49 protein-coding genes and 1 riboswitch (2 of these 50 cut by a window edge) are annotated in these 57,671 nt (G+C 48.7%); of the genes, 18 read left to right on the forward strand and 31 right to left on the reverse strand.

Features of this window, described 5'->3' with window-relative positions; genetic code table 11:
- Nucleotides 1-104: the 5' portion of a polysaccharide deacetylase family protein gene (locus AC58QO_RS18190; protein WP_497267953.1), read on the reverse strand. It extends 976 nt beyond the left edge of the window; only the first 104 of its 1,080 coding nucleotides appear in the window; the start codon lies at nt 102-104; the stop codon falls past the left edge of the window.
- 334 nt (nt 105-438) lie between these two features.
- Between AC58QO_RS18190 and AC58QO_RS18195 the strand changes: the two genes are divergently transcribed.
- Nucleotides 439-1,845, forward strand: coding sequence for a discoidin domain-containing protein (locus AC58QO_RS18195; protein WP_497267955.1), 1,407 nt, complete (start codon nt 439-441; stop codon nt 1,843-1,845).
- A 105-nt stretch (nt 1,846-1,950) separates the two neighbouring features.
- Here the strand turns inward: AC58QO_RS18195 and AC58QO_RS18200 are convergent, their stop codons facing one another.
- The 4 genes from AC58QO_RS18200 to AC58QO_RS18215 form a co-directional block, all read right to left on the reverse strand.
- On the reverse strand, nt 1,951-2,901 hold the full coding sequence (locus tag AC58QO_RS18200) for a polysaccharide deacetylase family protein (RefSeq protein ID WP_497267957.1): 951 nt from the start codon (nt 2,899-2,901) through the stop codon (nt 1,951-1,953).
- A gap of 80 nt (nt 2,902-2,981) precedes the next feature.
- Nucleotides 2,982-3,242 (reverse strand): YqkE family protein, encoded by a 261-nt coding sequence (locus AC58QO_RS18205; RefSeq protein ID WP_497253117.1) that lies wholly within the window; start codon nt 3,240-3,242, stop codon nt 2,982-2,984.
- A gap of 45 nt (nt 3,243-3,287) precedes the next feature.
- A complete protein-coding gene (locus AC58QO_RS18210) occupies nt 3,288-5,123 on the reverse strand; it encodes an APC family permease (RefSeq protein ID WP_497267959.1) in 1,836 nt (611 codons plus the stop codon).
- 101 nt (nt 5,124-5,224) lie between these two features.
- A riboswitch (cyclic di-AMP (ydaO/yuaA leader) is annotated at nt 5,225-5,377 on the reverse strand.
- 209 nt (nt 5,378-5,586) lie between these two features.
- Nucleotides 5,587-6,048 carry a GNAT family N-acetyltransferase gene (locus AC58QO_RS18215; RefSeq protein WP_497267961.1) on the reverse strand — a complete coding sequence of 154 codons (462 nt, stop codon included), beginning with the start codon at nt 6,046-6,048 and terminating at the stop codon, nt 5,587-5,589.
- Between the two features lie 157 nt (nt 6,049-6,205).
- On the opposite strand from AC58QO_RS18215, the gene AC58QO_RS18220 reads away from it, so the two are divergent.
- A complete protein-coding gene (locus tag AC58QO_RS18220; protein WP_497267963.1) occupies nt 6,206-7,648 on the forward strand; it encodes an MFS transporter in 1,443 nt (480 codons plus the stop codon).
- Nucleotides 7,649-7,722: 74 nt separating this feature from the next.
- Here the strand turns inward: AC58QO_RS18220 and AC58QO_RS18225 are convergent, their stop codons facing one another.
- From AC58QO_RS18225 to AC58QO_RS18245, 5 genes are all read right to left on the reverse strand, one after another.
- Nucleotides 7,723-8,952, reverse strand: a complete 1,230-nt coding sequence (locus AC58QO_RS18225; RefSeq protein ID WP_497267965.1) for an NAD(P)/FAD-dependent oxidoreductase — start codon at nt 8,950-8,952, stop codon at nt 7,723-7,725.
- A gap of 182 nt (nt 8,953-9,134) precedes the next feature.
- On the reverse strand, nt 9,135-9,917 hold the full coding sequence (locus AC58QO_RS18230; protein WP_497267966.1) for an EcsC family protein: 783 nt from the start codon (nt 9,915-9,917) through the stop codon (nt 9,135-9,137).
- Nucleotides 9,918-10,007: 90 nt separating this feature from the next.
- Nucleotides 10,008-11,021: a polysaccharide deacetylase family protein gene (locus AC58QO_RS18235; RefSeq protein ID WP_497267968.1), complete on the reverse strand. Its 1,014-nt coding sequence runs from the start codon at nt 11,019-11,021 to the stop codon at nt 10,008-10,010.
- 466 nt (nt 11,022-11,487) lie between these two features.
- Complete coding sequence (locus AC58QO_RS18240; RefSeq protein ID WP_497267969.1) at nt 11,488-13,140, reverse strand: ATP-binding cassette domain-containing protein; 1,653 nt, start codon at nt 13,138-13,140, stop codon at nt 11,488-11,490.
- The gene (locus AC58QO_RS18245; protein ID WP_497267971.1) at nt 13,131-13,940 is read right to left on the reverse strand and encodes an ATP-binding cassette domain-containing protein; all 810 of its coding nucleotides are present in this window, start codon (nt 13,938-13,940) and stop codon (nt 13,131-13,133) included. Before AC58QO_RS18245 ends, AC58QO_RS18240 begins: the two co-directional genes overlap by 10 nt.
- A gap of 140 nt (nt 13,941-14,080) precedes the next feature.
- Between AC58QO_RS18245 and AC58QO_RS18250 the strand changes: the two genes are divergently transcribed.
- The 3 genes from AC58QO_RS18250 (at nt 14,081) to AC58QO_RS18260 (ending at nt 17,704) form a co-directional block, all read left to right on the forward strand.
- Nucleotides 14,081-14,692: a biotin transporter BioY gene (locus AC58QO_RS18250; protein WP_497267973.1), complete on the forward strand. Its 612-nt coding sequence runs from the start codon at nt 14,081-14,083 to the stop codon at nt 14,690-14,692.
- A 198-nt stretch (nt 14,693-14,890) separates the two neighbouring features.
- Complete coding sequence (locus tag AC58QO_RS18255; protein WP_497267975.1) at nt 14,891-16,372, forward strand: S-layer homology domain-containing protein; 1,482 nt, start codon at nt 14,891-14,893, stop codon at nt 16,370-16,372.
- A gap of 141 nt (nt 16,373-16,513) precedes the next feature.
- On the forward strand, nt 16,514-17,704 hold the full coding sequence (locus tag AC58QO_RS18260; protein WP_497267976.1) for a YncE family protein: 1,191 nt from the start codon (nt 16,514-16,516) through the stop codon (nt 17,702-17,704).
- On the opposite strand, the gene AC58QO_RS18265 is transcribed toward AC58QO_RS18260, so the two are convergent.
- A complete protein-coding gene (locus tag AC58QO_RS18265; protein WP_497267978.1) occupies nt 17,701-18,396 on the reverse strand; it encodes a response regulator transcription factor in 696 nt (231 codons plus the stop codon). The two genes, AC58QO_RS18260 and AC58QO_RS18265, sit on opposite strands and share 4 nt — an antisense overlap.
- Nucleotide 18,397: 1 nt before the next feature.
- The gene (locus tag AC58QO_RS18270) at nt 18,398-20,602 is read right to left on the reverse strand and encodes an ATP-binding protein (RefSeq protein ID WP_497267980.1); all 2,205 of its coding nucleotides are present in this window, start codon (nt 20,600-20,602) and stop codon (nt 18,398-18,400) included.
- A gap of 247 nt (nt 20,603-20,849) precedes the next feature.
- Between AC58QO_RS18270 and AC58QO_RS18275 the strand changes: the two genes are divergently transcribed.
- The 5 genes from AC58QO_RS18275 (at nt 20,850) to AC58QO_RS18295 (ending at nt 25,644) form a co-directional block, all read left to right on the forward strand.
- A complete protein-coding gene (locus AC58QO_RS18275) occupies nt 20,850-21,263 on the forward strand; it encodes a MarR family winged helix-turn-helix transcriptional regulator (protein ID WP_497267982.1) in 414 nt (137 codons plus the stop codon).
- Nucleotides 21,264-21,374: 111 nt separating this feature from the next.
- Nucleotides 21,375-22,217 (forward strand): SDR family oxidoreductase, encoded by an 843-nt coding sequence (locus tag AC58QO_RS18280; RefSeq protein ID WP_497267984.1) that lies wholly within the window; start codon nt 21,375-21,377, stop codon nt 22,215-22,217.
- A 199-nt stretch (nt 22,218-22,416) separates the two neighbouring features.
- Entirely contained in the window at nt 22,417-23,271 is an 855-nt protein-coding gene (locus tag AC58QO_RS18285) for a hypothetical protein (RefSeq protein ID WP_497267986.1), read from the forward strand.
- Nucleotides 23,272-23,365: 94 nt separating this feature from the next.
- Nucleotides 23,366-24,064, forward strand: coding sequence for a response regulator transcription factor (locus AC58QO_RS18290; protein ID WP_497267987.1), 699 nt, complete (start codon nt 23,366-23,368; stop codon nt 24,062-24,064).
- A complete protein-coding gene (locus AC58QO_RS18295; RefSeq protein ID WP_497267989.1) occupies nt 24,061-25,644 on the forward strand; it encodes a sensor histidine kinase in 1,584 nt (527 codons plus the stop codon). The genes AC58QO_RS18290 and AC58QO_RS18295 overlap by 4 nt, the downstream gene beginning before the upstream one ends.
- Here AC58QO_RS18295 and AC58QO_RS18300 read toward each other — a convergent pair.
- Together AC58QO_RS18300 and AC58QO_RS18305 are read right to left on the reverse strand one after the other, a co-directional pair.
- Nucleotides 25,606-27,531, reverse strand: coding sequence for an ABC transporter permease (locus AC58QO_RS18300; RefSeq protein ID WP_497267991.1), 1,926 nt, complete (start codon nt 27,529-27,531; stop codon nt 25,606-25,608). The genes AC58QO_RS18295 and AC58QO_RS18300 overlap by 39 nt on opposite strands.
- Nucleotides 27,518-28,285, reverse strand: a complete 768-nt coding sequence (locus AC58QO_RS18305; RefSeq protein ID WP_497267993.1) for an ABC transporter ATP-binding protein — start codon at nt 28,283-28,285, stop codon at nt 27,518-27,520. The genes AC58QO_RS18300 and AC58QO_RS18305 overlap by 14 nt, the downstream gene beginning before the upstream one ends.
- A 180-nt stretch (nt 28,286-28,465) precedes the next feature.
- Between AC58QO_RS18305 and AC58QO_RS18310 the strand changes: the two genes are divergently transcribed.
- Nucleotides 28,466-29,137, forward strand: a complete 672-nt coding sequence (locus tag AC58QO_RS18310) for a response regulator transcription factor (protein WP_497267995.1) — start codon at nt 28,466-28,468, stop codon at nt 29,135-29,137.
- Nucleotides 29,134-30,168: a sensor histidine kinase gene (locus tag AC58QO_RS18315; protein ID WP_497267997.1), complete on the forward strand. Its 1,035-nt coding sequence runs from the start codon at nt 29,134-29,136 to the stop codon at nt 30,166-30,168. The genes AC58QO_RS18310 and AC58QO_RS18315 overlap by 4 nt, the downstream gene beginning before the upstream one ends.
- Nucleotides 30,169-30,545: 377 nt before the next feature.
- On the opposite strand, the gene AC58QO_RS18320 is transcribed toward AC58QO_RS18315, so the two are convergent.
- The 3 genes from AC58QO_RS18320 to AC58QO_RS18330 all read right to left on the reverse strand — a co-directional run bounded on the left by AC58QO_RS18320 (nt 30,546) and on the right by AC58QO_RS18330 (nt 33,333).
- Nucleotides 30,546-31,757 (reverse strand): YhgE/Pip domain-containing protein, encoded by a 1,212-nt coding sequence (locus AC58QO_RS18320; RefSeq protein ID WP_497267998.1) that lies wholly within the window; start codon nt 31,755-31,757, stop codon nt 30,546-30,548.
- Between the two features lie 84 nt (nt 31,758-31,841).
- Entirely contained in the window at nt 31,842-32,465 is a 624-nt protein-coding gene (locus AC58QO_RS18325) for a TetR/AcrR family transcriptional regulator (protein ID WP_497267999.1), read from the reverse strand.
- Between the two features lie 130 nt (nt 32,466-32,595).
- Nucleotides 32,596-33,333, reverse strand: coding sequence for a ThuA domain-containing protein (locus AC58QO_RS18330; RefSeq protein WP_497268001.1), 738 nt, complete (start codon nt 33,331-33,333; stop codon nt 32,596-32,598).
- Nucleotides 33,334-33,540: 207 nt separating this feature from the next.
- On the opposite strand from AC58QO_RS18330, the gene AC58QO_RS18335 reads away from it, so the two are divergent.
- Nucleotides 33,541-34,455 (forward strand): helix-turn-helix domain-containing protein, encoded by a 915-nt coding sequence (locus AC58QO_RS18335; RefSeq protein WP_497268154.1) that lies wholly within the window; start codon nt 33,541-33,543, stop codon nt 34,453-34,455.
- A 9-nt stretch (nt 34,456-34,464) separates the two neighbouring features.
- On the opposite strand, the gene AC58QO_RS18340 is transcribed toward AC58QO_RS18335, so the two are convergent.
- The 3 genes from AC58QO_RS18340 to AC58QO_RS18350 all read right to left on the reverse strand — a co-directional run bounded on the left by AC58QO_RS18340 (nt 34,465) and on the right by AC58QO_RS18350 (nt 36,538).
- On the reverse strand, nt 34,465-35,283 hold the full coding sequence (locus AC58QO_RS18340; RefSeq protein WP_497268003.1) for an SPL family radical SAM protein: 819 nt from the start codon (nt 35,281-35,283) through the stop codon (nt 34,465-34,467).
- Nucleotides 35,284-35,340: 57 nt separating this feature from the next.
- Nucleotides 35,341-35,892 (reverse strand): methylated-DNA--[protein]-cysteine S-methyltransferase, encoded by a 552-nt coding sequence (locus tag AC58QO_RS18345; RefSeq protein WP_497268005.1) that lies wholly within the window; start codon nt 35,890-35,892, stop codon nt 35,341-35,343.
- Nucleotides 35,893-35,995: 103 nt separating this feature from the next.
- Nucleotides 35,996-36,538: a bifunctional transcriptional activator/DNA repair enzyme AdaA gene (locus tag AC58QO_RS18350; protein ID WP_497268007.1), complete on the reverse strand. Its 543-nt coding sequence runs from the start codon at nt 36,536-36,538 to the stop codon at nt 35,996-35,998.
- 154 nt (nt 36,539-36,692) lie between these two features.
- Here AC58QO_RS18350 and AC58QO_RS18355 point away from each other — a divergent pair, with 154 nt between their 5' ends.
- Nucleotides 36,693-37,586 carry a DNA-3-methyladenine glycosylase family protein gene (locus tag AC58QO_RS18355; protein ID WP_497268009.1) on the forward strand — a complete coding sequence of 298 codons (894 nt, stop codon included), beginning with the start codon at nt 36,693-36,695 and terminating at the stop codon, nt 37,584-37,586.
- A 71-nt stretch (nt 37,587-37,657) separates the two neighbouring features.
- On the opposite strand, the gene AC58QO_RS18360 is transcribed toward AC58QO_RS18355, so the two are convergent.
- From AC58QO_RS18360 to AC58QO_RS18375, 4 genes are all read right to left on the reverse strand, one after another.
- Nucleotides 37,658-37,816, reverse strand: a complete 159-nt coding sequence (locus AC58QO_RS18360) for a hypothetical protein (protein ID WP_497268011.1) — start codon at nt 37,814-37,816, stop codon at nt 37,658-37,660.
- 191 nt (nt 37,817-38,007) lie between these two features.
- Nucleotides 38,008-38,859, reverse strand: a complete 852-nt coding sequence (locus AC58QO_RS18365) for a hypothetical protein (protein ID WP_497268013.1) — start codon at nt 38,857-38,859, stop codon at nt 38,008-38,010.
- Between the two features lie 99 nt (nt 38,860-38,958).
- Nucleotides 38,959-40,167: a multidrug effflux MFS transporter gene (locus tag AC58QO_RS18370; protein WP_497268015.1), complete on the reverse strand. Its 1,209-nt coding sequence runs from the start codon at nt 40,165-40,167 to the stop codon at nt 38,959-38,961.
- A gap of 470 nt (nt 40,168-40,637) precedes the next feature.
- Nucleotides 40,638-43,928, reverse strand: a complete 3,291-nt coding sequence (locus tag AC58QO_RS18375; RefSeq protein ID WP_497268017.1) for an OmpL47-type beta-barrel domain-containing protein — start codon at nt 43,926-43,928, stop codon at nt 40,638-40,640.
- Between the two features lie 410 nt (nt 43,929-44,338).
- Between AC58QO_RS18375 and AC58QO_RS18380 the strand changes: the two genes are divergently transcribed.
- The gene (locus tag AC58QO_RS18380) at nt 44,339-46,180 is read left to right on the forward strand and encodes an AbfB domain-containing protein (protein WP_497268156.1); all 1,842 of its coding nucleotides are present in this window, start codon (nt 44,339-44,341) and stop codon (nt 46,178-46,180) included.
- A 57-nt stretch (nt 46,181-46,237) separates the two neighbouring features.
- On the opposite strand, the gene AC58QO_RS18385 is transcribed toward AC58QO_RS18380, so the two are convergent.
- Entirely contained in the window at nt 46,238-47,365 is a 1,128-nt protein-coding gene (locus AC58QO_RS18385; RefSeq protein ID WP_497268019.1) for an NADH:flavin oxidoreductase, read from the reverse strand.
- 185 nt (nt 47,366-47,550) lie between these two features.
- On the opposite strand from AC58QO_RS18385, the gene AC58QO_RS18390 reads away from it, so the two are divergent.
- The 3 genes from AC58QO_RS18390 (at nt 47,551) to AC58QO_RS18400 (ending at nt 48,813) form a co-directional block, all read left to right on the forward strand.
- On the forward strand, nt 47,551-47,847 hold the full coding sequence (locus tag AC58QO_RS18390) for an ArsR/SmtB family transcription factor (protein WP_497268021.1): 297 nt from the start codon (nt 47,551-47,553) through the stop codon (nt 47,845-47,847).
- Between the two features lie 113 nt (nt 47,848-47,960).
- The gene (locus AC58QO_RS18395; RefSeq protein WP_497268023.1) at nt 47,961-48,104 is read left to right on the forward strand and encodes a hypothetical protein; all 144 of its coding nucleotides are present in this window, start codon (nt 47,961-47,963) and stop codon (nt 48,102-48,104) included.
- A gap of 109 nt (nt 48,105-48,213) precedes the next feature.
- The gene (locus AC58QO_RS18400; protein ID WP_497268025.1) at nt 48,214-48,813 is read left to right on the forward strand and encodes a hypothetical protein; all 600 of its coding nucleotides are present in this window, start codon (nt 48,214-48,216) and stop codon (nt 48,811-48,813) included.
- Between the two features lie 304 nt (nt 48,814-49,117).
- On the opposite strand, the gene AC58QO_RS18405 is transcribed toward AC58QO_RS18400, so the two are convergent.
- The 6 genes from AC58QO_RS18405 to AC58QO_RS18430 form a co-directional block, all read right to left on the reverse strand.
- A complete protein-coding gene (locus tag AC58QO_RS18405) occupies nt 49,118-50,740 on the reverse strand; it encodes a response regulator transcription factor (protein ID WP_497268027.1) in 1,623 nt (540 codons plus the stop codon).
- A 3-nt stretch (nt 50,741-50,743) separates the two neighbouring features.
- Entirely contained in the window at nt 50,744-52,534 is a 1,791-nt protein-coding gene (locus AC58QO_RS18410; RefSeq protein WP_497268029.1) for a cache domain-containing sensor histidine kinase, read from the reverse strand.
- Between the two features lie 108 nt (nt 52,535-52,642).
- Nucleotides 52,643-53,992 (reverse strand): ABC transporter substrate-binding protein, encoded by a 1,350-nt coding sequence (locus AC58QO_RS18415; protein ID WP_497268031.1) that lies wholly within the window; start codon nt 53,990-53,992, stop codon nt 52,643-52,645.
- A gap of 146 nt (nt 53,993-54,138) precedes the next feature.
- On the reverse strand, nt 54,139-54,969 hold the full coding sequence (locus tag AC58QO_RS18420) for a carbohydrate ABC transporter permease (RefSeq protein WP_497268033.1): 831 nt from the start codon (nt 54,967-54,969) through the stop codon (nt 54,139-54,141).
- Nucleotides 54,970-54,985: 16 nt separating this feature from the next.
- Entirely contained in the window at nt 54,986-55,930 is a 945-nt protein-coding gene (locus AC58QO_RS18425) for a carbohydrate ABC transporter permease (protein WP_497268035.1), read from the reverse strand.
- 429 nt (nt 55,931-56,359) lie between these two features.
- Nucleotides 56,360-57,671 carry the 3' portion of a DEAD/DEAH box helicase gene (locus AC58QO_RS18430; RefSeq protein ID WP_497268037.1) on the reverse strand. It continues 134 nt past the right edge of the window, so only the last 1,312 of its 1,446 coding nucleotides appear in the window; its start codon lies off the right edge, out of view; it ends in the stop codon at nt 56,360-56,362.

Consider the following 57,671-nt stretch of genomic DNA (forward strand, 5'->3'; position numbering starts at 1 on the left):
GGCAATACCGTAGGCAATAATACATAGAGACAAAATAAAACGCTAGAAAATAAAAGTACAGTAAACGCCAAATTCGTTGGATTTTCCAATTTCAGTCTATTCATGCTGACAACAACCCCATAGATGAGAATATAACAAATTAGGAAGATAGTATCATGGAAACGCTTTCTTGTAAACTATTTATTACACACGCATTACCCTTTAAAAGTTAATCTGTTCTGGTTTTTGTTGTTTTCCAAAAATTACACAAATCCATATAAAGCTAGCCACTACCTATTATTCGAAACACGATCTACGATTAGGATGTACTCAGGACATCCTAATTTGAGGAAGTAGGAGGTTGAAGAGAAAAGAACAACGTACTCGGGTTAAATCTATTAACCAGTAGTTATTTTACGTACAGAAATGAAAGCGTTATCACAGTTTAGGAGGTATTTTATGCCAAAGCCCATGTATCTTCCAACTAGATCTGCACATTTACTTTTAGTAGTTTTGACAATGGTTCTTACACTGATCGTTCCTGGGCGAAGCTACGCGGCTACTACGAATTGTAGTACAGCTTCCTGCTTAACAACTGCTCTATCCAACGCTGCGGCTGGAGATATCATTATTCTCGCATCTGGCACCTACACAGGCAATTTCGTTGCTGCTGCTAACGGAACCTCATCTAGCCCCATAGTCATTAAGAGTGCAAGCGCTTCATCCAAAGCTATCTTAAATGGTGGAGGTACCTCAAGCGGTTATGCTCTGTACATTACGGGCGATTACGTTCAAATCAAAGATCTGAAAATTACAAATGCGAAAAAAGGAATTATGCAAGATAATGCTAACAATGGCTTGATTGATGGCGTTGAAGTTTACAATATCGGAGAAGAGGGCGTCCATTACCGTGACGGAAGCTCGAATAATACCATCCAAAATTCCACTATCTATAATACGGGTACGCTTACTCCTGATTACGGTGAGGGTGTGTATGTCGGCTCTGATGTAGGTAAATGGGGAACTTATAATGCAGCAACTGACAATAACAAAATAAGCAATGTAACGATCGGGCCAAACGTTAGAGCAGAATCTGTGGATATTAAAGAAGGTTCTACGGGCACGATTGTTGAAAACAGCACATTTAACGGTACAGGGATCAGCGGCGCAAATTTCTCTGACAGCTTTATGGATGTTAAAGGTAATAACTCTATCATTCGTAATAACACCGTGAATCGGAATGGAAATTCGGTCATTGTGGATGCTTTTCAAGTTCATGAACGTTCAACAGGATGGGGCTTTAACAATGATTTCTACAATAATATTGTGAACATGGATAATAGCACACCTTATGTTGTCAATGTGGATGGCGGCTCTGCTAAAGCGTGTGGAAATACTCGCAGTCCTTCCGGGAATATGTATCTGGGCAGCGTTACCACCTACACAAGCTGTTCGGGAGGCGGTGGCACAAGCCCTGCCATTCTCACCGTATCTGCAGTAACGGATAGTGGTAATGACGGGAATGTCCCGCTGAATACAATTGACAATAGCTTGAGTACTCGTTGGTCCTCACAAGGTGATGGGCAATGGATTCGATACGATTTGGGCTCCAGTAAAACGATAGCTTACTTGTCTATTGCTTTTCATCAGGGGGATGTACGTACCACGACTTTCGATTTACAAGTATCCGCGGATGGCACGACGTGGTCTACGGTAGTAAGCAATAAAGTGAGTTCACAGACACTTTCGCAGGTACAATACGACTTCACAGACACGGTTGGTCGCTATGTAAGAATCGTTGGCCATGGCAACTCATCCGGAAATGGATGGAATAGTATCACAGAGGTAGATATCTACGGAATGTAGTCAAGCTTGTCTCATATTCCGCAAATCTGTCATTACTTCAACGAGGCTGCCATTCAAGCAGCCTCATTGTGATGGAACTCTATTGTTTTCTGTATCTTCCTCCTACTATCCGTTAAGTTCCATAGAGGCAAGCTGTACGAAGCTATAGCCTAATTTACGCAGCTCTGGTATCGCTTTGATGACGCCCTCAGCCGTATCCTTCTCTGGATGATTCATATGCGCAAGGACGATGGAACCGCTCAGAGCCTTTGTGAAGGCGTTGTACACTTGCTCCGTATTATAGGTCGCTCCCGCATCTCCAAGCACCGAATATCCCGCTAGTTCAAAGCCAAGATCATGGGCAACAGACGTCGCAACCTCATCGTAAAATGCCGTGCCTGAACGAAAAAATAAAGGTCTTTTTCCCGTCAGCTTCTCAATCTGATCCGCACTGTCATTCATTTCGTGTATGACCTCTTTGACGTTCTTCGTTCCCGCAATCCCATACGCCAGCTTGCCGTTCACGGATAAGGGGCGGTGCTCCGTGCCATGATTTTCGATCTCGAACAGAGGGTTCGTGGCCAGTTCAATAAAGGTGGTCGGATTCGCAGCAATCCATCTTGCATTGATGAAGAGCGTTGCTGGAATCTGCTCCTGAATCAGATACTGGATCAGCTTCTCATCGTAGCCGCTGCCGTCCTTCCCGCCGCAAGCATCAAAGGTGAGAGCAATCACTTTGTCCTTCGTAAGCAACCGAGTTTTCACACCGGGAACACGCTCTCCCCATTTCGTTGGTAAGACGGAGGCGTAACGTGCGATCAATGTTTGTTCCATCGACGCGAAAGCTGGAACAGCCTCAACCTCTGCATTTTTCGGATCATTTGATGGTTCTTTTGCTGGTACATTTGTTAGACTGCTTGATGATGGATGGGATGATGTCGTCGCTGCAGGTGACGCTGTCGGGCTGCTCACAGGTGTCGTCATCGCTACGCTCGTGGGTGAGGACCTTGATGGCTCAGCAGTAGTTAGCTGTGTCGGGGGTGTGGTTCCTGCAGTCGCAACTGATGTCTCCACCACCTTAGCCCCCTCCTCCCCTACACACCCTGCAAGCGCTGTCATCGCACATATAAAGAAAAGGAGGCACATCGTGCGCCCCCTCATTTGTGCTTCCGCCAATCTAATTTGCTTTTCTCCAGCTGATAAGCAAAATCATTTTCAAGACGCTTCTCTTCCGCCTTGCGAGCCGCTTCTACCCTGGCTCTCTCTGCGTCCTTCTTCGCTTGCTCTTCCGCTTTCATCGCGTCAGCCTGGGCTTTGAGTCCTTCCAAAATTTCCGGACGCAGCAGATCCTTCAGGGTTGCTGGTTTATCTTGCACGCTAGCCGCAGCTGGCGTCATTTTAGCTTTCTTTTTCACCATAATAAGGTCACCTCGTCTACATGTTCTCCCTATTATTGTACACGTCTATTGGTGTAAATGATACGGGACTGTCGCAACAACGATATCCTTATCGGCTTGAAGCTTCGAGCGAATACGCGCCGCAGACTGATTATGGAGCAGACGGTGCCACCATTTTTTTGGCATGAATTGCGGGAGAATAACCATGATAGACTGCTTCTCTGACACATGCGTGTCGATACGCTCAATGAATTCAGCCAGCGGCTTCAAGATCGTTCTATACCGCGACTTGAACACTACGAGGCGAACACCTGGATCCCAGATTTGCCATTTCTCCTGCATCGACTCCTCATCTTCATCCGAGAAGGAGACATAGAAAGCAATAACGTTAGGCGAGAGTGACTTCGCATAGTTCAGCGTTTGCTCTACAGCTTTATGAATCCCGGCCACAGGTACGATAATGACGGGTTCTTTGGTACAAACACGGTCTTGTGTGATATCGATGCGCAGCTGGTTGGCTACGTCATCGTAATGGTGGCTGATCTTCGTAATGATCCAGAGTAGAATCGGTGTCACGATAATGACGATCCAAGCGCCTTCGCTAAATTTCGTCACAGAGAATATGATGAGAACCGCGAAAGAAACGATGCCGCCTAAACCGTTGATGATCAATTTGCCGATCCAGCCGGATACGCGCTCCTTCAGCCATTTACGTACCAAACCTGCCTGAGCCAGTGTAAAGGATAAAAATACGCCGATCGCATAAAGCGGAATGAGTGCATCAGTCTTCCCTTTAAAGCCAATCAGAAGCAGACTTGCCAGCACGCCAAGCGTGATGATGCCATAATGATACGAAAGTCGATCTCCACGGAAGGAGAACATGCGCGGGAAGTTTTTGTCTTGGGCCATGATTGACGCCAAGATGGGGAATCCATTAAAGCTCGTATTAGCAGCTAGCACTAGAATAAGCATCGTCGCGATTTGAGTCGCATAGTACATCACGCCGCGTCCAAACGCTTGCTCGGTCACCATCGATAGAACCGAAGTGTGCCCGTTATGATCTGGGGCAATTCCATACCCTAAGGCGATCAACGTTACACCACCGAAGACGATTGCCAACAGGCCGCCCAAGGAGATGAGCGTGCGTTTAGCATTTTTGACAGATGGCGTTCGGAAATGCGGGACAGCATCGGAAATTGCTTCGATGCCTGTTACAGCTGAACAACCCGAGGAGAACGCCTTAAGAAGTACGAATAACGTTAATGAGTTCGTCGCAGCGTTAGGTGTGAAATCAATGGCATGCGTATTAAGTGAGCCGGTCATTAAATCGAAGATACCTTTACCTACTAACAACAGGATACAAAGGATGAAAAAGTACGTCGGAATCGCAAAAACGGTTCCTGATTCGGAAGTGCCTCGCAAATTAATCCAGACCATGATCCAAACCAGAAAGATGGTAAGCGGAACAATATACGGTACTGCAGAAGGAAAGGCCGAAGTAATCGCCTGCACACCTGCCGAGATCGAAACGGCCACGGTCAAGGTATAATCGATCAGCAGTGAGACACCTGTTAGTCGCCCCCACACCATGCCTAAATTTTCTTTGGTAACCATATAAGCGCCGCCACCCATCGGGTAGGCTTCAATCACTTGCCGATAGCTGAGCACAAGCAACAAAATCAATGCGATGATCGAAATCGCAATCGGCAAGGAGAATGCAAATGCAGCAATTCCCACGGTTGCGAGCTCTAACAGAATTTGCTCCGTCCCATACGATACAGAAGATAAGGCATCAGAAGACAGGATGGGGAGAGCTTTCCAGACAGGCATTTTCTCCGACTCAATCTCACTCGACTTTAGCGGCTTACCAAACACAATTTTCTTCAATGAATCACTTGTCATTTCGTGGTCGTTCCTCCAATAAAAGCTAATCTCAATGTACTAGTTGGGTAAAAATGACGCAAAAAAACACAAGGATTGACCTTGTGTTTTAAACACATGTTCTCCTTTCTCACGACCGCTTACGAGGTTAGCTGTCGGGTTCGGGCCGCGAGAAAATCTGCCCTAAAAGGTACTTGGTATCAGCACCATTATTCACCCCATGTTACTCGTGGTTCCCCCGCTTTTCTTAAAAGAAAATTAAGCGAAATATTCAACTGTTCATGTACGTGTTGAATACTACTCTCTTCTGTCAACATAGTAAAGGAGGGAAAAAACGTAAAAAGCTCTCTTCCACCTCTTCCATGCCCCAATAATTCGCTTACAATTACCTGATTCGTTGATTATCTTCCATTCTCGTAGGTACTCGAGGTATTTTGTGAAAAGTGACATGCTAGAACGATCATACCTGGATAAAACGAAGTAATTAGTTGGAAAAACGCCAGTTCATGGTGTAATTCACCCAATCTACGCGTGTTCCACCCCTTCTATCAAAAAATTGTTGTGCCCGATGATTGTCTGGTGCGGTGATCCAAGACATGTAGGCATAGCCGTTTTCCTTGGAATAGTTTTGACACTTCCGGAACAAGTCTTCTTCCGCAGCGGTTCCCCGAAATGGCTCTAGAAGGAACAGGTCGTTCATGATCGTAATAGGACTAGCCTTCATCGTGCTCCATGCAAAATACAGCGTCGCAAAGCCGATGAGCTCATCTTCCTTTTCGACCACAAACTGAATCCCCCCTTGCTCCTGAAGTAAGGTGCTGATCAGACGATGGATATCAGCCAACTCAGGCCGCGGCTTCTTATAAAAGCCGACAATATAGGCAACCATCAGCTCTGTTAATGCCTCCAAATCTTTCATTTCTGCTTTTCTTATCGCATGTCCCACTAGATTACCCCCTTGAATTTCAATGAATAATAATACATTTTAACGAATAAATATTCAGTTATCAACTATTTTTACCATGGCCAATTCGTTGACACATTGTACCCACCATGCTAATCTGTAACAAAATAGATTATAGTTAAGGATCGGATGGTGTACGATGTCAAACAATGCAATCACTTCTAATACTGGAACCACAAACGCTCAATCAGAGCTGCCTAGCCGCTTACGAGAAACGCCTGTCTCCTGGTTACTCTGCTTTACTATTGTACTGGTGATCATGAACACAATGATGTTCAATCTGGCTTTGCCCAAGATTTCCGTACAATTTGAACTCAGCCCCTCAACGGCATCGTGGATCGTCACGGGGTATTCGATCATTTTCGCTATTTCTTCTATTACCTATAGCCGCTTGTCCGACTTTGTACCCATTCGCAGACTTTACGTCATTGCTCTGCTTTCACTAGGCGGTGCATCCATCCTAGGGCTGTTCACGGACAGCTTTGGACTCTTGCTGCTTACAAGGTTGATTCAAGCATCTGGCGCAGGCGCGATTCCATCGCTCGGTATCGTTCTCGTAACCCGCTACATTCCGCTGTCGCGTAGAGGTAGAGCTATGTCGCTTATTTTGTCTGCCGCGTCACTCGGTCTAGGACTTGGCCCCGTCGCTGGCGGTTCCATCGTTCAATACTTGGGATGGCATTTCCTATTCGTCATTACTGGCATTACGCTTCTACTTATCCCTATCTTTCTTGTCTTACTCCCAAAAGAAAAAGCAGAAAGCGGCTCGTTCGATTTCATCGGTGCGCTGCTCCTAGGGATTGGGACGACGGGTTTGCTGCTCTTCCTAACGTCGAAGAGTGTCGTTGCCCTCCTCGTTGGCGTTCTTGCGCTTGCCCTGTTCGCACTGCGCATTCGCCGAGCCTCTCAACCGTTCGTACTGCCTGCCCTATTCGCCGATAAGCCTTATATGGCGCTTGGCGCAATCGGCGTGACTTCCTATATGATCAGCTTCGGCTTCCTGTTCCTCGCGCCTCAGATGCTTGCTCGGGTGTTCGGTTTAGCTCCGCTCACTTCGGGACTTTTGCTCTTCCCAGGTGCTCTGATTGCCATGCTGGTGTCGAACCGTGTCGGCCGCATCATTGACCGTTATGGCAATACGGCGTTGCTGCGCTACGTGCCATGGTTGATGCTGCTTTCTACCGTGCTGCTAGCCTTGACTGCCAGCTATTCCTACTACTGGATTGCCGCACTCTACATCTTAGTCAGCATCAGCTTCACAACACTTTCCAGCGCTGTATCCAATGAATTATCTCGGCAATTGACCAAAGATCGCGTCGGATCAGGGATGGGCTTGTTCCAATTGCTGCAATTTATCAGCGGCGCATTCGCCGTCGCACTCTCGGGCAGTACGCTAGTCTGGCAGAAGTCGTTGCCGCTCGAACGCGCTTTTGACAACCTCATCTGGGGCATGGCGGTGATTGCGATCCTAACGATCGGCAGCTCCATTTTATACAAAAGTTATGCAAAAAAGAGGCAAACAGAGCACTCAACTACGGAGACGGTAGGTAGAGCAGCTGTGCCTCAGACTGCAACTGAATAAATAAAAAGCTGATTCGAGAACTGTGGTCACTGCCACTGGGTCTCGTTTCAGCTTTTTTAGTTCGTTACTGGACATTAATTCGGCACGTGATAATTGCGGGTTCTGGATTTTTGCTTCCAAATCATTTTCTTCCAAATGAGTGGAATGCCGCCGATGAGGTATAAGTAACGGGCATCAATCATTTTTTTGATAAAAGAGGCCAGACGGCCCTTCACTTTCTTAACTTTGAGCAATCCTACAGCCTCACCTCGGCCCAAGGATGCGACAGTGCCTTTGAAATCATATACAAACGGCTTCAACTCTTTGCCTCGAACAGTCTGAATGAGATTCCTTGCTGCGTTATAGCCCTGTTGGACAGCAATTTGAGCATTCGCAGGATAGGGCGTACCTTCTGGGCTTGTAACAATCGAGCAATCACCGGTAATGAAGATTTCTGGAAATTGATACGAGCGCAAGCAGCTATCTACTTTTACCCGGCCCCGCTGAACATCGAACCCCGCTTGCTGCAGCAAGGAATTGCCGCGAATCCCCCCGGACCATACGACCGTGCCTGCGCGAATGAACTCGCCGTTGCCGAGAATCACCCCTTCGGGTGTACATGCCTTGATCGCGGTAGATAGTTTATATTGCACCCCTTTGCGGCGCATCACTTCCATCCCATATTCGATCAAATCCGCCGGAAGACCGGGAGGCAGCGCCGACGGGGAGGCTTCCACATTATAAATACGGACATCCGCAGGATCGACATCATAGGTTTTACACAGAATAGGAACACGGTCTGCCAGTTCTCCGACAAATTCCGTACCCGTGAATCCCGCGCCGCCAACGACGAAGGTCAGATAATCCTTGCGCTTCGGGGCCATTTTAGACTTGGCAAACATATATTCAATGTGCTGCCGAATGAAGCGGACGCTATTAATGCTTTTGATCGACATCGCATATTCATTCATGCCCGGAATACCGAAGGTTTCCGTCTCACTTCCTAACCCAATGACGAGATAGTCATACTCGAGTGTAGCCTCTTCCAGCACAATTTTCTTTTCATTAGGCAAAATTTCTCTAACCGTCGACTTCACGAACCGAATCTTCCGTTCATCAATCAGATCCGAAATGGTAACACGCGCGTTATCATGGTGATCTGTACCGGCAGCCGGCATATGCAGATGTGTCGTAATAAAGTGATAGTCGTGCTTATTGACCAATGTAATGTTCATCTCATTCCTTCTCATCTTCTTCTGAAGCCTTATCGCTGTGACAAGTCCGCCATAGCCTGCGCCTAGGATGACAATTCTGGGTTTACTCATGTGTCTCAACACTCCTCCGGTTGTGAAATTAATCACATATATGCTTGTGAAAATAATCACAAATCTTCACAAGATGAGCCGGTAACCGACTCTCTTATAGTGTATGCGTCATTTTCAAAGAAATAACTGTAGTTTGACTATTTATGAAAAAAAGGCGTGAAAGGACTAAGATCAACAGCCCTCTACGCCTTTGTGTTGGCTTCCAAATCCGTCGCCTTGTCTTGCAAATTGCGCAGCCGATAGCAGTTCATGCCTGCCACGCCAAGCTCCTCGAGCAAGCCAAAGTTAGCCCATGCGCCCACCACGGCCCCGATGCCGGGGATGAGCTGGAGCATTTTACGAAAATCAATCGTATCCCGATACTCTTGCTGCAGCTGCAGCCAATTCACTTGATTCATATAATCTGCCGCAGGGGGAAATGTCTGCGAAATGGCCGGCCAATTCTTAATCGTATGAAGCAGCTCCGGCTTCTTCTTCGCGCTCGAAAAGGCCAATTGAAACACATACAAAATGAACAATCTTTCTCTATAATCCCGCGTCGAATACCCGTAAATATGCGCTAATTCAAAAAGGAATTTCAGCTTAATCCCGATCAGAATCGGAAAATCAGCTAGCCCGAGCAAAATACCGCCAGCCCCCGCTCCTGCTCCCTCGGCGGCAGCGATCTTTTTGTACAGAGACAGCAGTTCCTCTGCCTTCGTATCGCGATCGGCCATGGATATAGATGCGCCCTTGAGCGGCTCAGTCGCAGGCATATAATTGATGCCAAAAAGAGTCGTTTGCACAATCCCTTTGACCGTTGCCGTAATCGTATTGTGAATTTTCTCTGGGATCACTTGGTTGATGCGGTTTTGAACAGATTTGGAGGCACGCTCAATCAGGTTGGGTTGCTTTTGCAGACGTATTTCCCAGCGCCCCAGCTTTCTCTGCATCTGCTGCTCGTAAATGGTATACCCTTGATCCATTGCCCACCGCCGCTCTTCGTCATCGTTCGTTTAAGTATAATATACCGCGGGGAGGGGCTCAAGGTGACTGCACTCAAAAAAGCTGTTCCCCTAGTTGGGTTTCGGGAGCTTGCGAATGAATGCGTTCAGGTTTTCTTCCCCGTTGATAAACAGCCTTTTGAGCAGGTAGGGGGACTGCTGATTGGTCGTGAAGCCCTGATCGATCGTAAATGCGAACCGAAAGCCGTGATCTTTTAAGATCTTTAACGTTGTTTTGTTATATTCGCCATAGGGATAGCAGAATACGTCCGCTTGTATGCCTAGCTTTTCCTCAATTAGCTTCCTAGCTTCCGTGATTTCGAATGCTTGTTGTTCCGCTGAAAGTTGGGGCAGATGGGGATGTGTCATGCCATGTGGTTGAATGTCCCAGCCTGCCTGTTGCAGCTGCTTAATCTGATCCCAGTTCAGATAACCATGGTGCTCGACCATGCCTGGAGACATGAAGAGTGTCGCTGGGAAATCGTATTTGGCCAGAATCGGCATAGCCTCTTCCACATTATCCACATAGCCGTCATCAAACGTAAGCAAAACCGGCTTTTGTGGCGTCGACTGCCCATGTTCACCGGCTAGAAGGCTAGTAAAAGTTGCGAGTGTAATGGGCGTGTATCCATGGTCATGCAGATATTTCATTTGTTCCTCCAGCTTCGCTGGGGAAATAACGACCACATTTCCCGGGTCAATCGTAACGCTGTGATAGTTGAGGACGGGAATGCTGATTCGTGACGGTGGAACGTAAGTAACCGTTGTAACGGATGTTGTCTGAGTTGGAGGTGTGTCCACTGGAACCGTTGTTGGCGTGTCCACTGGGATGGATGGTGGTTGAGGTGGGGCTGAGTCGGCTTCTATCTGGACTTGTGGAGGCTGCTCAAGCTTGTCCGGTATAACGATTGGAGGAACCTCAAACGACGGTGTTGGTACGGGAGATTCGATTAACTCCTCGGCTTGTGCTTCTATGAGAATCGGTGCGGATGAGGGGTTAAGCCCACTCATGTAAAGGAGCAAAAGTAAGGCAAAAAGGCCAGCTAGTAGCGAGTAGAAAAGGATTCTCTTTCTTTGGATGTTCATAGCTCACCAACCATTTCTAGAGTAATAGTCTATTACTCTATTTGTAAGCAATGGTTGAGAGAAATATTCCTAGATTTCAGATTAGTAGCAAGGAATAGATGCAAGGAAAAAAAGAGCGCAAGGCTTGCTAGGGCAAGGCTTGCGCAGGTGGAGTACTTGAATTGCCCGAGCTTCTGGGCACTATCCCCTTCGCTCAGGTTATGGATCGACGCTTGCTTACCGAAGGGGATGGTGGCGAATCATAAACGTCTGCTTCATCCCTAACGGACACCGAAGACGCTATTTTCGATAAATTAGCTCTTTCCAGCAACTAACGGACACCACAGCCGTTAATTGGGCCTAGCAACCCTGGAACACTAAGAATGAGGGTGCATAGCTTCGTTTGTGTCCGTTACCTTATCAAAACAGCCTGAATGCCGCCAAATAACTTCTCCTGAGTCCGCTAGCGTTCGTTTTAGTCGAGTTATTACGTATAAAGCAATAGCCCCCATGCGAGAAGAGCACCCACCACTAAGAACGTATCCGTAAGCTGCCATTTCAGCGTATTCTTCCTTAGGAGCAGCGTCTTTCCGTCGATTTGTTTCATCTCCATCGCAACGGTCATTTGCTCCGCTTTGTGGAACATCCCAAGTAAGAGTGGAACGACCAAGGCAGGTATGTCGCGCACCCGAACACTGCCTTGGCGGACAGATGCTTTGCCCCGGGCTCGTACAATTGTCGCGAATTGCTGCCACTCCCGCAGGATGAGCGGGATGAAACGAAAAACAAACGAAACTGCCAAGGAGAAGGAAGCCACCGGCAGCTTCACCTTGTGCAAATATTTCAACGCCCAGTTGAGCCCCTGTACGAGCTGACCGTAAGGAGTCGACATGGCAAGCCAGTAACCTGCCATCAAGACGACAAATAAACGTATCAGTATGAACGTTGTACTCCAGCCGTTGTCGACAGCGTAGCCCAGCGGAGAGAATTCAATGCCCGCCAGCGCGACGGAAAAGATCACGAAAATCGCATAAGACGTAGCGACTTTGATGATTCCGCGCACGACACTGCGCGGAAGACCGAGAAAGGCGCAGCCGACGAGCCCTGCGGCCATCGCGACGCTGCCCCACCCCTGCTGCCCCATCGTCCCGATGGCGAGCAGCAGATAGAGCAGCCACTTCGCGCGCGGGTCAAGCCGCAGCCACCCTGCCTGCGGCTTGAGTGGTTGCACCTGCGGCCGCTGCGGTGGCTGCGCCACGCGCGCTGCGCGGGTGGCAGCTGCCGGCGCCGCGGCGCTGCTGCCTTCGCGCAGCGCGGCCAAGATCGCCGCTGCGGCCTCTGCCGGCGTGAGCTGATCCGGCGCGATGGCGATGCCAACGCGCGCCAGCTCTTGTGCGGCCTCCGCGCAGCTCGGGAGGCCAACCCCGGCGCGCGCTAGCACCTCGGGCGCGCGGCAGAGTTCTTGTGGCGAGCCGTCGAAGACGAGCTCGCCATGGTCTAGAACGAGGACACGGTCCGCCAGCGGAAAGAACGTGTCCAGGTCGTGCGTGGCGATGACGAGTCCGCCACGGGTTCGCGCGCGCAGCATGCGCAGCAGCTCGCGCACGGCGGCCGCCTCGAGGCCGGCAGTTGGCTCATCCATGAGGAGCCAATCCGGCGCCGTGGCGAAGGTGGTCGCCAGCGCGAGCCGGCGCTGCTCGCCGCCGCTGAGCGCGAAGGGCGAGCGATCCATGGCGAATACGCCACGCGGGTCAAGCGCATGAGTCGCATCACGGATGCGGCGTTCGCGCTCTTCCTTTTCCAATTTGTAGGGCCTGAGCGAGTAGGCGAATTCTTGGCGGATGCTACGGGCAAACAACTGCTGCTCCGGAAATTGGAACGTTAAGCCGAAGCGAAGGAGCTGCTTAGGATCCACCTTCGCAGGTTTGAGCCAAATGGACTGCTCGTCCAGCGTAATCATTCCAGCTTGTGGTTTCAGTAATCCCGACATCACTTGCAGCAGCGTCGATTTCCCTGATCCTGCATGGCCGATCAGCAACGTCAGATTTCCCTCTTGCAAGGTAAAGCTTATATCTTGGAGCAGTGTCACATCCGGCGAATCCGGAGCGGTCACACTTACTCCTTTCAATACTATCGACATGAGATCGCCTCCGCCAGCTCTTCCATATTCAGCGGAAGGGAATGTAGGGTGAGTCCCTGCTCTAGCAAATGCATCGCCGTTTGGATCGCAAAAGGCGGATCAAAGCCAAGCTCCACACAAGGAGAAGATTTCTCCCCAGCTTCTCCATAAAAGAACTTGCGAGGCTCCCCATCAAACGTAATCCTACCCTCACCAAAACCTACTACGCGGGTCGCATCCGCTACCTCTTCCAATCGATGTGAAATCCAAACGATCGTCGTTCCACGCTGATGCGCTTGACGTACAACTTCACGAACTTCCTTGCGGGAGGCAGGATCCAACATCGCTGTCGGTTCATCCAAAAGAAGAATCTCTGGACGAGCCGCTAGAGCTACAGCGAGATTAACCAACTGCTTCTGCCCACCGGATAACGTTGCCATCGTGCGTTCTGGTGATAGCGATAAACCTACAGCAGCTAATACATCTACATACCAGCCCCTGCGTTCCTCAGCCGATAACTGCTGCGCTTGCGGCAAGAAATCTAGCTCCTCTGCTATCGTTTCTCCTATGAACTGCGCCTCTGGCAACTGGAGTACACCTCTTATCGTGGAAGCCACATCGTTGGTTCTGCGCTGCATTTGTCCTTCCGACAACGGGTTTAAGCCAAGCAGCACGCTAGCAAGCGTACTTTTCCCGCTTCCATTTGGGCCTACGACAGCTATCCACTCACCTCTATGAATGTCTAGCGAAACGCCTGACCACACGCGCCGCCCTTCCCCCGACTCCGTTCGATAAACGATCGAAGCGTTCTTTAATGACATTAATTTCTCTCTTGTAGGCATATGAAAAAAGTTCCTTTCACTTTTCCAACAGTTGTGCTATCATCGGTATTGTCAACTTGATGAAGAACGATTTGGTTGACAATACATTAACAATACCAGAAACAGGAGTGGTCAACAATATGAAACTTACGCTACGTGGTGTTATTTTCAGTGCTTTATTTGCAGCTATTCTCGTGTTATTCAGCTTTTTCAAAATCTCCGTTGGCACAGAAGTTCCCATTACCCTTCAAACATTAGCTGTTATGCTCGCTGGAGGTTTACTAGGCGCACGATACGGCTTCCTGAGTATGGCACTTGTCGTTGTGCTTACTGCAGTTGGTTTCCCACTCCTTCATGGAAGTGGCGGTCTAGGTATTGTCCTCGGACCAACCGGTGGCTTTATCATGATCTGGCCGATTTCCGCGATGCTCATTGGACTTATTTTACCTCGTATTCGCTTAAATGGCATCATGGGTTATGTCGCGGCCTTCCTTGTACTTGAAGTTTTCGGCTCATTGATTCTTTATTTAGCTGGTGTACCATGGCTGATGTATAAGGTTCCTTCCTATACACTCGAGAAAGCGATGGTCGCGGCCTGCTATCCATTCCTCGCTGGAGATGCAATTAAAGCTGTCGTAGCTGCGCTTATCATTGCGCCCGTTCGCCAAGTCTTCCCTCCACAACGTCTGACCGGTTCTTCTTCACACAGCATCGTTCAAAATGAAAATAAGCAGGATGTCGTGCCTAACTAGAAATCGTCATTTTCGTTCAAACCAACTAAGAGCTGTCCTAAGTAGCTGCAACTACTTGAGGATTGCTCTTTTTATTTTTACGAAATTGTAATGTCTCGCCTCTCATTTTTATGCGATTGTTATGCGCGAATTAGTAAGCTTAGTCCTGTAGACAACAGCGCAACAAACAAATCCAATAAACTTGAGGAGTGTTTCTCGATGAAAAATAATAAAAAAGTTCTAGCCGCTCTCACCATTTCAGCAACTGTCGGATTATCTGCTCTTCTTCCTTACCATGCGCTAGCAGCCAATCCTTTTACGGATTCCGCAAGTGCGACTCAGATTCAGGCCGCTATTGAGCAGTTAGCCCAGCAGCAGGTACTATCTGGCTATGAGAACCTTACGTTCAAACCAGAGCAAGCCGTCACACGCAGTGAGATTGCCAAAATGGTAGCTCTCGCATTCCACGTGAATACGACTGTGGATGCAGCAATGCCAAGTCCTTTTCAAGATGTGACTTCGAAAGAATGGTACTATAATTATGCGATTACCATGCAATCACTCGGTGCGATGAATGGCGTGGCCAGCCAGCAATTCGCTGGAGCGCAAACGATCACTTCCAAACAGCTGAGCAGCATTATCGCGAAAGTACTCCAAGTGGATGCATCAACGATCCGTCAGCTGCCAAGCTACGCTTCACTTAGCAGCCAAGTTACACGCGGTCAAGCCGCTTTACTCCTTGTTGAAGCACAAAAAGTGGCACCGGTTCGCGTAACGAAGTTGGAGGTTTTGAATGCTATTTCCCTACAGGTGACCTTCTCAGCACCGATTCCGATGGCAGAATTAGAGCTGGAGCCTGCGTCCAAAAACTTTGTTTTTGACAATGGCCTTGCCATCAATAACGTACCGCGCCTGAAAACAGGCTCTGTATCCACTTATATTGTTCCGGTTCCAACTCAGAAAGCAGGCACGACGTACTCGTTGACTTATAAAGATCAACCTGCCGTTACTTTCACAGCTAGCACAGAGAAAATCCGTTTGGCTTCCACGGCTCAGGTTGCCAATGATCTATTTGAAGTTGAATCCCATCTGGCTGACGGTGTTGCAGACTACGGTTATGTCATTGCGGCTTACAGCAAAGGACGTCCTGGTTCATTTATCGTTGACGAATGGAATCGTTACAACGGTACGACTTATCAAATCCTATCCTCCATGCGGAATCGCCAGGTACAGATCACCCCTGAGGGTGGTGCAACAATGACGGCTAATTACTTGCCGTTCACGCAAGCAACGGATGGACGCCAAGCGCCTAAGTTCATATTGCCTAACGGCGAGACCTTCCGCCCTGGTGTGACCTATACAGTTTCTGCTGACTGGGCAACACTTTCGAATCCTACTTTTACAGCAAAAGAAATCGCTCCGCTCCAGCTTCAATCCGCTGCTGCAGTTGATGCGAAGACGATTGCTGTCACGCTAACGCAAGATCCGAAGGATGAAATTTTCGTTTCGCGCCGCGTATCCTTAACGGCTGCCGATGGCACGGTACTGACTGCTGAATACAGCTTAACGACACGTAAAGGTGCTGTTGGAACGTTCACACTTCTGAACAATGCTCAGCTAGCAACAGATACGACTTATACAGTTGCGCCAGTCGGTGCATGGGCTACTTCATCTGGTGTTACTTTAAACTTGAAGAAGTAATCCTTGATTAAATAATCGAATGACAAAAAGATAAGGAAGATGACCTGCGATCAGGTTCTCTTCCTTACCTTCGTTTGCTAAACTTATCCACAGATACTGTATTCTTAGATTCATATATCCTAAATCCAGAGGTGACCACCTATGTTACTTAAAAATAGTTTCCTATTCGCATGCTTAACACCGCTCACACTGTTTCTTGCCTTAGTTGGCTGTAGCAGCCAACAGCCTAACCCCGTCAACAGTATCAACCCAACGAAGACATCTACACCATCTCCTACTGCAGCTGCTGTAACACAATCGCCCGCGACAAGTTCATCACCTGCGGCGAGTACAACCCCTTCGCCTTCAGCGAATACGGCTACGACCTTAATGGTGACACATTCGAAAAGTGACTATATGTCCTTCCTCGATCCCGCTTCAGGCCGGTTCGAGAAGCTTGTCATAGGTAAAGCCCCTTTTGCCATTGCAGAGGGGCCGAATCATCGTGCTTATGTGTCGACAGCAGAAGGTGTAGCGGTTATTGATACGAAACTCCGTACACGGATCGCTCTTGTCCCTTATCAAGCCAATGTGGGTAAACCTAACTTCGGAGAATATCGCTCTGGAGGCATGGGAATTGCGGTATCACCAGATGGTAAATTCGCTTATGTCGGTATCTATCTCGATGGCGGCAAGAGTCAGCTAGAAATCTTAGATACGGAAAAACTCGCAATGACAGGCCGAGTTCCCGTTGGCGTTCGACCTTTTGATGTTGTAACTAGCTTGGACGGCCGCGAAGTATACAGTATAGACCACGACGGGTACACGGTGACGGCTGTCGATCCAATTAACCTAAAAGGTCGCACATTAGAGGCTGCTCCTTTCGGTAAAGGCGGCTTCGAGAAGCCGCACTACGCCGCCGTCCGCGCAGATGGCCGCTTACTGCTGCCTTACCAAGGCCGAGGTCTTGTAGTCCTTGATCCAAAAAGCGGCAGCTATAAGACTGAGCCTTTGACGGGCAACACACATCAAGAAGGTGTTACGCTCACACCTGACGGTAAGCAGCTGCTGATCGTTGGCATCGGTGCGGCAGGCAGCGCAACGGGCAAGCCGAATCTGACCATACTTGATGTGAACACTTATCAAGAGAAGGTCCTTCCGTTAAGTCGCATGCACCAAATGGTCGCCAGCAGTGCCGATGGTCGTTATGCCTATCTGACAGGAGGCGTCACTTATGCCGATACTGGCTGGAATGGCATGACAGTGGTCGACCTCACAGCAGGCACAACCCACGAATTCGAGCTGCCGGATTATCCGCTTGATGTACAGCTTCTGACTAACTTAACCCCTTAATCCCCCTTCGCCATATAACCAACACCAGGGTAGGTCACAATCAGCTCCTGCCCTTCGGTGTGGGCCTTCAGCTTTTGCCGAATCCGCGCGATGGTAACGCGCAAATATTCCACCTCATCGCGATACTCGCTTCCCCAAATCTCGCTCAACAGCTGTTCATGCGTCATCACTTTGCCTTCATGCTGCAAGAGAAGAACGAACAGATTATACTCCGTCTCGGTGAATTTCACTTCCGCGCCACTCAGTCGGATACGTCGTTGCGCCAAATTGACATTCACCGGTCCAACGGTTAATTCGCTAACCGTAGATGGTGCTGGCATACGTCCATCCAAACGACGAAGCACTGCATTGACTCTGGCGAACAGCTCGTCCAACGAGAACGGCTTGGTTAAATAATCATCCGCACCGAGATTCAACCCTTGTACTTTATCTGCGCCATTGCTCCTCGCTGTTAACATAATAACGGGCACACTGGAATAAGTACGCAATCTTCTTAATACTTCGAAGCCATCCATCCCCGGCATCATCAGATCTAACAAGATCAAATCCGGATCCACAGCTTCCGCCTTCTCTAACGCTTCGACCCCGCTTTGACAAGCGACTGTGTCGAAACCCAAGGATTTCAGATTCGCCGCAATGAAACGAATGATTTTGGGTTCATCGTCGACGATCATGATTTTTTTCGTGCTCATGCTAGCTTTTCTCCTCCTTAAAGCGCGGAATCGCTAATGTGAAGCGGCTTCCCTCGCCAAGCTGGCTTTCAACCTTAATCGTTCCACCATGGGCTTCCATAATCCCTTTGCAAATTGTCAAACCAAGCCCTGTTCCCCCTGTTTGACGGCTGGAAGACACATCGACACGATAAAAGCGATCAAATAGTTTAGCCAAATGCTCCTCTGCAATCCCGATGCCATTATCCTGAACGTGAACATACACATATTGATCATCCTCATGGGTAGTGACCTTAATGATCGGTGGCCGCTCATTATAGCGAACCGCATTGATGAATAAGTTCAAGAAAACCTGTTCCATACGGAGTTTATCCGCATAGACAAGAGGTGTATGCGAAGGCAGCTCAACCTCGAGCTGAAGCCGTGCAGCGCTGATCTCTTCTGGCAATCTATTTCTAGCACTTTCGATGACAGCGGCTAGCTTCAATGGTTGTGGATGAATCCCCATCGCACCCGATTCTATTTTCGATATATCCAGCCACTCATCAATGAGATCTTGGATACGGCCTATGTCTTCATGAATGCCCTCGAGCAGCTCCAATTTGAACTCCTCATCCCAGTGAGCATCCTTGCGCAGCAATGTTTCTACACCGCCTCGAATGCTAGTAATCGGTGTTTTGAATTCATGCGATGCTAGTGAAATCAGATCATTCTTGAGCGCGTCGATTTCATGCTCCTTCGTTCGATCCCGCCACACATAGCCGCGGCCAAAAACCCGTCCCTCGCGCGCGACTTGAAATGCGGACACCATCATAAATCGAGGCTTGCCCTGCTCTGTTTTCACTGTCACAGCACTCTGTACCCTTGGCTCTGCCGTCAGCTTACTCAACTGGTGTTCATCCTGAGTGTCAGTCAAAAGCTCGGCGATTCGCTCAAACAAGTCAGCTTCTGGCATGTGGGACAATTCCCCCATAGGAATTGCAAAGCTTTCGGCCATCTGATGATTGGCATACAGCACATTATGCTGCACATCTATGAGCACAATTGCATCGGACATGCTCTCTAATACGGCATTCAACGTGGCATGCTCGTCCTGCAAGCGTTGTGTTCGTTCTTCCACGCGATGCTCAAGCTCGCTATTCAACTGGAGCAAGGCACCTTGGTTCTCCTTGATTTGCGCCGCCATCCGGAAGAAATGCTCCGCGAGTTGATGCAGCTCCAAGGGCGCTCCGCGCGGTACAACTTTCTGGTCAGGCTGCGCGAATGATCCCCCAGCCAATCGCTGTGTATAGCCGACTAACGCATGGATCGTGCCATTCAATCTTCTAGCCAACAGGCTGCCGAGCATCACAGTTAGAATGAGCGTGAATACAAGTAGAAGCAACGTGATCCGTAAAGATTCTGTGAATGCCGCATTCACAGCCGCTGTCGACCTGCTGACCCATACGATGAGATTCAAGTCTGGAATCAACTTATACGTAATGAGCTCCTTATGTACGGAGGTGCTTAACGTGTAGGTGCCTTCGCCTTGTTTTTGCATTTTGGCATCCGCTACGACTGGCTCTTTCGATAGGTCTGCCATGGATTCCGTAAGCGCTGCATTCGGATGATAAATCGGCTTGCCTGCATGATCCAGCACAACAGGATAGGTCTCTGTGCCATAATCATATTTGGTAACGAGCGTCTTGATTGGCGCTAATTCTAGAACAGCCAGCACGAAACCATCCACCTGCTTGCTGCCCTTATAAATCGGTACAGCAATCGCTATAGCAGGTTGATTCAAGCTTTCAGGCCCCTTAAATAATGAAGAAATAATAGCTTTCTGACCCGCCTTCACACGTGCTGTATAGTCCCGATCGTTGACGTCCGTAGCAATCAAGTCCGTAGACATCTGGTTTGTAGCTTTGATGGCACCCTTATCATCAACTACATAAATGCCCGTAAACCCTTCCAAATTCTCTTGGAGTGACTGCAGCTTCAGCGTTAGACTCTCACGGTTCCTGAACGCCGCATCCGAAGCCGAAATCGTAGCCGCTAAGGTTTCAACCGCATTGCGATGATAAGACATGTACGCTTCTACTGCGTCTCCAAGGCGATACGTCGTCTGTCGCTGGTTTTGGTTCGTTTCCTGGGTAATATGCTTAATTTGTGATACCTGGAAGCCGCCTAGAATCAGGATCGGAATTAAGGCCATTAAGGCAAATGTAATCGTTAAATGTGACCTCATGGAATAATGCTTCAATGAGAATACCCCGCTCTCCATCTCAAGCTTTTGCTTAGCTTTCCAACTTATTTTACCACTGACAAATTTGTAATGAAAATGAAATCTAACCTTCATGTTGTTTTAATGTAACTTGCCTATAATAAAGACCAACCCCCCTTTAAAATATATAAACTTAGACCCACAGCCCGTTGCTGTGGGTCATTTTTTTTGGCATACTAGTTTAAACACTAAACAATAAAGGCGGCTTCGCATGACACCTGAACATGAATGGATGACGACCAAATTTCGCGAGATCAAGAATGTCATTTCCTCTTACTTAACGCAGGTGCTGCCTCAATTCCAGATATCACCGATCATGATGTATGTCTTAGAGTACCTGCGTAAGCATCCCGATTGCATCGCGGTGGATATGGCCAACGAATTTGGGCTAACCCGCGGAGCGATTACACAGCTGCTGGATAAAATGGAGGAGCAAGGCTTGCTCGTCCGCAAACCTCATCCGACCAGCCGACGCAGTCATTTGCTTCAAATGACGGATAAAGGGAATGAGCTGATAGTTAGCATCTTGGCTGCGTATAATACGAAGATCGACCAACTCTTCACTTCCTATACGAAGGAAGAGCTTGCTGCCTTGCAACAGCTTTTAGCTAAAATGCCTGTCTAACATCCCAACTTAGGTTGGGATGTTTCATTTTCCAGTTGACGAATTTGCTCGCAAGGCATATTGTTTATTTGCTAAACAGTTAAATCAATAAACACACAAGGAGTGTTTCAGATGCATAAAATTATGGCGATTACTGGAGCTTCATCAGGTATCGGATTGGCAACAGCATTGAAATTTGCCGAGCTCGGCTGGACTGTCTACGCGGGAACTCGCAATGTCGCTCGCGATCAGGAGCAGTATAGGGGCGTCGCGAATCTTCATTTTATGGAAATGGAAGTGACTGATCCACAATCTATGGAGCGCGCTCTAAGCACAATCGAGGAGAAGCATGGCTATCTGGACGTGTTGTTCTGCAATGCAGGCTTCGGCTTCCTCCGGGCACTTGGTCAAGCCAGCTTCGAGGAGATTCAAGCTGTTTTTGACACGAATGTCTATGGGGTGATGCATACGATTCGCGCAGGTCTTCCCCTGCTTCGCAAGTCGAGTTCCGCTCATCTTATCGCGACCACAAGTGTTGGCGGCCTGGTCGGTCAACCCTTCAATGAAATCTACTGCGCAGCGAAATTCGCTGTTGAGGGTCTGCTTGAAAGCTTGGCTACCTACTATAAGCCTGCCTTCAATATCGATGTCACCCTGCTTGAGCCAGGGGCGATCGCGACGAATTTTAACGCTACTGTACTCGGCCACGTGCAGAAAACCGGCGGCATCTTGGAGGATGACTACAAACCGATCATAACCCAATACTTGGACGCCTTCGCCAAACGCAATACAGTACCGCAAACTTCCGAGTCAGTTGCCGACGTTGTCGTGAAACTCGTAACCGACATGGAGCCTAAGCCGCTTCGCCTTCGTACTTCTGAGCAAGCAGAGGCTTTCGTGCAGTATAAGGTGAGTCAAGACCCAACTGGTCTTGCAGGGCTGCTGAATACACGTAAGCTGCATTTGAATATGTAAAATCGGAGCAAGGGCGATCCCCATTGCTGCGAATGACGACACCACCTAAGAGGTCAATCCTCTAGGTGGTGTTTTTCTATAAACACATAATTTCCCACAATGTTGCGATAGGATGTCCATAATCTTTCGGTACAGTAAGGGTGTAAGGGAAATCAACCATCCCCTGCACGCTACACAAATCGAAAGGAGTTTTCTCATAATGAAAACAACATGGAAAAAACGCGCCGTTCAAACGAGCATGCTAGCTATTATGACAACCATTGCATTCGGTGCTGTAAGTGCATCTGCGGCAGATACGACAAGCGAAGCGAAGCCTACTAAAGCTATTCAAATGGTTAAGGCTGTTGGAGCAGCACCCGCTGTATTCTTCCGCTCTTCGAGCGCAGGCTTGCTAAACCAACCTGCACACGAGCGAAACTATTTGAAGATGCTAGCTAGTACATACACACCAGATGCTCTAGCTGATTGGAAGAAAGCTTTGGATGATCGGAAGCAAGTAGAAGCTGAATTTCCGAAGCCAACCTTCGCTAAAAGTGTGACAGTTCCTCGAGAAGCTTCTCTAGATAAAGCTATGGTACTCCCTCAGGGAACTTCCCTAACTAAAGTGGATGGTGCCTCTCCTGTGGACGTAACTTTCACTACCTCAGTAGCGTCAGGTGCAATATCCGTAGAAGCTTTAGAAACATTACCTCCATTACCAACACTCTCGTCTGCAGAGATTAAAGACCTTCCAGAAGGGGAAGATGGCCCTCACAAAACCATTTTCACAGTCCTAAACCCGCAAGAGGGAACCACATCAACAATGGCTACCCGAGTTCTTCCAGTTGAGGGTGGTGTTGCGAGTGGTATAATGGAAGCAGTACCTACCGAGTTGCCTGAATCCTTCAAACGTCAGCAAAAGCTAGCCGAAGCGGTAGAGGCGGATGATGCGGAAGCGATTCGTGGATTACTGCCAGAGCTATTGAAGGATTATGTGAAAGAAACCGAAAACCTGCGCGAAATGAGCAAAAAAATCAAGGAACAACAACCAACAATTGAAACTGAGAAAAAATAGATTAACGGCTTGCATGAGGTGGAACCGATCGCACAAAATGGCGATTCGGCTCCACTTTTCCCCATTTCGTCAGGCATGGAAGGTGTGGTATACGATGTACAGCATATATTTAGTAGAAGATGAAGAGCATTTACGAGGCGTGCTAGCGGCCTATTTGGAGAAAGAGGGGTGGCAAGTGCGTTCGTTCCCCGATGGAACCTCAGCCAGAGATGCAATCTCGGAGCGGCCGGACTTGTGGGTCCTCGACATTATGCTCCCCGGCATAGATGGCTTCCAGCTCATGCGTGAGATTAAAGCCGATCAGCCGTCCCAGCCAGTGATTTTCATCTCAGCCCGCGATGCCGATATCGATCGCATCATCGGTCTAGAGCTAGGAAGCGATGATTACTTGGCGAAGCCATTTTTGCCCCGAGAGCTTGTGATTCGTTCACGAAAGCTGCTGGAACGGGTTTATGCAAGGCAAGGGAACGCCGAGCTAACAGCATCTATGGAGCGCCGCGCGCAACTGACCACTCTGGGCTCCTACACCATTGACGAGCCTGCTCGCACCGTAACCGAAAGTGATGGCACCATGCTCGATTTGACCTCGAAGGAGTACGAGCTGCTGCTCTATTTCGTTCAGCATCAAGGGCAAGTGCTGGAACGCGAACAAGTGCTTCGCGCGGTTTGGGGCATCGACTACTTCGGCACGGATCGTGTCGTCGATGATTTAGTACGCAGACTGCGCCGCAAGCTGCCGGATATGCGATTAGAAACCGTATACGGATACGGGTATAGGATGGTGAAAGCATGAGACTTCGACTAGGTCAGTGGCCGCTCGCCATGAAATTATGGGGAGCCTTCGCCGCATTAACGCTATTGATTTTCACTCTGCTCGCGGTGCTGCTCCCTTGGACGCTCAAAGGGTTTTTCACCGAGCAGTTGTATGATATTTTGATGGATACCCAAAGCGGACTGCAGGTAGAGGCAACTACAGCAACTGCAGCGGTTAATCCTGTCTTTGCTTTCCCTTTGTCCCCTCAGTCTGTGGAAATAACAACGAAACCGATGCAATCGATAGGGAGCCGTGTGGTCGTCGCACAGAAAGGACAAGAAATCGCTGGTGCTAGCACTGTGAGCGGTGAAGCTATACCAACTAAATCTCTTACGGAAGCTGGCGTAGCGATAGATCCCTCTATGTTAGCCACGCAGCTCACATTGCCTGTTCAAGCCACAATAACTGGCCCATCCATACGTCATTTTATGATTAACGGTGCACAAGCTGCTCAAGCTGTTGCGGCAACAAATTCGAGCACAGAACCATTCATCGCAGCCATGGAGAAAGATGCTCTATCCCAGATGCAGCCCGTGGCGAAGTATACCCGCAGTATCGATAACAACAGTATCTTTTATGTGATTCGCAAAGAAGTCGTCCAAGGAGCACCTAATTTCATCGTTTCCTATGCGTGGGGCAACTACCGCAATGATTTGATCATGTCGATGTTCTTTCGACTGATGCTCATGATGGTTGGCCTGATCGTGGTGAGCTGGCTGCCATGCCTATTGCTGGCGCGCTATTTCACACGCCCGCTCGTCCAAATGGAACAGCATGTGGGACGGATGGCCGAGCGCGATTGGCATGAGCCGATCGATACGGGACGCCGCAAAGATGAGATTGGCCGCCTAGGCAATGCCATCGAATTGATGCGTCAGCGGCTCGTGAAGCAAGATCGCGCACAGCAATTCTTCCTGCAGCACACGTCGCACGAGCTAAAAACACCGGTTATGGTGATTCGCAGCTACGCGCAATCTATCCAAGACGGTGTTTTTCCGAAGGGCACTCTGAGCGCCAGTATTGGTGTCATTATGAAAGAAGGCGAACGCCTGGAGAAGCGCATCCGAGATCTGTTGTTGCTGAACAAATTGAATTATTTCACAGCCAAAGAGAAGCCATTCCATGCTTTTGACATCAAAGCTGTCGCCGAAGATGTCGTTGAACGACTTCGCTATCGGCGTCCCGAGATAGACTGGGATCTGCAGCTCACTACCCACACCCTCATCGGAGATCAAGAGCAATGGAAGATCGCCTTGGAAAACATGCTCGACAACCAGCTTCGCTATGCCGAGAGCTGTATTCGCATCCGTGTGAAACCCGCTCCTCATTTTGAAATCCAGATGCATAATGACGGCCCGCTGCTTGACCAAGACATCGCGGATAATCTGTTCGAGCCTTTCCGCACTGGCGGCAAGGGGCAATTCGGTCTCGGTCTGGCCATCGTGAAACAAATTATGGATCATCACGGGATGAGCGTCCGCGCTTCGAATACTGATGACGATGGCGTCACGTTTACCATTTTACCTGCTGACAATACGGTTGGACGCTCCGAGGCATAACACAAAGTAGCAGAAATATATCGCCGCGTAAATGATTGTCGTAGAAATAATCGGAACGAGAAGATTTCCGGAAATCAACTGGATCGTCGCTAGCGCTTTGAGCACCATGATGCTATGCACAACGCCTAGCAACAGAGGCAGCATGAACACGAATAGTGTCTGTTTGGCGATGGTCGTCCGGATTTCCTTACGACTAACACCGATTTTGCGCAGCATCGTATACCGTTCTTTATCTTCATTAGCGTCCGTAAGCTGTTTGAAGTAAATCATACAACCCGTCGCGGCAAGGAAGACAAGTCCAAGGAACCCTAACGTGAAAATATCCAAGCCCGCTGATTCCATGTTTTGACGATATTGAAAATAGTACGTGGACATCCCGTTTTGGTCCGTTTTCAGCTTCATCAGAGTATCGGAGGTCAGCTTCGTTGAACCTTGGTCTTGCACGACATAGCCTTTATAGGTGACTTCTTGTGATCCTGGGAGCAGTTTGGCGTACAAGCTGTCACTGACAATGAAGACCAGGTCTGGGAAGCCCCAAGGCAGAATTCGTCCTACAATACGCTGCTGGACAATTAGCGTTTGCTTGCCTCCCTGAGCGCCTACGGAAATCGTGTCTCCCTTCACGTCATCCAAGGTGAATGTCGAATATCTCGGCTGAATGACCGCGATATCATTATCTTTAAGATCAACCTGACCTTCTCTGTCTAACACTTCGGAGGTACGATTGTACATGGCTGCTGACACAAGCTTGATTGGCACTGAACTAGGCGAATGACTCGATGGATGATAGAAGAAATTCGTCACGTCCGCCGTAACTCGGATAATGGGTACATCCAGCTTTTCCGAGATCGGATGCTCTTTATCCTGCTCCAAAATGGCGCTAACTTGCCCATCAAAGCCAGCTCCTTGCGAAATGTGCATGTAGCTGAAAGGCGCTTCATCCTTAGCATCGTTGGCGACTGTTAAATAGGCGCTTGAACCTACCGTAACCGCGCAGAGCGTTAACGCACTGAGCAGCGCAATCATCGTGAACATCCGCGTATTCCCGCGAATCCGATAAATTAATTGAGCCGTGGAGATCATGTTCATGCCTTTATAATAGCGAGACTTCGTTTTTTGGGCGATTTTCAACATATAAATGAGTGCATACCGAAACAGCAAATACGTGCCGGCGATCAAGCAGCCGAAGATAATAAGGAAATTTCTACCCATTTGCGCCCCAGTCGTCATTGGTTGGAATACGGTCCAATAGCCAATGATTAATAGTACGATAGCCAGCACTGCTGAGAAAGATGACGGCTTCGGTACCTGCTCCCCTTCCTGCTCTGCCTTGAACAGTTCAACCAATTGAAATCGGTAGATCAAGCGGTAGCTATGGATCGATGTCACCACGATAATGATCGCAAACACAATGAGTGTATTCACAATAGCCTCGGACGAAATGCTGAAGCTAACTTCAACGGTCGAATCCAGCAACTTGAGAAACATCATCGCAAATAGCTTGGACAGTAAGGTGCCCAATACTATTCCCACCGCAACAGCGCCACTCCCCATCAACATATTTTCATAAAATAACATCGTGCCAATCTTACGCTTCCTTACACCGAGTAAGGCGTATAGGCCTACTTCCTTCTTCCGCTTTTTGGTGAAAAAAGAGTTGGAATACCAGATAAACACCGCTACGAACAAGATAAGTATTATGGAAGCTTGCGTAAAGACGGACTTCATTCCCTCCCATTTCTGCACATTCGCTGCAATTTCTTGGCTGTACCTTAAAGATACGAACGTATAGTAGATCACCACGCTGAAAATCATCGAGACGAAATAGATCAAATAGTTCTTCAGATTTCCAATGACATTCCTTCTGGCCAGACTAAATAAGGTCACTTGCTCCACCCCCTAGTACCGAGAGCACGTCCATTACCTTATTGAAGAATTCCTTTCGAGATGACGTCCCCTTATTTAACTCCGTAAATAATTTACCATCTTTAATAAAGACAACGCGTGTACAATAGCTAGCTGCAAAAGCATCATGCGTCACGATCAGAATGGTCGATTTATCCTGCACGTTCAAGCTCTGTAAGCTTTCCAGAAGCTCAGTCGCTGACTTAGAATCGAGTGCCCCCGTTGGTTCATCGGCTAGCACGAGGCTGGGACTCGACACGATGGCGCGGCATGCAGCAGTACGCTGTTTTTGCCCGCCTGAAATTTGGTACGGGTACTTATCTAGCAGCGAATCGATGCCGAACTTCTTGCTGATGACCTCAACGCGACGCTCCAATTCAGCCACATTCATTCTTGCTAGGGCAAGCGGGAGTATGATGTTCTCCTTCACAGTCAATGTATCGAGCAGGTTATAATCTTGAAAAATGAAGCCCAGCTTCTCGCGGCGGAAATTCGCCAGCTCTGCCTCCTTCATCTTCATCAGACTCATGCCGTCAACGACAATGTCCCCCGAGGTTGGCTGATCGATCGTGGCTAACATGTTCAGTAAGGTTGTTTTGCCCGATCCGGACGGGCCCATAATGCCGACGAATTCACCCTGGGTGATGGTTAAATCGATATCCTGCAACGCTGTAAATACATTTCCTTTGGATCCATATACCTTCTTCAGCTGTTTGGCTTGGGCAATGATTTTCATATCGGTTATTCCTCCAATAAGCATGGTCTTTTTCTTATACCTCTATCCTACTCTCTTCGCGTCCATGCAACCATCGAAGTAACTTACAACTCTTCTGCGTTACCTTACAATTTTGTCATGATTGTGCTACCATTTCTGGAGAAGTGACATTTGTCAGGCTTTAGGAGGCATCGACTATCTGTGAAAATTATGATCGTGGAAGATGATAAAACGATACGGGATACGTTGGCTGAAGCACTGGGCCGCTGGGGGTTTGCAACGGTTATTGTCGAACAATTCGATGCCGTAATCACCATGTATGTGAAGGAAAATCCCCAACTTGTGCTGATGGATATCAATTTACCGGCATTCGACGGCTTCTATTGGTGTCGCCAAATCAGGGAATTATCGAATGTGCCGATCCTCTTCCTTTCCTCCCGAAATACACCTATGGATATGGTTATGTCGATGAATATGGGTGGCGATGATTTTATCCAGAAGCCTTTCTACACCGACGTCCTCGTGGCCAAAATCAATGCTCTGCTTCGCAGAACCTACTCCTATATGGAAACAACCGCCAATGTGATGGCGCATAATGGGGTCGTCCTGAATTTGAAGGATGGCGACATCGCTTGCGGGGATCAGAAGGCGGAGCTCACCCGGAATGAGTTCAAAATTTTAACAATTCTCCTGCAGCATCAAGGTGCTATCGTCAGCCGTGAGCAGATGATGCGCGGTCTCTGGGAGGATGAAAGCTTCGTCGACGATAATACGTTAACCGTTAATATTACCCGCCTGCGCAAAAAGCTTGCAGAACTTGGACGCGACGATTTCATCACAACCAAGAAAGGGCAAGGGTATATGATCCCATGAGCTTTCTTTCCTATTTGAAGGATAAACGATATTTCTTGGGGATGTATCTGGGAACGATGCTATTTGTTTCGCTGATCATGCTTGTCAGTGTGAAGGGGCAGGCGGCGCTCAATAATATTGCCTATACGAATGCAGGCTGTTTCCTCTTTGCTGCTTCCTATGTAACAGTTGGCTACTACTATCGGAAGTCCTTCTACAAGGAGCTGGGTGAGTTTCTAGGCAAAAGCCAACATCAAGATTGGGCCATCGCGGCGATGCCTGAGCCTCAAAACAACGAGCAAGAGCTCTATCTTCAGCTGTTAACACAGCTGTCTAAGGATCAAGCTCATGAGACGCAGCTCCTGCATGCGGAGATCCGAAACCATCAGGACTTCATCCTCTCTTGGATTCATGAAGTGAAGCTGCCTATCGCAGCCAGCCGTCTGATCATGGAGAACCGCGCTGGCAAAACCGCCGAATATCTCGTGGACAAACTCGAAGACGAGCTTAACAAAATCGATAGCTATGTGGAGCAAGCGCTTTACTACTCGCGTATAGACTCCTTCTCCCGAGATTATTTCATCTCAGAGTTGTCGCTGAGCAGCCTTGTGAAGGATAGTGTCAAGAAGGTGGCCAAGCTGTTTATTGCCAAACGGATACGTCCGGACATGGAAGAGCTTACCCACCATGTGAACAGTGACAGCAAGTGGCTGAGCTACATCGTAAATCAGATTGTGGCGAATGCTTTGACGTATACCGAGAATGGCGGCAGCATCATCTTTCGCTCGGAGGAAACGGAGTCCGAGAAGCGGCTGATCATTCGAGATACAGGGATAGGGATTGATCCCGCTGACCTAGGCCGTGTTTTTGATAAAGGCTTCACCGGTAAAAATGGCCGAACGCACAGCCGCTCTACCGGAATGGGACTCTACTTGGCCAAACAAATGGCGATTAAGCTGGGGCATGATCTATCGATGATGTCGATCGAAGGCGAGGGAACCACGGTTACCATTCATTTCATGAAGATGCAGCATTATAATGATTTGCGTTGATGGTTGAAAAAGAAGTGAAATGCCTCCAACCTGTGTGTTCAAGGTTGGAGGCTTTTTGTGATTCCTCATATACCCCACTGGATTAAGGGAACGTGAGAGCGCTAATTTGTCTATAACGAGGTGTTTGTCGCCTGAAGGGGAACGTCAGTGCACTATTCCCGCTTTTAGTCCAGTATTTCCTTCCAAAGTAGCAGAATAGTGCACCCTCGTTCCTCTTCGAAGCCAGAATGCTCTACAATTGTGAATAGCGCATCCTTGTTCCCCCTCCAGCTATTTAACACCATTAACGAACTACTACCTAGTAGTAGTATGGTGGTGAGGTAACATCCTCCGCCGGAATCTATTTTCTGTTATATCTACAACAACAGCAGCTGAGGTTACATAGAACTGGAAGCCTCTACCTTAGCAGCCGTTTGCTCATGCTTTTTCAACAGAGATAAGAAAATAACCACGATAGCCACAGCACCAATGATGCCTATAGTCCACGCCGGGCTTCGCAAATTCAAGTTCTGACCGAAGTAGAACAAATCGCGAAGTCCCTCCGCTGCGAAGCGCAGCGGCAACCAGGAGTAGAGCCAATCATGGCTGAAGCTAGGCAATAACTCTGGCGGCAAAGAAAGCACCGGTGCGCCGAAGAAGAACACGAGCACGAACAGTGGCACACCTTTTAAACCAAGCCAGCTGACAACAGCCGTTTGCAGCTGGAAGAAGGCGAATCCCACGAAAGTAAGGAACAAGCCCATCTCCCAATAACTCGGGATGGATAAGCCCAGCCATTTGCCTGCTACGAGTAAAATACTAACAGCAGAAGCCGCAGTGATCACAACACCACTAAGCAATTGGGAAACTTGAATGCCGAAACGGTACGAGCGGGAACCCGAACCGGTTTGCGTCGCTTTCCCTGCTGCCATGTAGAGTAATAGTGTCGTCACCATCGCTCCAAACCAAGCAAGCTGCGTCAGCACAACAGGTGCGTTACCGTTCGCGCTGTTCGTGCCGACAGCATTTACATTTTTGCTTGTGATGACGATGGGTGTTGCGAACGCTTTGGTTTGGTCAACCGTAAGTGTTCCGCCTTTTTGGCTGACTTGCGCCAGCAGCTGCTCTCTCACTTGACCGTTAACGCCATTAAGGATCTGACTCAGCACGCCATTCGCCATTGTAGCCGCGGTGTTATTCATCCCTTGATTTACGTACAACGTTACGGATGACGCCTGTGGCTGAGGCGATAATAAGCTCGCTAGCTTATGGCTGAAGTCTGCCGGAATGATAATCGCGGCGTAAGCCTGCTCTCGGTCCATTGCATCAATGGCTTCCTGTTCGTTGGCCAATGTCGTCCATTTGAGCGGGGAGACGGTGTCAGCTTGAGCCGGCGCGGCTGTTATTTTTTCTTGAATGAGCTTGCCGAAATTCATGTCTTGGCCTGTCGGGAGTTTCTCCCCCGCATCCATTTGAACGAGCAGTACCGGCAAGTTCTTCGGCGTGGGGTTCACCGTTGAACCGAGTTGCGCCACACCTAATAAAAGAATAACAAGGAAAACGACAATGATAGCTAAGTACGGTTGTTTCTGTTTAAAAAAATGATTCATTGTAATGCCTCCTTAGATTCATATAGATGGATAAAATTCATTTATTTCATTCAACGTTGTGTGAACGAAATTACTAAAAAAGAATCACTTTCTCCAAAGTGATACGGTGAAAGCGATCATTTTTTTCAAATAACTATCGATATCAGTCTCTATCATATTCACTGCTGTGAATTGTCCGAGAACAGCCATCATTCCGACAGAAATAATTTGCTTGGCAGCTAATTGGAAGTCCATATCACGGATTTCTCCTGCCTCAGCTCTTCTGGACAGAGCTTCCGTTAAAGCTTGATGCCGCTGCAAAATCAACTGCGTCATAAAATTCTTATCCTCAGATAAGATGTTATCCGAATCCCGCAGCATAATTTTCATGAAATCCGGGTCCCCAATGAGGGTGCCCACCAATCTTGAGATAAACAGATATAACGCTTCTTCTAGCGGCTGGCCTGGATGAATCCCTTTAATTAACTGATCCATGAGCTCCATGCGAGTTTGCTGCGCTTCACGGAAAATGGTCTCCAAAATCTCCTGCTTGCCCCCAGGAAAATAATGATACAACAAGCCATCGGTAATCCCGATATGCTTATTCATCGCACGGATCGACGTCCCGTGGTAACCATGCTGCGCAAACAATTGCTTCGCGCCAAGTAGAATTTGCTCTCTACGCTCGGCAGCTTGATGATCGCGGCTTGTTTTCGGCACTCTTTTCATAAGTGATCTCTCTTCCGTCATTTCATTCAACGATCGTGTAATGAATTATAGACCTGTTTTTTTGTAAAAGCAAGTGGCTTACATTATAAAAAAGCATACCCCCATAGTCGGGAGCATGCTCGCTTTATAACTACGCTTTAACCTTCGCTTTAATCTCTTCCAATGGCTTGTGGTTGCCATATTTCGGATACTCACGCGTCGATGGTGCAGACCATTGAACCGCATTGCTGATTACGCGGCGGATCTGCTCATTGTAGTACGTGCGGTACGTTTCGTGACCTGGACGGAAGTAGAAAATCTTCCCGTTCCCACGGTGGAACGTACAACCGCTGCGGAACACTTCGCCGCCTTCGAACCAGGAAACCATGATGAGCTCATCCGGTTGCGGGATATCAAAATGCTCTCCGTACATTTCCTCTGCCTCAAGATCAATGTACTCGCCGATGCCTTCCACGATTGGGTGGCCTGGAGCAACGACCCACAGACGTTCTTTCTCATCCGCTTCGCGCCATTTGAGATCACAGGATGTGCCCATGAGCGTTTTGAACACTTTAGAGAAGTGCCCGGAGTGAAGTACGATTAGGCCCATGCCTGCCCATACACGCTTTTGAACACGTGCTACGATCTCGTCTTGCACCTCACCATGTGCTTTGTGTCCCCACCAGATCAGGACATCCGTATTGTTCAAAACCTCTTCCGACAACCCATGCTCGGGATCATCTAAAGTTGCATATGTGACCTGGACAGAACCGCTCAGGCCCTCACCAATTGCCGTGTGGATACCTTGCGGGTAGGCAGCGCGGACGATTTCACTTTCTTTTTCATGACGAAATTCGTTCCAAACGGTTACATTTAATGGTTTGCTCATTTTACATGCCCTCCAAGATAGCGTATTCATTCTTACTACTGAGTATAGGTTTTCCTAAGCGCCAAGGAAAGGCAGAATTGTGCCGACTTCCTATTCAATAGTGTCATCCACTGCCCTGCAATGTTATACTTAAGGGGATTAAATCTAATAATCCTTAACGATTTGTCTATTGAAAAATGTCTCGTCCTAGTGAGGTATCCCATGCCTATGAACTCTACTCTTAGTCCTGCAAACTTAACTGAAATTAGAAATGAAGAAGTTGTGTACCAGAACCCCCTTCTTTTCTTAAAAATATGGGAAATCAAACATGACTACCCCCAATGCGACTTACCCGACCCTTGGACATGGCATTGGCATAAGCAGGTTGAGTTTCTGGTAGTGACCCAGGGTCACCTCGCCATCCAAACCAAGGATGCCTATACGATCATGGAGGCAGGGGATGTCATGCTGCTCGGCTCCTCACAGCCTCATCGCACACATAAATACTCGGAAGAGCCGCTGCATCAAATTGTATTCCAAATTGATTTAACGCAGCATTTTGATCTGAGTACACTGGCTTATTTGCATCTATTTTCGGAGCTGACGCACTCGCTTGAGCCTTTTAATGCGCTTTTTCGTTCGAATGCCACCGTCAGAGCGAGCGCTTTTCAGCTCATCCGGCAAATTTATGAGGAATCACAATCTCGACAAATCGGCTATGAGCTCGCCATTGTTGCTGCCATTAAGCACCTCCTCCTCCTACTGCTGCGCAATGATAAACGTGATCTTGCAGGGCTGACCGAGGACTCCGGCATCTCACGTCTGCGGCCAGCGCTTAATTATATTGACGAGCATTTGACCGAGCGAATTACGGTCGAAGATGTGTGCCGCATTTTGAATTTGAGCTATCATTACTTTATTAAGTATTTTAAAAAAGTGATGGGACTATCCTTTATTGATTATGTGAATTATAAACGGATCAAAAAAGCCGAGCGCCTCCTGCTCACAGGGGATCTCAGCATTATGGAAATCAGCTATGAAGCTGGCATTCAAAATATGGCTCAATTCTACAAGCTTTTCAAGCGATATAACCAGTGCTCGCCGAAGGAGTTTAAACAGCGTTTGCGGGACCAGACGGTTTGATTAAAAGCATCATTCGGGGAGGAATCCCTCCTGGCTGACGAATACACGCTCCTGCGGAAAATGCCGCAGGAGCTGTTCGTGCACGCGCCGATACGCATCCCGACTGTACCAGTCGGTCAGCTCCAGCGCGTCATAAATGGCACGGACGCCGATGCGCTCCGTGCGCTTGCCTCCACCACCATCGCCCATGAAGTAATCGTCGATGCACACCCGATCCACGATGCCAGAGAGCCGCTCGGCGAAGCCGTCCGAGCTTGGCAGCGCTGGCGCTATCGTGGCCTGCACCGGGATCCCGCGAGCGGCGAGCTCGCGGAGTGCCTCTAGCCGCGCCGCGATCGGTGGCGCGGCTGGGGTGAACGCGCGACGGATGTCCTCGCGGTCCGTCTCCACCGTCATGCTGACTCGCACGCGCTCACCGAGCAGCTGCAGCAGGTCCGCATCCCGCGTCACGAGCGGGCTGCGGGTTTGCACGAACAAGAAGTCCGGCTGCTGCACGGACATCACCTCGAGGAGCGATCGGGTTATCCGCTCCTTGTACTCGATCGGCTGATAAGGGTCCGTCGCCGAGGAGAAGAAGATCGTGACGGGCCCTTTGCTCTTCGCCCGCGCCAGCTCCTTGACGAGAAGCGCGGGCGCGTTCTCTTTCACATCGACCCAGCTGCCCCACGCTTCGCTGCGAAACAACGCAACCGGCATCTGCCGCACGTAGCAATAGGAGCAGGCGAAGGCGCAGCCCGTGTACGGATTGAGTGTATGCGTATAGCCTTCGAGAAAGCCGCTCGCTTTCGTCAATAGCGTCTTCGATTGCTTTCGTTGCACATCGACCATGGCTGTACCTCCTTTGCTTGCTTCTTATTACTTGCCTGTGCTCCCACTTTTGCCCAGCTATGTGCCTTCTCGCTCCAACCGCAACAGCCTCTCCTTATTCGCCAACCCGCCGCGATAGCCAGTCAGCGCCCCATCCTTCCCCACCACTCGGTGGCAAGGCACGACGATGAGCACCGGATTTGCCCCAATGGCGGTCCCAACAGCTCGAACAGCACTTGATCTCCCTAGTGAGTGGGCTACCTGTGAATAACTTAACGTTTCACCATGTGAAATATCGTTCAAAGCGGCCCAAACCCCCTGTTGAAACGCCGTCCCGCGTAAATCCACTTGAAGCGTGAACGCAGTCCGTTCCCCTTTCAGGTACTCATCCAATTGCTGAATATATGGGTTCAGGACTTCTCCATCTTGTATCAAGCTAGTCTGCGGCCCGATCTTATTGACCCATTTAGTGAATTGAAGCCATGCCTCATTATGAACACCCTCAGCCGCATTCCCCTCCTGAAACTGCAAGTAACCAAGTCCTTGGTTAGTCGCTGCCAGAATAAAATCACTTCCCTGTAAACGTACCTTTGCCCAGTTGATAACTTCCGTATCACTCTTCGTACTCACAGTAATCACTCCTTACTTCTCCTCTCTCGCAATCCCCGTCATCCACCGCTAAGCCCAGACACTCCAACAACTAGTTGCATCAACGATCCACTGTCGGTTATGGTTAATGAACGAACTTTTGACGAAATTCCGTAGGCGTAAGCCCGGTTTTCTTCTGGAACAACGTTGCAAAATGGGCAGCATTCGCCATCCCCACCTGCGCTCCAATCGCATGTACGGCCATGTCCGAGGTGATCAAAAGCTTTTTAGCCGCCTCCAGACGGACCTGCTGTATATACATAAACGGCGTCACGCCAGCTATTCGTTTAAAAGTCCTTTGCAGATGATACGTACTCGCATAAAAATGCTCCGCAAGCGTCGCTAACGACAGCGGCTCAGCGAAATGTTCTTCGAGATGCGCCTTCATTTGCCGGGCCCATTCCTCATCGGGAAGCCTGATTCCGTCAGGCCGACACCTTTTGCAAGGACGAAAACTTTCTTCAATTGCCGCTTGCTGATGATAAAAAATACGCACATGCTCCCGTTTCGGAAGCCTCGATTTGCAGGAAGGCCGGCAAAAAATCCCTGTCGTCGCCACCGCATAATAAAACTTCCCATCATACGCCGCATCATTCGCAACGATCGCTTGCCAAAACCGCTCGTGCATACCGAGTGCCCCTCTCCGTGTGTTCCTTTGATAAGCTCAGTATACCCAATCAGGCCTGCGGTTGTAAGTGTCCCGAGATGAGAAAGCAAGATTACAAAAGCCGCTCTCTGCGATAATGCATGTAACGACTTCCTAATTAATAAGGAGAATGACGATGCCACACTTGCGAGTTTCTGAACCCTTTAACCCTTTTGAACCATCCAGCTTAAAATGGCACGAACAAACGAGCACGCTCACTTTGGCTTTACCGCAACCTTTTCGATACGAGCAAAATATCGGTTATCTAAGCCGCTCCACCAATGAGTGCCTCCACAGTGAGGATGATGTGGAGCTTCATATCCGCATTGTCCACTATAGTGAATCTAGTCTACCCTCTGCGGTTCGCGAAGACATTGCTCGCTATGTGTGGGAGTGGTTTGATTTGGGGACGGATTTGACGCCATTTTATGAGATGGAGGATCCAATTCTGCGGCAAGTGACGGAGGAATTCCGAGGGCTGCGCTTGATGGGGATTCCCGATTTGTTTGAAGCGATGAGCTGGGGAATTATCGGTCAGCAGATTAATTTGGCGTTTGCCTATACACTCAAAAGGCGTCTAGTCGAAACCTTCGGCACATCGCTAGATTGGGAGGGTCGCACTTATTGGGCTTTCCCAACGCCAGAAAGAATCGCTGCGCTCACGACCGAGGATTTAACCACTTTACAATTCACGGGTAAAAAAGCGGAGTACCTCATTGGCGTTGCCAAACTCATGGCTGATGGATCGTTATCCAAAGCTGGGCTTCTTGCGATGAGCGATTTCCTTGCCATGGAAAAAGACCTGCTGCGCATTCGCGGTATCGGCCCCTGGACGGCCAACTATGTGCTGATGCGCTGTCTGCGCAACCCCGCCGCGTTCCCATTAGCCGATGTCGGCCTGCATAACGCGCTGAAGCACGTGCTTGTGCTCGAGGCCAAGCCCTCGCTTGAAGAGATCCGCCAGCTAGCCGAGGGCTGGCGGGGCTGGGAAGCTTACGCCACGTTTTACTTGTGGCGGGTTTTGTATTAGCCGCGGCTGATTGGCGCGGTCGGCGCCGGCTGTGGATTTCAGCCGCTGAGGCATGCTCGCCGCGGCGGCTTTCACTCTTTTGTTTCCACTATCAACCCTTCCTCAAACCCCTCACCCGAACAATCAAAGCACAATAAAGACTTGTCCGCCTGCACGACACCATCCAAAAACCCCATTTTGCAATAAATGGGCTTCTCACATGTGCGACAATGCCCGATGAGCTCCTCCATCTGCTTTCCTCCTCCTCCGTAACTCTCTGTAATACACGATATGCTCAGCGAAAAACTTCTACGCACCCTAGCGGCTTACCTCCAGCTCCCCCACTCGTCACCAAAAAAGGTTGCCACGCTCGATGTGATCGAATGCGGCAACCTTTCGCTATTCCTTTATTGGCAAATGACTTATCCAGTAATGCGATGCGTTAACTAGCTGAAGGTGTCGTCGTCGGAGCTGCTGGTGCTGGTCTACGATCCCCGCCATGGCCGGGCTTCCCTTTGAACGAACCACCGTCACCACGTGGTTGGAGCATTGGGCGTTCGCCGCCTTTGCGTTCAACAAAGCTTTTCAGCTCATCCGTCATATTGTCTTTGAGCTTGGCGATCAGTTGATCTTCGGTGATGCCTTTAGCTTGAGCAATCTCAGCAAGGGACTTCCCAGCTTTACGCTCAGCAGCCAATTCTTCCTCGGTGATACCGAGAATGGCAGCGATCTCTTTCGGAGCACCCCATACGCCGCCAGGCATAGGCATGTTAGGCATGCTGCCTCCGCGAGGCATAGGTTTTTTATCGAAGTTCATCGCGTGAGGCTTGGCTTCGACGATTTTTTTCAAACGATCAGCGAGGCCCGCTTTGAGCTTATCCGCTTGTTCTTGCTTTATTTTACCCGCGCTAAGCGCTGTATCGATTTTCTTCGTCTCTGCTTCTGTCAGCTTGGCAAGCAAGGCATCTTCACTGAGATTGGCTTTCTCCTGCGCGATTTGGACGATGGTTTTACCCGCAGCAATTTCCGCTTTAAGGACGCTATTATCGATACCAAGGATGGATGCAAAATCCATCGCTCCACCAAAACCGCCCTTACCGAAATCAAAACCGCCTCTCGGTGGCGCTGGATGCTTCTCAAATCTATGTTTATCCTGAAACTTCTTAGGTACTGATGACGTCGTCGTGTCTGTGTCATTTGCAAATACTTGATTATGCTGAAGTACGAAGCCGCCACTGATCAATAAGCCAGCTGCCAGTGTGCCGATAAGCCACGTTTTATGAATGCGCTTCATGCGAGTTACCCACCTTTTTCAAAAATTGGTCGATTCTTCTTCAGTATAAACGTTAATTGTGAAAAATCTTTGAATTTTCGAAAATAAAGTGATCCCTGCTCACGCTTTTTCTCGCGTTAGAAGAACGAAGCAAAGCACGGCACCAAGCTCCATAACGGCAATGATGATGCCTAATGGAATCGATGTTTGGCTGCCGCCAAGACCAACAAGCGGCGCTACTAAGCCACCGATAACGAAAGTCATCAAACCTAGCAGGGCTGCGGCGCTGCCGGCTGTTTTGCCTTGATTTTGCAGAGCCAGAGAAGAGGTTGATACGGAAACTGGACCTATGCAGGAAACGATGAGGAAGAACGCCGGCAAAATCAGATAGAGACCTGCCCCGCTAAGCGTTGCAACGAGCAGCAGCAGTCCACCTAGAACGGCAATTGCTAAGCCTCCAGCTAATAGACGGTGATTGCTTACTTTGCCAGCTAGGCGCCCCGTTATTTGACCGGCAAGGATCACGCCTGCGCCATTCACGGCGAAGATGACACTGAACATTTGCGGAGACACATCAAAAATATCCTGCAAAACAAACGGCGACCCCGAAATATACGCGAACATGCCGGCAAAAACGAGCCCCTGCGTTAACGCATAACCCATGAACAAACGGTCTGTGAGCAGGCCGCGGAAAATACGCAGCGTGTTCGTAAGGCCGCCTTTGGTGCGGCGTTCGGGCGGATGGGTTTCTTTTAACCCAAGTACAACAATAATGAGCATCGCGACACCGATAAAGCTGAGTACAAGGAACACACCGCGCCATGAGGTGAATTGCAGCAGCTGGCCCCCGATAATTGGAGCAAGGATAGGAGCCGAACCATTCACGAGCATCAGCAGCGCAAAAAACTTCGTCAACGCCACCCCTTCGTACATATCACGAACGATAGCCCGGGAAATCACAATCCCTGCGGCTCCCGCCATCCCTTGCACGAAGCGCAGGACGAGGAATGCCCAGATCGATGGTGCAACCATACAAAGTGCGGAGGCAGCGCCGTAAACCAAGAGTCCTACTAATAGAGGCAAGCGTCTCCCACGCACATCACTCACTGATCCCGCAACTAGCTGGCCTAGTGAGAGACCGAGCATGCAGGCGGTTAGGCTCATTTGTGCGAGCGAAGTTGTCGTATGGAGATCATCCGCAATGACGGGCAGCGCAGGTAGATACATATCTAGAGAAAGCGGTCCGAAGGATGCGAGTAAACCGAGCACTAGCACCATCCATAATCGGCTGCCGCTCGCTATTTCTTTGGATTGCGAAGCAATCGACATAAGAGATCACAAACTTTCCTAAGTAATTCATTTAACCTACCACTGGGATAGACTTTTGTCTAGATGGTTCGCCTGAAGGGAAAACCTGCCACTTGTGATCTCTGCTCGGACGCCAGAGGGAACGTAAGTACGGCTAATTGGGACTAAAACTACACTTTGCGTTATAAAAGGGAACGTATGGACGCTATTTGGCCATTTCCGCATAAAATCCCCCCTTTTCATGCAAATTAGCACACTCTCGTTCCCCAACAGCTCTAAAAACGCGCTATTTCGCGAAATAGCGTCCTCTCGTTCCCTTCCTGGAGCTGGTCGGATGGATGAAGCAAGTGGGTGGAGTAGTGGAGCTGTTCGAGTTCGTCTGAGGTTCCCTCAGCTGAAACAAGTAACAGCCCCTCCGGTCCATGACCAGAAGGGCTGTTATTCATGCTCTGTACCATTAGCTTAGGTGCCTTCAGCTTCTGTGCATCCAGCTACTTCGTAACCGTCACTGTCAACACATCGCTGGATGTCACGCCAGCAGCATTGAACAGCTCCACGCGATATTGATAAGCGCCAATACCCCGACCAGCAATAGCTGTTACTGAGCTTTGGGCGCTAGGAGAAGCGGCCTGTAAGCTTTTGCTATCGATAACCACACCATTCTCGTAGAGGCGATACCCTGTTGCATTTGTCCCCCACCACATGTTCGTGCTCACTTGGTAGTTGCCATCTCCATCCCAATTATTCTGCGATAAGACAGGCTTACCTGGGGATGCGTCTGTGATGGTTACAACGAGGGGCTGACTAACTGTCGTGCCGAAGAAATTGATAAGTTCACTTGTGTACGTATAAGTGCCGTTTGGTTTACCAGATACATCCACTTTGACGCTTTGAGCCGCCGGAGAGGCATCTGCTAGTGTTTTCGTGCTGATGAGAACGCCGTTTTCATATAGTTTGAAAATCGTACCATTATTCCCCCACCACATGTTCATGGTGACTGTGTAGTTGCCATCTTTTAGACCCGAATAGCCGTTATTGGAGGATAAAACGGGCTGACCAGGTACGCCAAGGGATAATGGCTTAACCACGTTAAATATTTGCGACGCGCTCGCCTTGTTACCTGCTGCATCCACTACAGTGTATGCCACTGTGTGAGGACCTACTGCCAGACTACCTGCGGCAATCGTTTGACCACTTGTAATGGCATTGCCATCCAAGGTCAGAGTTTGCTCCGCAACACCTGAAATCGCATCATTGCTAGCCAAGTCGAATCTCACCGAAGTCGTGTTCGTCACATCCGTTACCGCATGCCCCGACTCGGTTAGGGTCGCTGCTGGCGCTGTTTTATCCAGCTGCACTTGCAGGGATTGAGCCACTTCCGCATTGCCCGCTGCATCCGTAGATCCGTAGCTCAACGTTGTTGTGCCCTCGCTCCCGATAGTCACTGGCGCTGTATAGGTAGCTGAAGCTCCACCATTCATGGCATATTGGGTGATCACTGCACCCGCTTGATCATCTACCGCAGTTAACGTAACGGTAACGTCATCCTTGAACCAACCTGCTCCATTCGGAGTGCTCGATAAAGCAGCTGTAGTTACAGGTGCTGTACTATCAGCCGTCATGCTGAAATCGCTCAAGCCCCGTGGCTTCAATTGGTAGACACCTTTGAAAATAGCGCCAACACCTTGAATCGTCACCTTTTGACCAGCTGTGTAGGGGAAGGTGCTTAAGGATAAACCTGTTCGTGTATCGACACGAATGTGATTGCTGACCTCGCCTTTGACAGCGTCGAATTCAAAAGAACCCGTCGGCGATGCCGTGATGATATTGCTGATTGTCACATCGCTAAGTGTGAGGAGCTGGCCTTGATTGTCCGCTGTCACAGCGGATACTGGCGTTGGTGTTGGGAGCGCAGCGACGCCTGTTTTGGTGATTTCAACAGGATCTGTCAGCTCAAACTCCGTGTTAAAAAGCGCGGTAGAAGCCGTCAGTTTTACTGAATCGCCTGTGTGGAATCCACTCAAGCTTTGGAACACATACAGGCCGCCAGTCGCATCTTGTAAGTAGAAGGCCTGCCCGCCGAAAGCTCCCGGCTCCGTCGTAACAACACCCTCAACTGTCACCAACGTACCTGCTGCTTTCGCACGTGCTTCGGAGATGGTGATTTTGGCTGGAATCGGGTTCTGCTCTTCTGGCAAGTTTTCTGCGGGGACGTTTCCTAAGGTGACACTCTCCGTTTTGATATTAGAACCATTGATACGCAATCGCAGATTAGCCGGAGCCGTCGTGCCTGGCAGAACGCGTACATTCAGATCCTTGGTTGCGTGCCCGTTGATATCCGCCGTTACGCTGAACGTCGAGCTATACCCATAAGCTGTTGGCCAAGTGCCATCGGCATTCTGCACCTTGGCGATTTGTGAACCACCGCTGACCAGATAGATACCAAGGGAGAAGCCCGTTACCGTTGTCGAAGGAGGTAAGTTATCCACAACGACCCTTACAGGGAAGTCGGCCGCATTCGGCAATACCGCTTGTTTTACGAAGCTGTAAGTGGTGTTCGCCGTTGCTGCAGGTCCGCCATAGGAACTTGGCTTAAAGGTGCTGCGGTCGTACCATTTGTAGCCAGCGTTCGGCGCCGCCCAAGGCTCAGGCTGTGGTTCCGTCGATGCCGCCGGCGCTTCAAAAGGCAATAAAGCTGTCGGCTGGTCAAGCTGTAAGCCGCTGACTTCAGAGAAGCTGGTATAGCTTTCTTTGGTAGAAAGCCAGTTCACCATATTCACAAGCAGCGTTCCGTCATCCACTTCTTTAAAACCATCATACGTCGTCTTCTTCGCGCCTGTATCCTCGCGGACATATTTCGGCGTTGCATCCTCGACTGGTGAGGAGTCACCGATGAAGGCCGCCTTCCCTGCGCCTGCTTTCGAGACAGCCACATAAGGTCCCTCTGCTACTCCGCCACCGTTGTAGACACCTTGATCAACCGCATTTGCCCAAGCCTCATTCGTTTGCGGCAAGTACACGATGCCCTTCGCTTTCGTTGGATCGATAATAGCCAGGGTGGAACCTGCGTGCATTGCTACACTGGAGACACCTGTCGTGATGCCAAAAGCTTGCGCAGGCGCAACGATATTATTCGCATTAATGTCGCCGAGAGCGTTATAGCGAAAACGCAGACCAAACTGCGTCGCCAGCCAATCCGAGCTTGCTACATCCTGCATAGCGGAGGAAGACGCCTCTTCCGCGCTCATTCCTGCTGCTGGATTCGTCCAGGCACCTCGGCGGTACCCATTGAACACCTCGGAGCCATCCCAGCGGTTTTTGTTACGGTCGGCATTGTAGTGATCGCCGATGAAGAAAATACTGCCGCCACCCTGCACATATTGGGAAAGTGCTGCTTGCTCACTTGTTTTGTACGGAACATTGGACTCCGCTACCACAAAAACATCATAACCGCTCAAATCAGCCAACGTAATTGGCGTCGTTTTGCGCAGCTCTTTGACATAATAGCCATTATTCGCTAACGCGTTCCCGAAGTCCGAAAAAGCCCCATCAATGACCCAGTCCGCTGCTCCTGCCGTCTGCTCGTGTGTGTTGTCGAAAAGCACTTTCTTTCCTGCATTGCCATTCACAACCTTGGCTTCGATGAACGGCGCTGGATCTGTCGGTCCCTCCGCCTTCACTGCCTGCCAGCTGCTTGTCGCCAGCACTTGGAACGGTATAGCTACTGTCAACGCCAACGTTGTCTTCCATAATCTTGACTTCCATCCTTTGAGCCTACTCATTACAATTCCTCCTTAGCCTAATTTGCTGAGTCAAAACCTTTCTAAATAAGCAGCAGCTTATCGGACAGACAAGCTATCTAAGAACCACCTCATTCTACCATAGGAGAATTGCAAAATTTGCTATTTTATTGTAAAGACATGGAAATTTGTGCAGAAAACCAAAGAACTAGTTTCTTTTCCAAATGCGAGGGCATTCGCAAATCAGTTATTTATAGTTACCTATGCAAACTTCACTCTCCACTCCGCAACATTGTTCATGAATATCACTTTCGTTCAGTTGTAACCGCTTACAACCGAGCGTACGATAAAGTAGAGACCAGCCCTCAGGAATGTTGAGAACGGTCATCCCCATCGTTGAAGGAGGAAATTAACGAATGAATATCTACACGAGACGTACGCTCATCGCCCTGATGTATGCATTGTTGGCTGCCTTGTTTTTGGCTCTAGTCCCGCATCAAGCAAGCGCGGCAAGTGTCACCATCTCGAATGGAACAGCCTGGACAGATACGGCGGGTAACGAGATCCAAGCGAGAAGCGGCAATATTTTGAAGGTGGGGTCGACGTATTATTGGTACGGCGAGCATGCGGTGAGCGGAACGTTCGATAGTGTAAACGTGTATACCTCAACGGATCTCAAGAATTGGACTTTCAGCAACGCCATCCTCACGAAAAATTCAGCAGCCGAACTCAATTCCAGTAAAATCGAGCGTCCGAAAGTCATCTACAATGCCTCAACTGGCATGTATGTTTTATGGGCACATTATGAAAATGGCACCGATTATAGCTTAGGCCGCGTAGCTGTTGCTACGAGCTCAACACCCAATGGAAACTTCACCTACCAAGGCAGCTTCCGCCCTCTTAACTATGAATCCCGCGATATGACGGTGTTTGCTGACACCAACGGTTCAGCCTACCTCGTGACAGCTTCCCGCAAAAACGGCGGCGCCAACGACACCATGGCTATCTTCCAGCTAAATTCCAGCTATACAAATGTGTCTTCCTTCGTTGGCTGGATTTTTGAGAACGGCTATCGTGAAGCGCCTGCTGTCGTGAAAAAGAACAATACGTACTACCTGTTCACCTCACAGGCTTCCGGCTGGTATCCGAATCAGGGAGCTTATGCGACGACTTCGTCCATGACGGGAACATGGTCTGCGCTTTCGCCGTTTGGAGATCCCGCGGCTTACGCCACACAAATCGAGAATATCATGACGGTCACAGGCAGCTCGACTACCAGCTACATCTATATGGCTGACCGTTGGAATCCGCTGAATCTAAGTGACCATAAATACATTTGGCTGCCGCTGACACTGAATGATACGAGCGCTTCAGCCACGCTGAACTGGTACAGCTCTTGGAACATTGACGCGGTAACCGGCACCGTCACACTGCCATCTCACGTCAATCACGCCACGGGCAAAACAGCAACGGCAAGCTCAACCGCAGCCGCTTCTTCCGCTGCCAATGCGCTGGATGGCAACGCCCAAAGCTCATGGGCTGCTTCCAGCAGCACATGGCCAGCATGGTGGCAGGTTGATTTCGGAGCGCCGAAGACGATTACAGAGGTCGATATCTCCTGGTTTTTATACAAAGGCTCGGAAGGCTATCACAAGTATAAAATCGAGATCAGCAACGACGGCGTCAATTACGCCACGATTGATCGCACAACGAATACCGCCTATGGCTTTACGACCGATAAGGTACATTTCACGACGCGGTACGTACGGATTAATCTCGTGAATGCTGTCTTGTTCAACAATCCGAGCAACTGGTATACGCCAACCTTATACGAGGTTCGTCTCTTCGGACCATCGACGGCCGATGCCACAGGCTACAGCAAATTTGCGTCTCACAATTTCCCAACTTACTTCATCCGTCACTCTAACTACACGCTTCGGGTCGATCCGAATGTCTCGCCAGCTCTGGACTCTCAGTTCCGTGTGGTGCCAGGTTTAGCGAATGCGTCTAGCGTTTCACTGGAGTCCATGAATTTCCCAGGCTATTTCATCCGCAAAAACGCCAGCAATCAGATCGTCCTTGCTCAATTTGACGGCACGACTGCCTTTAATCAGGATGCAACGTTCAACCTCGTAGCTGGATGGGCAGATAGCAGCAAGGTCTCGTTCCAATCCTATAGCGCGCCTACCTACTACATCCGCCATTACAATTATGTGCTGCGCGCGGAGGTCATCAACGCTTCAAGCACTGCAACCGTGAAGAGTGATGCGACGTTTGCGCGTACGAATTACTGAGTGAATGCAAAAAGAGATGACAGCGATGTCATCTCTTTTTCTGTACATGGAGCCGAATCAGTACAACCGTTTCAACGCGTCAGGTGTAAATGGCAGCAATTCATTAAACCGACCGCCACGAACCTTGTCAGCCCAAGCAGGGTCAACCAACAGCGCGCGCCCGACGGCAACGAGATCGAACTCATTCTGCTCTAGGCGAACAAGCAGTTCGTTGATGTCGGCCGTGCCTGCGCTTTTTCCGCGGAAGGAGCCCAAGAATTCATCGTCTAGACTGACCGATCCTACGGTGATCGTCGGCTTGCCCGTTAACTTCTTCACCCAGCCTGCAAAATTAAGGCTAGATCCTTCAAACTCGGGTTCCCAAAATCTGCGGGTCGAGCAGTGGAATATATCTACGCCTGCTTCCACAAGCGGTGTAAGCAATTGTTCGAGCAGCTCTGGCGTGGCGGCAAGCTTAGCTGTATATTCGGCCGATTTCCACTGCGAAAGCCTAATCATAATCGGAAAATCAGGTCCGACAGCGCGGCGGCAAGCCTCGATGATCTCGACCGCAAACCGTGTACGAGCCAGTAGACTGCCACCGTACTTATCCGTGCGTTGATTCGTTTTCTCCCATAGGAATTGATCGATTAGGTAGCCATGGGCGCCGTGTAGCTCGATGCCGTCAAAGCCAATCCGTTTCGCATCGGCTGCTGCTTGTGCGTAGGCTTGCACGACTTGATCAATTTCCGCTTGCGTCATCGGCTCATTCACTTGTTCGCCTGCTAAATTGCGGCCTGATGGTCCAATCGATAGTGCTTCTGGATGCGGTAGTGAACCATTTGGGCGAGTCATCCCGATATGCCAGAGCTGAGGCATGATGCGTCCTCCCGCTTCGTGCACAGCATCAGCTACACGTTTCCAGCCCGCCAGCGCCTCTTCGCCATGGAAGTTAGGGACGCTTGGAGTATCCGTTGCCGCTGGGTGATTGATCAGCGTACCTTCGGTAATAATAAGACCAACGCCATTCTCCGCGCGGCGGCGGTAATAGTCCACCACGTCCTGCCCAGGGACACCATTTGGCGAGAAGGCCCGCGTCATCGGCGCCATCACGACTCGATTCGTTAAGCTAAGATTTCCTAGTGTAAAAGGCTTGAACAACGCCTCGACAGATTGCGTCTTTTGACTTATATTGGGATTCGTCATAGCGGTTCCTCCACTCCATATTTCTATTTGGTTACTTCAGTGACATACGTTCAAAGCATTCAAATCATTAGTTCGATTATTATCGAACAATAGAAATATAGCATGAAGTATGTTAAAATGCAATCACTACGCCTACACAAGGAGGAAGCATCCTGAAAATACTATTTCACCCAGACAAAAAGGATATGCATCTCTCATCCGTCCTCTATGCGTTAAGCGATCCCGTCCGGCTATCCATCGTCTCGGAAATCCGCAAATTAGGAGAATGTACCTGTGGTGGCATAGAGGTTGCCATTGTGAAGTCAACCATGTCCCATCATGTACGCACGATGCGTGAAGCCGGCGTTGTAAACGTCCGCGTACAGGGGACTCAACGCTTCTTGTCCTTGCGAAAGGATGATTTAGAAGAACGATTCCCAGGTCTGCTGAATGCGATTCTTAGTGCTTATGAGAGTTCTGAGGAACAGGAGATTTCGGAGTGAACCGCAACAAATTTTTGAAATAAAAGAGATGGCGATAGCTGCCATCTCTTTTTGTTAGAATGACGTTTCTCTCTATTTACCTTTTATGCACTAACTTAAACAATGGCGCGAGTATGGCTAAACCCGAGAGGAAGACTACACCTGCGATTACGTATAGCGGTACGAGTGAGATTACGTTTTTTAATACACCAGATAGCAGCATCGTCACAACCATTGTTGCCCCCATGAACATCGGTGTGATAATCCCGTTTACCTAGCGAAGCAGGTGGACTGGAAATGATGAAGCGCAACTTTTTCCAATTTTTATCGTTTTAATGAGAGTACTTCCATTAAGTGCAGATAAAATCAAAGATAGCGAGGGAGAAATTGAAAAAGCTATTCGTTGTAGGCGCTGTTTTTGTAACGGGGATTGCCCTGTTCTGCTTGTTAACCGGTTATCGCTTAACTCCCACTAGCACACTGCCCGGCAATGTCCAAATCGTCATGTCCGAAAAAACGGTATATGGAAAAGCAGTACTATATGAAGATGTGGATACTCATACATTTGGCGTTGCTGAAGTAGAGCAATTTTTGGGGGTCTTCTATCGATTTGGTGGAGGTTCGAATAGTCATTTCACTGAAGAAGGCAAACCCTTTCTAGCAACGGGAATATCGTCGGGATCAAGATCCGTAGACAGCTTTCTCCTAGGGGTGAGAACCGCACCCGAATCAGCGATTAGCTATATCGTGCTGGGGAATCACATGCAAGGATTAACCCCCTCGGTTCCATATAAATTGACTTTGGATGATGTGAAAGCAAACCCTGATCATTATCACGTGGCTGCGGTTAGCAACAATTATGCTTTATTCGTAGTGGATAAATACACAGAGGATAATTGGACGATTCGAGCCTTTGATAGGGAAGGAACCTTAATCGCCGATAAGTTATCTGGAGCGGAGATTCGGTGGATGGAACCGAGGAAGTGAGGCTGTTCAATTCTCGCAAAAATGCGATACAGCATCCTTTTCGCTCTCAAATCGAGCAAAAATAGGAAATTGATGCGAATAGGCAACTTTGTTCGCTTCACATGCTGATTAGCCACGATTTCAGCAAAAATAACTGCCTATTTGCAACTTTGCCCCTCCAAAGGGCGAAAAAACACAAAAAAACTGCACTTTTGCAGTTTTCATTGTCGTTATTACCGAAACTGCTCCTTGCAGTTTCGGTGCCATCGTTACCCAAACCTGCACTCTCGCAGGTTTGGGTCTTTTAGCTCGTAGGGGCGTCCACTTAATTCCCCTTCGTCTGCCCCCGATACACATTCGGCACGAAGCCGGTATGCGCCTTGAACAGCTTGCCGAAGTAGTTCTTATTCTCGTAGCCGAGCATGTCGGAGATTTGTTCCACGCTTTTGTCGGTGATCTCCAGCAGTTCCTTCGCCTTCTCCATCTTCATCCGCGTTACGTACTCGATGAAGTTCTCGCCAGTTTCCCGCTTGAACAGGCGGCTCAGGTAGCTCGGATGCAGGTGCAGATGCGCCGCGGCATCCTCGAGGGATATTTTCGTATCGAGGTGGTTGTACACGAACCGCTGGCACTCCAAGATTTCACGATTATGCGACTCTCTGTACACTTGACCTGCCCATTGGATCGCCTGCTGCAGATAATCCTTGAGCCATAGCTCCATTTCACGGATGGAGGACAGTTCATGCACATCATGGTGCAGCAACTCGGAGGAAAACGTCGATTGATAATGCTGCAGTGACTTGAGGCGCATTCGTACGTCGAGGATCATTTTGAGCAGCCAATCCTTGACCTCCAAGGGACGGAACCGATTATATTGGATGAAATCGACCCATTTCGAGACGAACGACTCAATCACTTCCCCGCGCTCATCGAAAACCACACTGCGAAACTCATCCAGCGCCTGCGCGTACTGCGCCAGCAGCTCCCCGCCATCTCCGAAGCTATCACGCATATGCTCAAGCTTGCTGATCGAGGACTCTGGCATATAGAATCGTATCGCCTTGGCTTCCACCATGCGAATCAACTGATCCTTCAACACCCGAACATCCTTCACAGGCGTCCCGGTGATGAAGGAAAATGAAATTTTGGCATACTTCTGCAGACACGTCTGCAGCTGTCGCAGCGTCTGTTCCATCTTCTGACTATTGTTCACATGCAGCTCAGAGAAATGCGGAAATAACAGCACAATCTCTCCTGTATCGTAGGTGAATAAGGTTACTTCCTTCTGATCGATCAGAAGCTCTTCGACGATATTCTGAATCGTATATTCAAATAAATCCTTCGATTGAAACCGACTATTTGCTTCTTTCACCCGATTGGCATAGCCGAATACTGGAAGAACCGCATGCTTCGTAAGCTGGATCCCGAAGTCCTCCGCTTTGGCACTCCACTCCGCAGCATCGAATAATGGCTCATTCACGGTGCTGCGGATAAATTGGCGTTTCGACGCTCCGCGCTGCTGAGAAACTTCTTTCTCGAGCTTCCGGCTCTTCGACTGCTGCCGATCCTCCGCATCCAACTGTTCCTTCAGCCTGATCAGCACCTCGGTAATATTGCTGACATTCATCGTTTCCTTCAAAATATATTCACTCACCGAAAGCTTAACCGCCGCCTGCGCGTAGTGGAATTCGTCGTGGCAGGAGAGAATTACTGCTTTCACGTTCGGATCCTCCTCGCGGAGGGACTTGATCAGCTCCAGCCCATTGATCTCAGGCATCCCGATATCACTGATCAGCACATCTGTCTTGGCTTGCTGTCCTGCCTTCAATGCTTCCAACGGATTGGCATAAACACCAGTTAATTGATAGCCCAGCTCTGCCCAATTGATCGTCGTTTTGAGAAATTCAAGAACGGGGATATCATCATCTACAATCATCACAGTGTACATAGGTCACACCTCCTTCTCGGGTTGCTGTGGAAAGCGTAGAATGATCTGGGTTCCGTGGCCCAGCGTGCTTTCAATCTCGTAATCGAATCGATGCCCATAAATCATACGAAGTCGTTCAAACACATTCTGCAATCCAATGCCAGACAAGGATGGACTGCTTGCTTCTTCCTCTATATAGGCCGTTGAAGCCGCTCCCAGATGATCACACAGCTCTGTCAGACGCTCTGGCGTCATACCTACACCAGAATCCTTGATCTCCACCTGTAATCTGCCATCGTCAGCAATGCGGGAGGCAATCATTATTTCGCCTGCTTTACTTTTAAGGCCATGAATATACGCATTCTCAATGAGTGGCTGTAAAAGAAAGCGTGGAATTTGGATCAGCAAGGTATCCGATGCTGCAGATACGCGTAGGACAACCCGATCGCCATGCCTCGAATTCAACAGTCGCACATAGTGTTCGTTGATCCCGATCTCTTCATGTAGCGTTATATAAGCATTGTTCCGATTGATGGTCATCCGCAGCAAGGCAGATAAGGAGCTGATCAGCTCCGCGTTCTCCTCGTCGCCTTTCATCATGATTTTCAATCGAATCGAATTCAGTACATTAAACAGAAAATGCGGATTAATCTGCGCTTGCAGCATAGCCAGCTCAGCCTTGCGCTTGAGCTCCTGCTCCCTGCGGTTTTCAACCAATGTCAGCTCGATCCTGTCGATCATGCGGTCGAATACGTAACCAAGCCGACCTACTTCATCACCGCCGCTAATATTAGATCGTTCACTCAACTGTCCTGATTCAATCCGGACAACCGTTTGTACAAGCTTTGCAATAGGCTTGGTCAGCGTTCCTACCACATAAAGGAGTACCACCGCGAACAAAATCAGAAACAGCAATTGAATCCCTAGATCCGTTTTACGGAACGATTGGATTTGTTGGGCAGCATTCTTATACGGGGTCAAATTGACAAGTTTCCATTCGGTCGTTATCTGACTGCTGAGTAAGATGTAATCTTCCCCTTTTACCTTCACGAAAGCCGAACCATCCTCATCGGGCAATTGGTCGTAATAGGGAAATGCTTGTCCTATCGTCGAGTTGTCGCGGTCTACCAGGATTCTTCCCTGACCATCAATGATTGCCATGGATTCCGTCTTCTCATATTGATTGAACAACTGCTGCAGCGCATTCATCTCCAGCCCAACAATAACATAGCCCTTTGTCAATCCGTTCAGAGTCAGCTTCTTCGCTGCAGAAAGTAAGTAAGGCTGATTTGACCCGTTACTGTAGTTTGGTTCTGCGCCAATCCATTTCACATTATAACCAGATATCTGTTCGACTTCTGGAAACCAACTTTTCTGCATAAAAGTTCTTGGATCGAAATTAATCGTAGTGAACGAAGCCACATACTGCCCATTCGGGAGTAGTAACGTAACATACATTTTATCAAGTGGACTCATAACCGTTGTGAGCCTTTTATCTATCGTATTCTTATTTACAAAAATGTCCCCAATCGAGGTATGGTCATCCACATGACTTAAATTCAGAATGGGTTCCTGCAGATCCTGGTCGAACTGTATGAAGTTCATTATATATAGCATGTTCTTCATTTGCGAGGAAACAATCTGACTCACAATCCGCATGGATTCTCGTGAGTTGTCTGTCACTTGCGTACGCACAGCATCTCTTGTAAAAAAATTGGATACATTCATCGAAACAATCGACGGTAAAACCAAACAAATTAGAATTGTTAGGACTAATTTATTACGCAGCGATAATGCGCGAAGCCAATTTAGCACGAAGATGTCCTGCCTTTCCCGTTGAAAATGGGAAAAAGAGGGGCCACTTCGGCCTCCTCTTGCTTCCTCAATCCATTATAACAGCAAAGCTGGATTCATCGTTACCGATTACTTCGCATTGCTCTTTCTGATGTCTTCAAGCTTACCTTTTGCTGTTGAGATCGTTTTCTCCAGATCTTGCTTGCCTGTTAAGAACAATTCTACTTGCGTCAAGTATTCTTTTTCTTGTTGCAATGCGTACGTTGGAGGAACAACCAATTTCGTTGCTTTGTTTACTTTCAAAGTGGAAAGCAAGGAAGCTTTGTCGATCTTACCTACTGTTTCTGGCTTGCCGCTTGCTAGGATTGCATCAACGTTTTTGTTAATATCTGCTTTTTTCCAACCGGAGAAGAATAGACCTTGTGTTTGGATACCTTCAGTTGTATACCATTTAACGAAGTCATAAGCAGCTTGTTTGTTCTTGGAGTTCGCAGCTACACCCATGAAGTCAGCGCCAACTTCAGTTAGACCGTTCGTATCTTTGGCATCATATTTCGGGTACGGAGCAAATACCGTGTTGAATTTCGCGTTTAGCGCTAGCTCACCAACCATCCAGTTACCTGTTGCTAGCATAGCTGTTTTACCTGCGTAGAATACGTCACGGTAAGCCATCTTTTGCGAAACAACTTCGAAGTAAGGTACGGATGTTTTATCAACGTTTTCCATTTGGTTACGTAGGTTCAAGGAGAAACGAACCTGCGGGTTATCAATGTTTTCTGTACCATCGGATTTAACTAGGTACGGGTTATCCATATTGTTGTTCAAACCTAGAAGAGCGTAGTCTTTCCAGTTGTGGAAGTACGAACCGTATTGTTTCGCAGCGCCTTCACCGGATGTTAATTTTTTCGCGTATTCTGCATAATCATTCCAAGTCCATTCTGTTGGAACTGGAAGCTTAGCTGCATCCAATTTGTCTTTGTTCAAAAGAACGAACCATTCGATCATTTTACCAGGCAAAGCATAGTATTTACCGTTTACAACAGGATCAAGTTTGTACTCGTCTTTAACAACAATCTTATCTTTTGCTAAGTAAGCATCTAGAGGCTCAAGAATCCCTGCACCTACACGTTGTGCAAAATCGGATGCGCTGGAGTACATAACAACGTCCATTTGCTCGCCGGAAGCAGCTAGTAGATCAAGCTTTTTCATACCTTCCTGGGAATCGCCCTTCTCGGACATGCTCTCGTAAACGACTTTTACGTTCGGATGAGTTGCATTGTAGGCTTCAACTGTTTTGTTCCAGTTACCTTGAGCTTCTGTATACCATGCTTGTACTTTAATTGTTACAGGTGCTTTCGTTGATGAAGTTGCTGCACCACCAGCTGTTTCAGCCGGTTTATCTTCACTTTTACTGCCACAGCCTGCAAGCGCAGTACTGATTGCTAGAACACCGCTTAATACGAGTAAACTCTTTTTCATATGAACCCCTCCAAGAAGATATTTGTATATTGCTTCGCTACCTGAAAACCTTTACATGACGAATCGTAACAAACTTGGTATGAGCACACGAGGCAATATTTTAACCTCATGCACTCTTATTTTGACATCTTGCCTGCCTAGTTCGATTAGCCTTTCACACCGCCCGCGGAAATACCTTCGATAACTTGCTTCTGGCCGATGATGAAAATAATGAGCAAAGGCAAGATCGCAGATACGGATGCGGCCATAATTAGCGAGTAAAACTCTCCATTCAAGTCGGCAAACGAGTGAATGCCGAGCGGAAGCGTGAATAACGACTTATCTCTTAAGAAAATAAGCGGGTTCTGGTAATCATTCCACGTCCAGATAAAGCGCAGAATCGCATACGTTGCAATCGCAGGACGAACAAGCGGTGTACAGATGGTCCAGAAGATACGCGCATGACCTGCACCATCAATCCGTGCGGATTCCATGTACTCATCATGAATACCTAGGTAGAATTGACGCAGCATGAAGGTACCTAGTACGCTGAAAGAGCCCAGAAGGACAAGTCCCATATGCGTGTCGTACAGGTGCATCCAGCGAAGTAAAAGGAATTGCGGCACAAGAATTGCCTGACTAGGGACCATATAAATGATAAGAACAATAACGAAGATAACGCTGGAGCCGCGGAACTTGATTTTAGAAAATGCGTAAGCTGCCATTGATGAAAAGAGAACGGATAATGCCGTCGTAATCACGGATACTTTAATGGAGTTCCAGTAGTATAAAGGGAATTTCGACTTTGTCCAAACGGTATTAAAATTTTCAACAAGATTCCAATGCTTCGGTATCCACTGAATCGGGAAAATAAACACATCTGCTTCAGGCTTCATGGAGGCTGAGATCATCCATAGGAATGGCGACATGAACAGGATGCCGAAAGCGAACATCACGATCGTTACTATTATTTTTTTCAAACTTTTATTCTTGTCCATGGGTATTCCTCCATTCTTAGTAGTTGACCCATCTACGTTGGCCAAACCATTGAATTAGCGTAATCAAGAGAACTAGAATTAGCAGCACAATCGCCATCGCCGAAGCATAACCGGATTGCAGATTGATAAAGGCGGCTTCGTATAGGTGATACACCACGACACTCGTTGAATTCGCAGGGCCACCATTGGTAAGAACAGAAATGACATCAAACGCTTTAAATGTTCCAATAATCCCGGATACGAGAAGGAAGAACGTTGTTGGTGACAATAAAGGTATTGTAAGACTGTAGAATTGCTTGAATTTGGACGCGCCATCAATATCCGCCGCTTCATATAGATCCTTCGGAATGGATTGCAGACCCGCCATAAAAATAATCATGTTATACCCAATACTGATCCAAACCATGAGTCCCATCACGCAATACAACGCGACGTCAGGATCAGCCAGCCATTTCGGCGGATTCGCAAAGCCCCAGTCCATCAACATCTGGTTAATTGGCCCGTACGTTGGGTGAAACAACACTTGGAATACGATCGCTACCGCAACTACACTTGAAATGTAAGGAATGAAATAGACGATTTTGAAAAAACCTTTAAAATACACTTGCTTATCAATTAGTACGGCTAATACTAAGGAAATAATGAGCGTTAATGGAACAACGATCATCAGGATCATGTTATTTTTAAGGGAAAGTAGAAAGACGCTATCATGAAAGAGCTTGATAAAGTTGTCCAACCCGAGAAATTTCACCTTGGAAAACCCAGCAACGAAATTCCAATTCGTGAAGCTTAGGATGAACGATGCGATAATCGGAAATAGCGTAAATACCAATAAGCCAAGTAACATGGGACTTGCAAATGCGTATCCGGCCAAATCCTCTCGAATTTGCCGCTTCGACCGTTTCGGCTTCACTTTCGTTGTTGAAATCGTGCCAGCCTGTGATTGTATATGGTTAGCCATGAAATTCACCCCATGTCGTGTTTTCTATAGTCTACCTTGTGAGCGTTTGACGGTTAAGTCACAGAATTGACCCTTTCGAGTAATATTTTAACCTGGGGGCTGTTTCGTATTATAAAAGGGGGAGGATACAGCTGAGAAAGAACGTAGCTGCCTCCTCTGCTGGTGAGATAGTCGGTTTCGTCGACTATCCCCAGTCCAAGAGCTATCTCTGATGACGAGTAGTCCGATATTTCCGAATTAACACAGGATTACTCTCAATAAATGACCAATAGTCCGATTCTACCGAATTATTAACCCATTTTCCTTGTATGAGGGGTTGTTAAGGCAATGTTGTTAGGCGATTTCGGACTAATCGGTCCCGAAGGAGCCATCCAGCACGAGCTAATCAAAAAAGCCAGAAAGCCACAAGGCCTTCTGGTCATCCATTCCCTACTTATTCGCTTCATGCACCTTCAACAATTTACCCTTGATGGTCGTGTTCTTCATGATCTTGAGCACCATCGGCCCTTTTCCATTCAAAATGTCGACATACGACACATTATCCAGAATTGTGATGATGCCGATGTCATCAGCGGTGACGCCTTCTATTTTAGCGAGGGTGCCGACAAAGTCGACGGCGCGAATCTTCTTCTTTTTGCCACCGTTAAAATAGAGCTTCATGATGCCCTTATTCAATTGGTCGCTGCGATCCCGCTTGATGACAGGCGTCGCCTGCATCTTCTGATCAAAGGCAGCTTGCTTCGCGGCAACTTCCTCCGAATCGGGTGCATCCGTCCTCGGGATCTCGAAGCCAAGATAGCCCTCGATGTCCGCCAAAAACTTGTCCTCATGCGGCGTGACGAACGTAATCGCCTTGCCTGTCTTGCCCGCCCGTCCTGTCCGACCGATCCGGTGAACGTAGCTCTCCTTCTCCATCGGGAGATCATAGTTGATGACATGCGTGATGTCCTCCACATCAATCCCGCGCGCCGCGACATCCGTAGCTACGAGGAAACGGAACTCCCCGCGCTTGAACGCATTCATCACGAGGAAGCGATCATCCTGTACCATGCCGCCGTGAATCTTATCACACGGAAAATCTAACTGATCCAGAAGCGAATAGAGCTTGTCCACATGCTCTTGTGTCCGGCAGAAGATGATACAGTTATCTGGATTCTCCATCACGAGCACATTCTGAAGCAATGGCCATTTCTCATTTTCCCGAACGGTGATGAGAGAATGCTCGATCTGAACCTTCGCAGCTTCCGGCGTTTCGATCTCGATATCGATCGGCTTGCGCAGGTACTGATGGCACAGCTGCTCCACATCCTTAGGCAAGGTTGCCGAGAAGAGCATCGTCATCCGATCCGTCGGCAGCTCATCGATGATCGCTCCCACCTGCTCAATGAAGCCCATCCGCAGCATTTCGTCAGCCTCATCAATGACCAGATACTTCAGACGCTCGACGTCCAACGTTCCTTTCTGAATATGATCCAGCACTCGTCCTGGTGTACCGACGACCACATGGCATTTCTGGTGCAGTTCTATCTTCTGCTTGGCAAATGGCTGCTTTCCGTACAGCGCCACAGCCTTAATCCGCTTAAAGCGTCCGATGTTCGTCATATCCTGCTTCACTTGATCAGCAAGCTCACGTGTTGGCGTCAGAATCAGTGCCTGCGGTCTATTCTCTTCCCACTCTACCAGCTCACAGATTGGTATCCCGAACGCCGCAGTCTTCCCGCTTCCCGTGCGCGATTTGACG

This window comes from Paenibacillus sp. J31R30, from assembly GCF_059692115.1.

Coding starts and splice junctions, on each gene's coding strand:
- AC58QO_RS18195 (WP_497267955.1), top strand. CDS start 439: ATGCCAAAGCCCATGTATCTTCCAACTAGATCTGCACATTTACTTTTA.
- AC58QO_RS18205 (WP_497253117.1), bottom strand. CDS start 3,242: ATGGTGAAAAAGAAAGCTAAAATGACGCCAGCTGCGGCTAGCGTGCAA.
- AC58QO_RS18210 (WP_497267959.1), bottom strand. CDS start 5,123: ATGACAAGTGATTCATTGAAGAAAATTGTGTTTGGTAAGCCGCTAAAG.
- AC58QO_RS18220 (WP_497267963.1), top strand. CDS start 6,206: ATGTCAAACAATGCAATCACTTCTAATACTGGAACCACAAACGCTCAA.
- AC58QO_RS18225 (WP_497267965.1), bottom strand. CDS start 8,952: ATGAGTAAACCCAGAATTGTCATCCTAGGCGCAGGCTATGGCGGACTT.
- AC58QO_RS18230 (WP_497267966.1), bottom strand. CDS start 9,917: ATGGATCAAGGGTATACCATTTACGAGCAGCAGATGCAGAGAAAGCTG.
- AC58QO_RS18235 (WP_497267968.1), bottom strand. CDS start 11,021: ATGAACATCCAAAGAAAGAGAATCCTTTTCTACTCGCTACTAGCTGGC.
- AC58QO_RS18240 (WP_497267969.1), bottom strand. CDS start 13,140: ATGTCGATAGTATTGAAAGGAGTAAGTGTGACCGCTCCGGATTCGCCG.
- AC58QO_RS18245 (WP_497267971.1), bottom strand. CDS start 13,940: ATGTCATTAAAGAACGCTTCGATCGTTTATCGAACGGAGTCGGGGGAA.
- AC58QO_RS18250 (WP_497267973.1), top strand. CDS start 14,081: ATGAAACTTACGCTACGTGGTGTTATTTTCAGTGCTTTATTTGCAGCT.
- AC58QO_RS18255 (WP_497267975.1), top strand. CDS start 14,891: ATGAAAAATAATAAAAAAGTTCTAGCCGCTCTCACCATTTCAGCAACT.
- AC58QO_RS18260 (WP_497267976.1), top strand. CDS start 16,514: ATGTTACTTAAAAATAGTTTCCTATTCGCATGCTTAACACCGCTCACA.
- AC58QO_RS18265 (WP_497267978.1), bottom strand. CDS start 18,396: ATGAGCACGAAAAAAATCATGATCGTCGACGATGAACCCAAAATCATT.
- AC58QO_RS18270 (WP_497267980.1), bottom strand. CDS start 20,602: ATGAGGTCACATTTAACGATTACATTTGCCTTAATGGCCTTAATTCCG.
- AC58QO_RS18275 (WP_497267982.1), top strand. CDS start 20,850: ATGACACCTGAACATGAATGGATGACGACCAAATTTCGCGAGATCAAG.
- AC58QO_RS18280 (WP_497267984.1), top strand. CDS start 21,375: ATGCATAAAATTATGGCGATTACTGGAGCTTCATCAGGTATCGGATTG.
- AC58QO_RS18285 (WP_497267986.1), top strand. CDS start 22,417: ATGAAAACAACATGGAAAAAACGCGCCGTTCAAACGAGCATGCTAGCT.
- AC58QO_RS18290 (WP_497267987.1), top strand. CDS start 23,366: ATGTACAGCATATATTTAGTAGAAGATGAAGAGCATTTACGAGGCGTG.
- AC58QO_RS18295 (WP_497267989.1), top strand. CDS start 24,061: ATGAGACTTCGACTAGGTCAGTGGCCGCTCGCCATGAAATTATGGGGA.
- AC58QO_RS18305 (WP_497267993.1), bottom strand. CDS start 28,285: ATGAAAATCATTGCCCAAGCCAAACAGCTGAAGAAGGTATATGGATCC.
- AC58QO_RS18315 (WP_497267997.1), top strand. CDS start 29,134: ATGAGCTTTCTTTCCTATTTGAAGGATAAACGATATTTCTTGGGGATG.
- AC58QO_RS18320 (WP_497267998.1), bottom strand. CDS start 31,757: ATGAATCATTTTTTTAAACAGAAACAACCGTACTTAGCTATCATTGTC.
- AC58QO_RS18325 (WP_497267999.1), bottom strand. CDS start 32,465: ATGAAAAGAGTGCCGAAAACAAGCCGCGATCATCAAGCTGCCGAGCGT.
- AC58QO_RS18330 (WP_497268001.1), bottom strand. CDS start 33,333: ATGAGCAAACCATTAAATGTAACCGTTTGGAACGAATTTCGTCATGAA.
- AC58QO_RS18335 (WP_497268154.1), top strand. CDS start 33,541: ATGAACTCTACTCTTAGTCCTGCAAACTTAACTGAAATTAGAAATGAA.
- AC58QO_RS18340 (WP_497268003.1), bottom strand. CDS start 35,283: ATGGTCGATGTGCAACGAAAGCAATCGAAGACGCTATTGACGAAAGCG.
- AC58QO_RS18350 (WP_497268007.1), bottom strand. CDS start 36,538: ATGCACGAGCGGTTTTGGCAAGCGATCGTTGCGAATGATGCGGCGTAT.
- AC58QO_RS18355 (WP_497268009.1), top strand. CDS start 36,693: ATGCCACACTTGCGAGTTTCTGAACCCTTTAACCCTTTTGAACCATCC.
- AC58QO_RS18360 (WP_497268011.1), bottom strand. CDS start 37,816: ATGGAGGAGCTCATCGGGCATTGTCGCACATGTGAGAAGCCCATTTAT.
- AC58QO_RS18365 (WP_497268013.1), bottom strand. CDS start 38,859: ATGAAGCGCATTCATAAAACGTGGCTTATCGGCACACTGGCAGCTGGC.
- AC58QO_RS18370 (WP_497268015.1), bottom strand. CDS start 40,167: ATGTCGATTGCTTCGCAATCCAAAGAAATAGCGAGCGGCAGCCGATTA.
- AC58QO_RS18375 (WP_497268017.1), bottom strand. CDS start 43,928: ATGAGTAGGCTCAAAGGATGGAAGTCAAGATTATGGAAGACAACGTTG.
- AC58QO_RS18380 (WP_497268156.1), top strand. CDS start 44,339: ATGTATGCATTGTTGGCTGCCTTGTTTTTGGCTCTAGTCCCGCATCAA.
- AC58QO_RS18385 (WP_497268019.1), bottom strand. CDS start 47,365: ATGACGAATCCCAATATAAGTCAAAAGACGCAATCTGTCGAGGCGTTG.
- AC58QO_RS18390 (WP_497268021.1), top strand. CDS start 47,551: ATGCATCTCTCATCCGTCCTCTATGCGTTAAGCGATCCCGTCCGGCTA.
- AC58QO_RS18395 (WP_497268023.1), top strand. CDS start 47,961: ATGGCTAAACCCGAGAGGAAGACTACACCTGCGATTACGTATAGCGGT.
- AC58QO_RS18405 (WP_497268027.1), bottom strand. CDS start 50,740: ATGTACACTGTGATGATTGTAGATGATGATATCCCCGTTCTTGAATTT.
- AC58QO_RS18415 (WP_497268031.1), bottom strand. CDS start 53,992: ATGAAAAAGAGTTTACTCGTATTAAGCGGTGTTCTAGCAATCAGTACT.
- AC58QO_RS18420 (WP_497268033.1), bottom strand. CDS start 54,969: ATGGACAAGAATAAAAGTTTGAAAAAAATAATAGTAACGATCGTGATG.
- AC58QO_RS18425 (WP_497268035.1), bottom strand. CDS start 55,930: ATGGCTAACCATATACAATCACAGGCTGGCACGATTTCAACAACGAAA.